55 protein-coding genes (1 of these 55 cut by a window edge) are annotated in these 45,144 nt (G+C 46.1%); 9 read left to right on the top strand and 46 right to left on the bottom strand.

What is annotated here, in order from left to right:
• Positions 1 to 203: hypothetical protein (locus ACRJJO_RS08890; protein WP_431065439.1), on the top strand; the 203-nt coding region annotated here is incomplete at its 5' end.
• A 272-nt stretch (positions 204 to 475) separates the two neighbouring features.
• On the opposite strand, the gene ACRJJO_RS08885 is transcribed toward ACRJJO_RS08890, so the two are convergent.
• Complete coding sequence (locus tag ACRJJO_RS08885) at positions 476 to 1,705, bottom strand: pyrophosphate--fructose-6-phosphate 1-phosphotransferase (protein WP_431065438.1); 1,230 nt, start codon at positions 1,703 to 1,705, stop codon at positions 476 to 478.
• A gap of 341 nt (positions 1,706 to 2,046) precedes the next feature.
• Here ACRJJO_RS08885 and ACRJJO_RS08880 point away from each other — a divergent pair, with 341 nt between their 5' ends.
• Together ACRJJO_RS08880 and ACRJJO_RS08875 are read left to right on the top strand one after the other, a co-directional pair.
• A complete protein-coding gene (locus tag ACRJJO_RS08880) occupies positions 2,047 to 2,850 on the top strand; it encodes a spermine synthase (protein WP_431065437.1) in 804 nt (267 codons plus the stop codon).
• Positions 2,847 to 4,982 (top strand): YgiQ family radical SAM protein, encoded by a 2,136-nt coding sequence (locus tag ACRJJO_RS08875; protein WP_431065436.1) that lies wholly within the window; start codon positions 2,847 to 2,849, stop codon positions 4,980 to 4,982. Before ACRJJO_RS08880 ends, ACRJJO_RS08875 begins: the two co-directional genes overlap by 4 nt.
• Before the next feature lie 535 nt (positions 4,983 to 5,517).
• Here ACRJJO_RS08875 and rimI read toward each other — a convergent pair.
• From rimI to ACRJJO_RS08840, 7 genes are all read right to left on the bottom strand, one after another.
• The gene (gene rimI / locus ACRJJO_RS08870; RefSeq protein WP_431065435.1) at positions 5,518 to 6,063 is read right to left on the bottom strand and encodes a ribosomal protein S18-alanine N-acetyltransferase; all 546 of its coding nucleotides are present in this window, start codon (positions 6,061 to 6,063) and stop codon (positions 5,518 to 5,520) included.
• A 2-nt stretch (positions 6,064 to 6,065) separates the two neighbouring features.
• A complete protein-coding gene (locus tag ACRJJO_RS08865; RefSeq protein WP_431065434.1) occupies positions 6,066 to 6,854 on the bottom strand; it encodes a uracil-DNA glycosylase in 789 nt (262 codons plus the stop codon).
• A gap of 56 nt (positions 6,855 to 6,910) precedes the next feature.
• The gene (locus tag ACRJJO_RS08860) at positions 6,911 to 8,455 is read right to left on the bottom strand and encodes a 2-isopropylmalate synthase (RefSeq protein ID WP_404357496.1); all 1,545 of its coding nucleotides are present in this window, start codon (positions 8,453 to 8,455) and stop codon (positions 6,911 to 6,913) included.
• A gap of 238 nt (positions 8,456 to 8,693) precedes the next feature.
• Positions 8,694 to 9,434 carry a CDP-diacylglycerol--serine O-phosphatidyltransferase gene (pssA, locus tag ACRJJO_RS08855; RefSeq protein WP_431065433.1) on the bottom strand — a complete coding sequence of 247 codons (741 nt, stop codon included), beginning with the start codon at positions 9,432 to 9,434 and terminating at the stop codon, positions 8,694 to 8,696.
• Positions 9,435 to 9,745: 311 nt separating this feature from the next.
• On the bottom strand, positions 9,746 to 10,762 hold the full coding sequence (gene ilvC / locus ACRJJO_RS08850; RefSeq protein WP_341326260.1) for a ketol-acid reductoisomerase: 1,017 nt from the start codon (positions 10,760 to 10,762) through the stop codon (positions 9,746 to 9,748).
• A 43-nt stretch (positions 10,763 to 10,805) separates the two neighbouring features.
• The gene (gene ilvN, locus ACRJJO_RS08845) at positions 10,806 to 11,297 is read right to left on the bottom strand and encodes an acetolactate synthase small subunit (RefSeq protein ID WP_404357499.1); all 492 of its coding nucleotides are present in this window, start codon (positions 11,295 to 11,297) and stop codon (positions 10,806 to 10,808) included.
• Positions 11,297 to 13,033 (bottom strand): acetolactate synthase 3 large subunit, encoded by a 1,737-nt coding sequence (locus ACRJJO_RS08840; protein ID WP_431065432.1) that lies wholly within the window; start codon positions 13,031 to 13,033, stop codon positions 11,297 to 11,299. Before ACRJJO_RS08840 ends, ilvN begins: the two co-directional genes overlap by 1 nt.
• A 319-nt stretch (positions 13,034 to 13,352) precedes the next feature.
• Here ACRJJO_RS08840 and ACRJJO_RS08835 point away from each other — a divergent pair, with 319 nt between their 5' ends.
• Positions 13,353 to 14,207 (top strand): isocitrate lyase/PEP mutase family protein, encoded by an 855-nt coding sequence (locus ACRJJO_RS08835; protein ID WP_431065431.1) that lies wholly within the window; start codon positions 13,353 to 13,355, stop codon positions 14,205 to 14,207.
• Here ACRJJO_RS08835 and ACRJJO_RS08830 read toward each other — a convergent pair.
• From ACRJJO_RS08830 to moaD, 3 genes are all read right to left on the bottom strand, one after another.
• The gene (locus tag ACRJJO_RS08830; RefSeq protein WP_431065430.1) at positions 14,204 to 15,022 is read right to left on the bottom strand and encodes a DUF2797 domain-containing protein; all 819 of its coding nucleotides are present in this window, start codon (positions 15,020 to 15,022) and stop codon (positions 14,204 to 14,206) included. The genes ACRJJO_RS08835 and ACRJJO_RS08830 overlap by 4 nt on opposite strands.
• A 461-nt stretch (positions 15,023 to 15,483) precedes the next feature.
• The gene (locus ACRJJO_RS08825; RefSeq protein ID WP_431065429.1) at positions 15,484 to 15,963 is read right to left on the bottom strand and encodes a molybdenum cofactor biosynthesis protein MoaE; all 480 of its coding nucleotides are present in this window, start codon (positions 15,961 to 15,963) and stop codon (positions 15,484 to 15,486) included.
• Between the two features lie 6 nt (positions 15,964 to 15,969).
• Positions 15,970 to 16,203: a molybdopterin converting factor subunit 1 gene (moaD, locus tag ACRJJO_RS08820; protein WP_431065428.1), complete on the bottom strand. Its 234-nt coding sequence runs from the start codon at positions 16,201 to 16,203 to the stop codon at positions 15,970 to 15,972.
• A gap of 73 nt (positions 16,204 to 16,276) precedes the next feature.
• Here moaD and moaC point away from each other — a divergent pair, with 73 nt between their 5' ends.
• Both moaC and ACRJJO_RS08810 read left to right on the top strand, forming a co-directional pair.
• On the top strand, positions 16,277 to 16,753 hold the full coding sequence (gene moaC / locus ACRJJO_RS08815; RefSeq protein ID WP_404357508.1) for a cyclic pyranopterin monophosphate synthase MoaC: 477 nt from the start codon (positions 16,277 to 16,279) through the stop codon (positions 16,751 to 16,753).
• A gap of 200 nt (positions 16,754 to 16,953) precedes the next feature.
• Positions 16,954 to 17,649 carry an ABC transporter permease gene (locus ACRJJO_RS08810; protein WP_431065427.1) on the top strand — a complete coding sequence of 232 codons (696 nt, stop codon included), beginning with the start codon at positions 16,954 to 16,956 and terminating at the stop codon, positions 17,647 to 17,649.
• Positions 17,650 to 17,812: 163 nt separating this feature from the next.
• Here the strand turns inward: ACRJJO_RS08810 and sodB are convergent, their stop codons facing one another.
• Entirely contained in the window at positions 17,813 to 18,394 is a 582-nt protein-coding gene (gene sodB, locus ACRJJO_RS08805) for a superoxide dismutase [Fe] (RefSeq protein ID WP_431065426.1), read from the bottom strand.
• 474 nt (positions 18,395 to 18,868) lie between these two features.
• Here sodB and ACRJJO_RS08800 point away from each other — a divergent pair, with 474 nt between their 5' ends.
• The 3 genes from ACRJJO_RS08800 (at position 18,869) to fdxA (ending at position 20,820) form a co-directional block, all read left to right on the top strand.
• Positions 18,869 to 19,339: a CYTH domain-containing protein gene (locus ACRJJO_RS08800; RefSeq protein WP_404357514.1), complete on the top strand. Its 471-nt coding sequence runs from the start codon at positions 18,869 to 18,871 to the stop codon at positions 19,337 to 19,339.
• A 60-nt stretch (positions 19,340 to 19,399) separates the two neighbouring features.
• On the top strand, positions 19,400 to 20,065 hold the full coding sequence (locus ACRJJO_RS08795) for a tetratricopeptide repeat protein (RefSeq protein WP_431065425.1): 666 nt from the start codon (positions 19,400 to 19,402) through the stop codon (positions 20,063 to 20,065).
• 431 nt (positions 20,066 to 20,496) lie between these two features.
• Positions 20,497 to 20,820 (top strand): ferredoxin FdxA, encoded by a 324-nt coding sequence (fdxA, locus tag ACRJJO_RS08790; protein WP_404357518.1) that lies wholly within the window; start codon positions 20,497 to 20,499, stop codon positions 20,818 to 20,820.
• 462 nt (positions 20,821 to 21,282) lie between these two features.
• Here the strand turns inward: fdxA and rplQ are convergent, their stop codons facing one another.
• From rplQ to rpoB, 34 genes are all read right to left on the bottom strand, one after another.
• Positions 21,283 to 21,663, bottom strand: a complete 381-nt coding sequence (gene rplQ / locus ACRJJO_RS08785) for a 50S ribosomal protein L17 (RefSeq protein ID WP_431065424.1) — start codon at positions 21,661 to 21,663, stop codon at positions 21,283 to 21,285.
• A gap of 26 nt (positions 21,664 to 21,689) precedes the next feature.
• Positions 21,690 to 22,700: a DNA-directed RNA polymerase subunit alpha gene (locus ACRJJO_RS08780; RefSeq protein ID WP_014149749.1), complete on the bottom strand. Its 1,011-nt coding sequence runs from the start codon at positions 22,698 to 22,700 to the stop codon at positions 21,690 to 21,692.
• Positions 22,701 to 22,724: 24 nt separating this feature from the next.
• Positions 22,725 to 23,345 (bottom strand): 30S ribosomal protein S4, encoded by a 621-nt coding sequence (gene rpsD / locus ACRJJO_RS08775; protein ID WP_404357521.1) that lies wholly within the window; start codon positions 23,343 to 23,345, stop codon positions 22,725 to 22,727.
• Positions 23,346 to 23,363: 18 nt separating this feature from the next.
• Positions 23,364 to 23,750, bottom strand: a complete 387-nt coding sequence (gene rpsK, locus ACRJJO_RS08770; RefSeq protein ID WP_014149751.1) for a 30S ribosomal protein S11 — start codon at positions 23,748 to 23,750, stop codon at positions 23,364 to 23,366.
• Positions 23,751 to 23,775: 25 nt separating this feature from the next.
• Entirely contained in the window at positions 23,776 to 24,132 is a 357-nt protein-coding gene (rpsM, locus tag ACRJJO_RS08765) for a 30S ribosomal protein S13 (protein WP_014149752.1), read from the bottom strand.
• A 78-nt stretch (positions 24,133 to 24,210) separates the two neighbouring features.
• Complete coding sequence (rpmJ, locus tag ACRJJO_RS08760) at positions 24,211 to 24,324, bottom strand: 50S ribosomal protein L36 (protein WP_083877706.1); 114 nt, start codon at positions 24,322 to 24,324, stop codon at positions 24,211 to 24,213.
• Between the two features lie 30 nt (positions 24,325 to 24,354).
• The gene (gene secY, locus ACRJJO_RS08755; RefSeq protein WP_404357526.1) at positions 24,355 to 25,656 is read right to left on the bottom strand and encodes a preprotein translocase subunit SecY; all 1,302 of its coding nucleotides are present in this window, start codon (positions 25,654 to 25,656) and stop codon (positions 24,355 to 24,357) included.
• Positions 25,657 to 25,677: 21 nt separating this feature from the next.
• The gene (gene rplO, locus ACRJJO_RS08750; protein WP_431065423.1) at positions 25,678 to 26,112 is read right to left on the bottom strand and encodes a 50S ribosomal protein L15; all 435 of its coding nucleotides are present in this window, start codon (positions 26,110 to 26,112) and stop codon (positions 25,678 to 25,680) included.
• Positions 26,112 to 26,297: a 50S ribosomal protein L30 gene (gene rpmD / locus ACRJJO_RS08745; protein WP_014149755.1), complete on the bottom strand. Its 186-nt coding sequence runs from the start codon at positions 26,295 to 26,297 to the stop codon at positions 26,112 to 26,114. Before rpmD ends, rplO begins: the two co-directional genes overlap by 1 nt.
• A gap of 5 nt (positions 26,298 to 26,302) precedes the next feature.
• The gene (rpsE, locus tag ACRJJO_RS08740) at positions 26,303 to 26,809 is read right to left on the bottom strand and encodes a 30S ribosomal protein S5 (RefSeq protein WP_014149756.1); all 507 of its coding nucleotides are present in this window, start codon (positions 26,807 to 26,809) and stop codon (positions 26,303 to 26,305) included.
• Positions 26,810 to 26,819: 10 nt separating this feature from the next.
• Entirely contained in the window at positions 26,820 to 27,173 is a 354-nt protein-coding gene (rplR, locus tag ACRJJO_RS08735; RefSeq protein ID WP_404357530.1) for a 50S ribosomal protein L18, read from the bottom strand.
• A 9-nt stretch (positions 27,174 to 27,182) separates the two neighbouring features.
• Complete coding sequence (gene rplF / locus ACRJJO_RS08730; RefSeq protein WP_404357532.1) at positions 27,183 to 27,716, bottom strand: 50S ribosomal protein L6; 534 nt, start codon at positions 27,714 to 27,716, stop codon at positions 27,183 to 27,185.
• A gap of 15 nt (positions 27,717 to 27,731) precedes the next feature.
• The gene (rpsH, locus tag ACRJJO_RS08725) at positions 27,732 to 28,127 is read right to left on the bottom strand and encodes a 30S ribosomal protein S8 (RefSeq protein WP_431065422.1); all 396 of its coding nucleotides are present in this window, start codon (positions 28,125 to 28,127) and stop codon (positions 27,732 to 27,734) included.
• Positions 28,128 to 28,147: 20 nt separating this feature from the next.
• A complete protein-coding gene (rpsN, locus tag ACRJJO_RS08720) occupies positions 28,148 to 28,453 on the bottom strand; it encodes a 30S ribosomal protein S14 (RefSeq protein WP_014149760.1) in 306 nt (101 codons plus the stop codon).
• 14 nt (positions 28,454 to 28,467) lie between these two features.
• The gene (rplE, locus tag ACRJJO_RS08715; RefSeq protein ID WP_125216974.1) at positions 28,468 to 29,007 is read right to left on the bottom strand and encodes a 50S ribosomal protein L5; all 540 of its coding nucleotides are present in this window, start codon (positions 29,005 to 29,007) and stop codon (positions 28,468 to 28,470) included.
• A 17-nt stretch (positions 29,008 to 29,024) separates the two neighbouring features.
• Entirely contained in the window at positions 29,025 to 29,342 is a 318-nt protein-coding gene (rplX, locus tag ACRJJO_RS08710) for a 50S ribosomal protein L24 (RefSeq protein ID WP_341326278.1), read from the bottom strand.
• A gap of 14 nt (positions 29,343 to 29,356) precedes the next feature.
• Positions 29,357 to 29,725, bottom strand: a complete 369-nt coding sequence (gene rplN, locus ACRJJO_RS08705; protein ID WP_014149763.1) for a 50S ribosomal protein L14 — start codon at positions 29,723 to 29,725, stop codon at positions 29,357 to 29,359.
• Positions 29,726 to 29,764: 39 nt separating this feature from the next.
• The gene (gene rpsQ / locus ACRJJO_RS08700; protein WP_431065421.1) at positions 29,765 to 30,028 is read right to left on the bottom strand and encodes a 30S ribosomal protein S17; all 264 of its coding nucleotides are present in this window, start codon (positions 30,026 to 30,028) and stop codon (positions 29,765 to 29,767) included.
• A gap of 3 nt (positions 30,029 to 30,031) precedes the next feature.
• The gene (gene rpmC, locus ACRJJO_RS08695) at positions 30,032 to 30,223 is read right to left on the bottom strand and encodes a 50S ribosomal protein L29 (RefSeq protein ID WP_014149765.1); all 192 of its coding nucleotides are present in this window, start codon (positions 30,221 to 30,223) and stop codon (positions 30,032 to 30,034) included.
• Positions 30,223 to 30,636, bottom strand: coding sequence for a 50S ribosomal protein L16 (gene rplP, locus ACRJJO_RS08690; RefSeq protein WP_014149766.1), 414 nt, complete (start codon positions 30,634 to 30,636; stop codon positions 30,223 to 30,225). Before rplP ends, rpmC begins: the two co-directional genes overlap by 1 nt.
• A gap of 16 nt (positions 30,637 to 30,652) precedes the next feature.
• Positions 30,653 to 31,324 carry a 30S ribosomal protein S3 gene (rpsC, locus tag ACRJJO_RS08685; protein ID WP_341326280.1) on the bottom strand — a complete coding sequence of 224 codons (672 nt, stop codon included), beginning with the start codon at positions 31,322 to 31,324 and terminating at the stop codon, positions 30,653 to 30,655.
• 8 nt (positions 31,325 to 31,332) lie between these two features.
• Positions 31,333 to 31,668 (bottom strand): 50S ribosomal protein L22, encoded by a 336-nt coding sequence (gene rplV / locus ACRJJO_RS08680; RefSeq protein WP_404357538.1) that lies wholly within the window; start codon positions 31,666 to 31,668, stop codon positions 31,333 to 31,335.
• A gap of 8 nt (positions 31,669 to 31,676) precedes the next feature.
• The gene (gene rpsS / locus ACRJJO_RS08675) at positions 31,677 to 31,949 is read right to left on the bottom strand and encodes a 30S ribosomal protein S19 (RefSeq protein WP_014149769.1); all 273 of its coding nucleotides are present in this window, start codon (positions 31,947 to 31,949) and stop codon (positions 31,677 to 31,679) included.
• A gap of 12 nt (positions 31,950 to 31,961) precedes the next feature.
• Positions 31,962 to 32,789, bottom strand: coding sequence for a 50S ribosomal protein L2 (gene rplB, locus ACRJJO_RS08670; protein WP_404357540.1), 828 nt, complete (start codon positions 32,787 to 32,789; stop codon positions 31,962 to 31,964).
• 41 nt (positions 32,790 to 32,830) lie between these two features.
• Complete coding sequence (rplW, locus tag ACRJJO_RS08665) at positions 32,831 to 33,133, bottom strand: 50S ribosomal protein L23 (RefSeq protein ID WP_341326283.1); 303 nt, start codon at positions 33,131 to 33,133, stop codon at positions 32,831 to 32,833.
• Entirely contained in the window at positions 33,130 to 33,750 is a 621-nt protein-coding gene (gene rplD / locus ACRJJO_RS08660; protein WP_404357542.1) for a 50S ribosomal protein L4, read from the bottom strand. Before rplD ends, rplW begins: the two co-directional genes overlap by 4 nt.
• Complete coding sequence (gene rplC / locus ACRJJO_RS08655) at positions 33,747 to 34,406, bottom strand: 50S ribosomal protein L3 (protein WP_404357544.1); 660 nt, start codon at positions 34,404 to 34,406, stop codon at positions 33,747 to 33,749. The genes rplD and rplC overlap by 4 nt, the downstream gene beginning before the upstream one ends.
• Before the next feature lie 18 nt (positions 34,407 to 34,424).
• On the bottom strand, positions 34,425 to 34,736 hold the full coding sequence (gene rpsJ, locus ACRJJO_RS08650) for a 30S ribosomal protein S10 (protein WP_014149774.1): 312 nt from the start codon (positions 34,734 to 34,736) through the stop codon (positions 34,425 to 34,427).
• A 5-nt stretch (positions 34,737 to 34,741) separates the two neighbouring features.
• Complete coding sequence (tuf, locus tag ACRJJO_RS08645) at positions 34,742 to 35,932, bottom strand: elongation factor Tu (RefSeq protein ID WP_404357547.1); 1,191 nt, start codon at positions 35,930 to 35,932, stop codon at positions 34,742 to 34,744.
• 28 nt (positions 35,933 to 35,960) lie between these two features.
• A complete protein-coding gene (gene fusA, locus ACRJJO_RS08640; protein WP_431065420.1) occupies positions 35,961 to 38,057 on the bottom strand; it encodes an elongation factor G in 2,097 nt (698 codons plus the stop codon).
• Between the two features lie 24 nt (positions 38,058 to 38,081).
• Positions 38,082 to 38,552 carry a 30S ribosomal protein S7 gene (gene rpsG, locus ACRJJO_RS08635; protein ID WP_014149777.1) on the bottom strand — a complete coding sequence of 157 codons (471 nt, stop codon included), beginning with the start codon at positions 38,550 to 38,552 and terminating at the stop codon, positions 38,082 to 38,084.
• Between the two features lie 18 nt (positions 38,553 to 38,570).
• Positions 38,571 to 38,945 carry a 30S ribosomal protein S12 gene (rpsL, locus tag ACRJJO_RS08630; protein ID WP_014149778.1) on the bottom strand — a complete coding sequence of 125 codons (375 nt, stop codon included), beginning with the start codon at positions 38,943 to 38,945 and terminating at the stop codon, positions 38,571 to 38,573.
• 164 nt (positions 38,946 to 39,109) lie between these two features.
• Complete coding sequence (gene rpoC / locus ACRJJO_RS08625; RefSeq protein WP_431065441.1) at positions 39,110 to 43,312, bottom strand: DNA-directed RNA polymerase subunit beta'; 4,203 nt, start codon at positions 43,310 to 43,312, stop codon at positions 39,110 to 39,112.
• A gap of 84 nt (positions 43,313 to 43,396) precedes the next feature.
• Positions 43,397 to 45,144 carry the end of a DNA-directed RNA polymerase subunit beta gene (rpoB, locus tag ACRJJO_RS08620; RefSeq protein WP_431065419.1) on the bottom strand. The gene runs 2,329 nt beyond the window's last position, so only the last 1,748 of its 4,077 coding nucleotides appear in the window; its start codon lies beyond the right edge, outside the window; the stop codon is at positions 43,397 to 43,399.

Raw genomic sequence — 45,144 nt, 5'->3', positions numbered from 1 at the left:
CGCTCTTTCCCAAGCTCCAGCTTGGGAAAGACACCCCGGAAGCTCCAGCTTCCTGTGACCGACACAACCTCCGCACATTCTCAATCAACCCCGACTCGCTCGTTCAATCTTTCTTGATTGTCGGGAAGCTAGAGCTTCCTAAACAGGTTACCCAAGCTGGAGCTTGGGTAACAGCATATTTTAGTTTTTGCGACTACGACTAGCCCCTGCTCGGACACTTGGCTTCGGTAAGCTGAAGCATCTTGCTAATCAGGAGAGATAATGAATGATGAATGCGCTGCTATCACAGCCTGATTTACCAGCAAGCTTAACGTGTTATTTCAGACTCTTGTTTATTCTTTCCTTCGCGTTGCCGCTAAACGGTCCGGTTTTGATTTTTTGCTTTCCTTAGCGCCTTCGCGTCTTCGCGTGAGGAAAAAGATCACTTGATAAATAGCCGGGCAACAACTGCCGCCCGGCCAAAATACAACAGCTTTTAGTGACTTACTTCGACTCGCGCGCCTTTGCTTTGCCCGATTCCTCCAAGCATTTGCACGAACCAAGGCGTGTCGATATCGAACGGCTTGCCGCCTTTGATGCGCGGGAACTCGATCGCACGCAAGACGTTGCCGTTATCTTCGTCGTGACCAATGACGCCGGACTCGCGGCGGAATGCGCATTCAACCGCTAAATCGGCGCAGGATTTGATCAGGCGAATGTCGTCGACGTTCGAGGCCGATGCCCGTGCGAAATATCCCGATTTTTGAATCAAGGTTTTTTCGGCGCCGATCATTTCGGCGAATTGCTCACCGAACCATTTTCCCGGATTGACTGCATCGAGCTTGATGTGACCGAATGCATCGCGCGGAACGTCTTGGCCCTTGGCTTGCATTTCGGCGACGATCGCATCGACACCCGCGCCTTCCGAAACGAATATATTGACGCAATCGACTTTATCCATCACTTCGCGCAAGCGCTTGGCTTCCGCGGCCAGGTTGATTTCCATTTCCGGAACAAAAACGCCGTGAACTTCGTATGCCGCACGATCGAGACCGATTTCAGGCAGCCATTCGGAGCGATCCAACAATTTGCGGTATTCCATTGCGGTCGCGGCAGTCAACCAACCGCAATTGCGGCCCATGACTTCATGAACAATCAGCATGCGCGGATTAGCGTTATACTCGGCCACGACATTTTGGAAGTAATGCGCGCCTTGCTCCGCTGCAGTCCATGCGCCTAAAGATTGTTTAATCGGGAAAACATCGTTGTCGATCGTTTTCGGCAAGCCGATGACCGTCAATCCATAGTCATTTTTCGCGAGGAAGGCCGCCAAGTCAGCTGCTGCGGTATTGGTATCGTCGCCGCCGATCGTATGCAGGACATCGACGCCGTCTTTGACTAATTGATCGGCCGCCACTTTTTGAGGGTCCTGACCTTCTTGAACCAAACCGCGCTTGATGCAGTCTTTGACGTTGGTCAGTTTGACTCGGCTGTTGCCGATCGGCGAACCGCCGAAATTATGCAGCAACGCGGCGTTTTCGCGGATTTTTGGGGTCACGGCGTAAGAATCGCCGAGTAGCAGGCCTTTGTAACCGCTACGGTAGCAGATAATCTCGATCGAAGGGTCGATTTCGGTGTAACGCTCGATGAGACTACCGATGGCTGAACTAAGGCAAGGCGCTAAACCGCCTGCAGTGAGAATTGCGACTTTTTTTGGTTTGTTCATGAGATTTAAGCTTTGTGGTTATAAAGTTTGTGATTATAAAAACATTATGCAGTGTAAACACGGAAAACACTTCTTCCGCTTTTTTAAACCCGGCTCATGCCGTTTGGGAATTTAAACGACGCAACGCTTAATTATAGAGTCTGAATCGGTTGGCGGTAAATTTTAGCATAATCGGATCAAATCGCTGCCGTCGATTTAAACCTCTAATACCCGAAAATTAGCACGATAAATGTGCCTAAGCGCCGATTTTTTAAGACAGGCCGCTCAATTTCGGCGAAAATAGAAACCAATTCTTAACTCTATTCATTAACCAGCCTCCATCTTTCGAATTATCCGACCCAATGCGTAAATACCAGGGACAATTAGTTCACCAAAGCTTCGATGAAGAAGGCATCATCGAAATCGTCGAATCGGAAGGCGTCCGCGCCTTACATTTCGGCTCGTCTTCACGGCAAAGCAGTATGTTGCTGACCGATCCGGACCAATTGCATTCGCTGTATGCCCGCGCGATGATGGCTTGGCTATTGTTTAAAGACGCCCCCGGCGATGTATTGATGATAGGCTTAGGCGGCGGATCTTTGGCAAAGTTTTTACTGCAACACTTCGAAGACTGTAAAATAAAGGTCGTAGAATACCGGCGCGGCGTCGTCAAGATCGCGCGCAGCCATTTCGATTTACCGCTCGATTCGCGTCTGAAAATAAAAATCGGCGACGGCGGGCACTATATTCGCCAAAAGAGTCTAACGGCATCGGAAAACTACGATTTATTGATGATCGATGCGTTCGATCATGAAGGCATGTCCGACTCGATCGGCGGCGAAGCGTTTTTCGACGGCTGCAAGAATTTGCTGAATCCGGACGGCATGCTAACCATCAATTTATGGGGCACCGACAAAGCGCTGTTTCAGGATGTCGCCTGGCACTTAGGCAGGGTTTTCGACTGGCGCCTATTGTTTCTGCCGGTACGCGGGAGGGGCAATGTCATCGGCTTTGCTTTTAACGACCCCATGCCCATGCCGACTCAAAAAGAACTTCGAGGCCGCATGCAACTTCTGGAAAACAAATACCACCTGGAATTCCCCGTTTTTTTGCAAGATTTAAAGCGTAACAACCGTACTTTATTCAACCGGATTATCAAACCATGATTGCTCCCGCCATGCCTAGCGCGCCGAATCTTTTCGGCTACCGCAAATACTGGGCGCACCGTTTCGGAACGGCGCCCGAATTACCGATGACTCGCGCCGAAATGGACGAACTCGGCTGGGATTCGTGCGACGTTATTCTAGTCACCGGCGACGCCTATATCGACCATCCGAGCTTCGGCATGGCGCTGATAGGCAGACTCCTCGAAGCACACGGTTTTCGGGTCGGTATTATTTCGCAGCCGGACTGGACTAGCGCGGAAGATTTCAAACGCCTGGGCGCACCCAATCTTTTTTTCGGTGTGACCGGCGGCAACATGGATTCGATGGTCAACCGCTACACGTCGGACAAAAAGATCCGCTCTAACGATGCTTATACGGCAGGCGGCGAAGCAGGCAAACGACCTGATCGCGCGGTCAACGTGTATTCGCACCGCTGCCGCGAAGCTTTTAAAAATGTTCCTATCGTCATTGGCGGGATCGAGGCGAGCCTACGCCGAATTTCGCATTACGATTATTGGTCGGACAAGGTCAAAAAATCGGTCTTGCTCGACTCGAAAGCCGACCTCTTAGTCTACGGCAATGCCGAACGGCAAGTCGTCGAGATTGCGCACCGGCTAGCCAACGGCGAAGCTATTGCCGATTTGCAATTCATTCGCGGCACCGCGCATTTCGTCAAACAAATTCCCGAAGGCTGGCTCGAAAAAGATTCGACCGATGTCGATATTCCGGGCCATGTCGCGCCACCCGCAAACCCTTATCAAGAAGAACCCGCCTGCGACAGCAAGCCGGCCGGCAATGTGATCCGTTTCGAGCGACGCATCGGCAACGACAAACGCGCGCAAACTGTCATTCGTCTGCCGGCCTATGAGGCCGTCAAGGACGATACGATTCTTTACGCCCATGCATCCCGCGTGATGCACGGCGAAACCAACCCGGGCAACGCGCGCGCGTTGATTCAACAGCACGGCAATCGATTACTCTGGGTCAATCCGCCGCCGATCCCGCTCAGCACGCAGGAAATGGACAGTGTGTTCGACCTCCCCTATTCGCGCCTGCCGCATAAACGTTACGGTGACGCGAACATTCCGGCGTTCGAGATGATTCAACACTCGGTTAATATCATGCGCGGCTGCTTCGGCGGCTGCACATTCTGTTCGATCACCGAACACGAGGGGCGCATCATACAAAGCCGCTCCGAAGATTCGATCATCCGTGAGATCGAGGCGATTCGCGACACATCACCGAATTTCACCGGACACATTTCCGACCTGGGCGGGCCGACCGCAAACATGTACCGACTGGCCTGCAAGGATCCGAAGATCGAAGCGGCCTGCCGCAAGCCTTCGTGCGTCTTTCCCGGCATTTGCGACAATCTGTTTACCGACCATTCCCATTTGATCAAATTATACCGGCGCGCTCGTGCGCTGCCCGGCATCAAGAAGATCTTCATCGCATCGGGCCTGCGCTACGATTTGGCCGTCGAGTCGCCGGAATACGTCAAGGAACTGGTCACGCACCATGTCGGCGGTTATCTAAAGATCGCGCCGGAACACACCGAGCAAGGCCCCTTGTCAAAAATGATGAAACCGGGCATCGGCACTTACGATCGCTTCAAGCAAATGTTCGATAAGTATTCGAAGGAAGCGGGCAAGGAGCAGTATCTGATTCCCTACTTCATCGCCGCGCATCCGGGCACGACCGATGAAGACATGCTGAATCTCGCACTCTGGCTCAAGCGTAACGGCTTTAGGGCCGACCAGGTTCAAGCGTTTCTGCCGTCGCCGATGGCGATTGCGACCGCGATGTATCACTCCGGCAAGGACACGTTGCACAAGATCGGCCGCAAGGCGCCGGATATTTCGATTCCGAAAAGCGTCAAGCAACGCCGCTTGCATAAGGCTTTTTTACGCTATCACGATCCGAAAAATTGGCCGCTGCTACGCGAGGCTCTGAAAAACATGGGCCGCGCCGATTTGATCGGCAACGGTAAAAAGCATTTGGTACCGACATTTCAGCCGAAAGGCACCGTCGACACCGCACCCGCTAAGACGCAGCGATTTAAAACCAAACATACCGGCTTCGGAAATAAACAACGCAAGCAACCGGGCCGGCGAGCCGCAAAGTCTCGTTAGGACTGGGACATCAAAAGTCCCCCTATTTTATGGAGGGATCGGTTACTAGATTGGCAGGTGTAAGGCGGCAGGGCAGATTTTTGCTCCTCGGCAATTGCTGAGTTACAAGGATGTAATGAATGCAGAAAATGCAGGAGCACTTTTCTGCCCGCATTGCCCCAATACATGCCATCCATGGCAATCTGATAGCCGCCGCAAAGCTTACTACTTGTAGAAGTTTTTGCGCATATTCCTAAACATTGAACTTAGAAAGAGCAGTTACCATGTTTTGTAGACCGTTCGTGCTGAGTAAAGTCGAAGCATGAAGGGTCTACAACACTTTCACCCGCCTGGTGAAGCCTCAAACTACCGTTCACCCTTCGACAGGGCTCTCCTGAGCGTAGCCGAAGGGCTCAGGGCGAACGGTAGTTTGAGGCTCTCAACTGCTCTTTTTAGGTTGAAATCTATTTCGTTCGATGCCCATCGCAGCCTCGTCTCCGAAGCAGAACTCGGTTATTCATTCAGCGAACACACGGGAACCGGCAATGAAATCCCTTCAATAAAACAACTCCAAAGCTAGCATCAATGCGTCTTCCCGCCCTTCTTGGGCGGGGTAATAATCCTTGCGGATACCGATTTCGTTAAATCCGGTTTTTTCATACAATGCAATGGCGCCGGAATTGGAAGGGCGAACTTCCAAAAAAATGGTTTCGGTTTTGTACCATCTGGCAACCTCGATCAGATGCGTCAACATTTTACGGCCGATACCTTGCCCCTGCTCTTCCGGTGCAACTGAAATATTCAAAATATGCGCTTCGCCAACCGCGATAGAAACAATGCTATAGCCCAATATTCTATCGACATCTTCACAGACCCAACAGCTGTAGCCGGCTTTGAAGCAGTCTTTAAAAACGCCTTCGCTCCATGGAAAATCGTAGTTAGTATTTTCTATCGTCAAGACGGCGCTTAAGTCTTTGCCGGTCATGCGCCGCATCCTTAACAAGTCATCCCTAGTTACCGAGTCCGGAAAGATTTTTGCGTAGAACTCACGATCGGCATCATAGACGACAATATCTTTAAATCGTTGTAATAACTCCCGCATGCTCAACCTTTAATCTCGTCAAATGTAGCTATGGCCAGTTTTAGATCTTGCCAGGCTTTGCGCTTTTCTAGCGGCGACCTTAACAAATAAGCGGGATGATATACCACAATTAGCGGAATGCCGTCCAATGAATGCACCGTGCCTCTGAGCTGGCCTATGTTTTTATCAGTTTTTAGCAAATTTTGTGCGGAAACGCGCCCGACCGCCAGAATAATTTTCGGCTTTAGCCAAGCAATTTGACGATGTAAATAGTCGCTACATGCTTCGACTTCGGTCGTTAAAGGATCACGGTTATTCGGTGGCCTGCATTTTAGAATATTGGTGATAAAAACGTCATCGCGCTTTAAACCAATGGCTCTTAGCATTTCGGTTAGCAATTGACCGGCCCTTCCGACAAACGGTTCACCTTGTCGATCCTCGCTTTCTCCCGGCGCTTCGCCGATGACCATCCACCCCGAGCTTGCCGAACCGCTGCCGAACACCGTTTGCGTCCGGCTTTCGCATAATGAACATTGTCGGCATGCCGCCACTTCATTTTGTAAATCCGCCCACGTTGGTTTGGAATCGGACAGTATCGGCTGCGCTTCGACTTCAGGAACAAGGGGGGGTTCAGGCACAATCGGTGTCGCTGTTTTTTGAACATCACCGAGTAAAGTGGATACGGCTGTTTGCGTCGCCGCCAAATCAATTACATCGGAGTTTATTCGATCACTAGCCGGCGCTTGACGGGAAACCCAAACATCGATCCCGATCGCTTTTAGGTAATGAAGTCGAGTCTCAGTATCCAGCATCGTTAGTCGTGTGCTCAGCGCACTTTGAAAGTGCGCGAGCGGATAGAAAAGTAAACTTAAACATCGCCTTTTTGCGGATGCCGGCGCTGGTTAGGCGCATGCAATTTATTGACTGCATTGATATAGGCTTTCGCTGAAGCGATAACGATGTCGGTATCGGCGCCCAAGCCATTGACGATGCGCCCTGCCTTGTCGAGACGAATCGTGACTTCACCTTGCGAATCGGTGCCGTTGGTAATATTGTTAACCGAATACAATTCCAAAATGGCGTGCGTATTGACCAGACTTTCAATCGCCTTGAGACTAGCATCGACGGCACCGCTCCCGGAGGAGCTGCCGGTCATTTCTTGATTATCAATGCGTAAAGTAACCCGCGCCGTCGGCACTTCTCCGGTTTCGGAGCAAACGCTCAATGCGATCAATTTGATGTATTCATCCTCGGCGCTGACACTGACTTCGGAAATCAGCGCCTGCAAATCCTCGTCGAAAATTTCGTGCTTTTTATCGGCCAGTTGTTTGAAACGAAAAAATGCTTCGTTCAATTCTGCTTCCGAGGTGAACTCAAAGCCGAGCTCGGTCATGCGCGTCTTGAAGGCATTGCGTCCCGAATGCTTTCCCAGCACCATGCGGTTAGCGGCCCAACCGACATCCTCGGCGCGCATGATTTCATAAGTTTCACGGCTTTTCAGCACGCCGTCCTGATGAATGCCAGATTCATGCGCGAAGGCATTAGCACCGACGATCGCTTTGTTCGGTTGCACCGGAAAACCGGTAATCGTCGAGATTAAGCGCGAACAAGTCATGATTTCTGTCGTATCGAGTGTCGTGTCGCACGGAAAAACATCTTGGCGCGTTCGTACCGCCATCACGACCTCTTCCAACGCAGCATTACCGGCACGTTCACCGAGCCCGTTGATCGTACATTCGACCTGGCGTGCGCCGTTCATCACCGCCGCTAAAGAATTGGCAACCGCCAAGCCCAAATCGTTGTGACAATGCACCGAGAAAATCGCCTTATCGGAATTCGGTATTCGTTGAATTAAGTTACCGATTGTCGCGCCGAATTGATGCGGAACACTGTAACCGACCGTATCGGGTATGTTCAGTGTAGTCGCGCCGGCATCAATGACCGCCTCCAATATCCGGCACAAAAAATCTTCTTCGGAGCGCCCCGCATCCTCGGGCGAAAATTCGACGTTATCGGTATATTGCAGTGCGCGTTTCACAGCTTTAACGGCCAACTCGATCACTTGTTCCGGCTGCATCTGCAATTTCATTTGCATATGAATCGGCGAGGTTGCGATAAAGGTATGAATGCGCGAGCTTTCGGCGGCTTTCAGAGCCATACCCGCTTTATCGATGTCTTTTTCCAATGCCCGCGCTAAACCGCAAACAGTGCTGGTTTTGACCGCTTTCGCAACCGCTTCGACCGCTTCGAAATCGCCCGGACTCGCGGCAGGAAACCCCGCTTCGATCACATCGACCTTCATTCTTTCCAACGCTTTTGCAATTCGGACTTTTTCATCACGCGTCATCGACGCCCCCGGACTCTGCTCGCCATCGCGCAAAGTCGTATCAAAAATAATTAATTTGTCTTTCATGAGAACTCCGTTCATCAAGAAATTTGATGTTAAGAAAACTGATTAGTAAAGATTGTGTATAACGGGGGGAGAAATAAAGTATGTGCCCGCTAGGGCAGCAGGAAAAGAAGAGCTGGTTTGAACGGCGCCGGAAAAACAGCACCGAAAACGGTGCTTGTTGAATTGCTGGCGGTAATATAGAAGTGGGATTTCATGAGTTGGACTATACGCGATTGTGTTTTTTGCCTCAAGAAATTTGTTAAGCCTTTCTATGAAGTCTGCGGCGACGCATGACCAAGGTAAAAACCGGTCCGGAAATCGCATACCCTAAAGACAACAAAAACAACATGGTTTGCGGCTGCGCCATCACAAATGCAACTCCCAACATCACGGCAATCGCGACGACAAACGGCACCTTACCCTTCCAATCTATCCCTTTGAAACTGAAATAACGAAAATTACTAACCATTAGTAAGCCGGTTGCGATCGTCAAAATTAGGGCCGCATATTTTAGCGTATCGATATCATAATCGTATTCGATCGAAATCCAGATAAAGCCGGCCAATATCGCGGCGGCGGCGGGACTCGGCAAACCTTGGAAATAGCGTTTGTCGTCGGTTTCGACTTGCGCATTGAAACGTGCCAATCTCAATGCGCCGCCGGCCATGTGCACGAATGCCGCAAACAGGCCTAGCTTACCCAAGCTGGAAAATGCCCAGAGGTACATTACCAAGGCCGGAGCCGCGCCGAACGAGATCATATCGGATAAGCTATCGTATTCGACACCGAACTTGCTTTGCGTATTCGTCAAACGCGCTACGCGCCCGTCGAGCCCATCCAAAATCATGGCGGCAAAAATCGCCACGGCTGCGGTTTCGTATCGCCCGCCCATTGCCGATGTAATCGCGTAAAAACCGGCAAATAACGCACCTGTCGTAAACAAATTGGGTAATAAATAAATACCGCGGCGGCGGGGCGTGGAAGATTTTTCAAGCGTCATATTTTTTATCTACTGTTGCAACATTTGCAATAAAACAATGCCGCAGATTATACAATGAGCCGAAAAAGTACTCATGAATTAATAGCGACTTGGAAATCGGATTCGGAGACGAATCATCTGTGCCACGCAATGGCTAAACTCATACGTGGGTGCACATCTCGTTTAAAGCCAAAGTCATTAAGGGATGGACATGAAATTAAGTACGCTACCAGACAAAAGAGCGCGTCAGTTACACGAAAAAGTGGCCCCGCGATCTAAAATGCGAGAGCGGCAAAAAAGCCGCTCTCTCATGACCCGGAGACACTATCCGATTAGTTTTTCGACTTATCGACGATTTTGTTGGCACTAATCCATGGCATCATGCTGCGAAGTTTTTCACCGACGATTTCGATCGGATGCTCCGCATTTAGGCGACGTCTTGCCGTCATTTCCGGATAACCTGTCATGCCTTCCATGATGAATCTTTTCGCGTATTCGCCTTTTTGAATGTTTTCCAACGCCTCGCGCATGGCGTAACGGCTTTCTTCGTTGATGACTTTAGGACCGGTCACATACTCGCCGTATTCGGCGTTGTTAGAAATCGAATAGTTCATGTTCGCGATACCGCCTTCGTACATCAGATCGACGATCAATTTTAATTCGTGCAAACACTCGAAGTATGCCATTTCCGGCTCGTATCCGGCTTCAACCAGTGTCTCGAACCCGGCTTTGACTAACTCAACCGCACCACCGCACAATACGGCTTGCTCGCCGAACAAATCGGTTTCGGTTTCATCACGGAAGGTGGTTTCGATGATGCCGGAACGACCGCCGCCGATCGCCGAAGCGTAAGACAAACAAATACTCTTTGCGGTACCGGAGGCATCCTGCTGAATCGCGATTAAATCGGGAATACCGCCGCCGCGGACAAATTCGGAACGCACCGTATGACCCGGAGCTTTCGGAGCAATCATAATCACATCGAGGTCGGCACGCGGCACGATTTGATTATACAAAATCGAAAAGCCGTGCGCGAATGCCAAGGCTGCCCCTTGTTTGAGATTCGGTTCGATTTCCGCTTTGTATAATTGCGCTTGGAATTCATCCGGCGTCAGGATCATCACGACATCGGCGCTCGACACTGCTTCAGGAACCGATTTAACCGTCAAGCCTGAAGCTTCGGCCTTGGCTACCGAGGGAGAACCCGCGCGCAGACCTACGACGACATCGACACCCGAGTCTTTTAAATTGTTGGCATGCGCATGACCTTGAGAACCATAGCCGATGATCGCTACTTTTTTACTTTTGATGATCGAAAGATCGGCGTCTTTATCGTAATAAACTTGCATGTGTTTTCTCGTTTTGTTTTATGAATAATGTTTGCTTTGAATTCTAGAGATGCAGCCCTTTTTCGCCCCGGCATATTCCGGTAGCGCCCGACCGGACCACTTCGATGATAGTCGTTTCATCGATTGACTTGACGAAGGCGTCCAATTTATCCGATGTTCCGGTCATTTCGATCACGAAAGTCGTCGGTGTTACATCGATTATTCGACCGCGAAATATATCGGCGATACGTTTAATTTCGGCGCGCGTAGCTTCGCTGGTTTTGACCTTAACCATCATCAATTCGCGTTCGATATGCGCCGATTCCGCCAAATCGATTAGTTTCACGACATCGACCAACTTATTGAGCTGCTTTGTGATTTGCTCGATGATATCATCATTGCCTCGCGTTACCAGAGTCATGCGCGACAGACTCGAGTCTTCGGTCGGCGCGACGGTCAACGATTCGATGTTGTAGCCGCGCGCCGAAAAAAGACCGGCGACTCTCGATAATGCGCCGGCTTCATTTTCAATTAAAATTGAGATTATATGCCTCATTATGCCAACTCCCTGTCCGTGGGTGTACCTGGGGCAACCCGCAATTTCATATCGTGATGCCCCTTACCGGACTCTATCATTGGGTAAACGTTTTCTGTGCGGTCGGTAATGATGTCCAGAAATACGGTTCTATCTTTCATCGCGAACGCCTCTTCCAGAGCGGAGCGCAAATCGGCTTTGTTTTCGACCAGCATGCCGACATGACCATAAGCCTCGGCTAGTTTAACGAAGTCGGGCAAGGTATCCATGTAAGAATGCGAATAACGGCTTTGATAAGAAAACTCCTGCCATTGCCGCACCATACCCATGTAGCGATTATTCAAATTAATGATCTTGACCGGCGTTTTATACTGCAGCGCAGTCGACAGCTCTTGTATGCACATTTGAATACTGGCTTCACCGGTCACGCAAGCGACATCCGCTTCCGGAAACGCCAATTTAACGCCGATCGCAGCCGGCAAACCGAAGCCCATCGTACCCAATCCGCCCGAATTGATCCAGCGACGAGGCTTATCGAAATGGTAGTACTGGGCTGCATACATTTGATGCTGACCGACATCCGAAGTAATGTAAGCATCGCCTTTCGTTACTTCGTAAAGCTGCTCGATAACATACTGCGGCTTGATCAACGAACTTTCGCGATCATATTCCAGACATTGCACTGAGCGCCATTTGTCGATTTGCTCCCACCATGCCGCCAAGGCTTTTTTGGATGGCTGCTTTTTGCTCTCTTTGACCTGCTCGATCATTTGCGTCAAAACGGGTTTGACTTGCCCAACGATCGGTATATCGACTTTGACGGTTTTCGATATTGATGCAGGATCGACGTCGATATGAATAATTTTGGCGTAAGGACAAAATTCGGCTAATTTGCCGGTAACCCGGTCATCGAAACGTGCGCCGACGGCAAGAATCACATCACTCTCATGCATGCCCATATTCGCCTCGTAGGTGCCATGCATACCCAACATTCCGATGAATTGCTTATCGGTGGCAGGATAGGCGCCTAAACCCATTAGCGTATTGGTAATCGGGTAACCCAGTGTTCGAGTCAACTCGATCAATTCCCGACTTGCTTCGCCGAGGATCACTCCACCACCCGAATAAATCATCGGACGCTGAGCGGACAAGAGCAACTCGACTGCTTTCTTGATTTGGCCTTTATGCCCTTCGACGGCGGGATTGTAAGAACGCATAATGACTTTACGCGGATACTTATAAGGCACTTTGATATTAGGGTCGGTAATATCTTTCGGCACGTCGACAACCACAGGACCGGGGCGCCCGGTCGATGCGACATAAAAAGCTTTTTTAATGGTTTCAGCCAACTTGGTAACGTCTTTGACCAAAAAGTTGTGCTTGACGCACGGGCGACTAATTCCCACCATGTCGACTTCTTGAAATGCATCGCTACCGATGACCGGCGACGGCACCTGCCCTGAGATCACCACCATTGGAATTGAGTCCATATAAGCGGTCGCAATACCGGTTACCGCGTTTGTAGCCCCCGGACCGGAAGTCACTAAAACGACTCCCGTTTTTCCGGTCGCGCGCGCATAGGCATCCGCGGCATGAGTGGCGCCTTGTTCATGGCGCACCAGAATATGCTTAACGTCGTCTTGTTGAAAAATAGCGTCGTAGATATGCAGCACTGCTCCGCCAGGATAGCCGAATATATACTCCACTCCTTCGTCTTTGAGACTTTGAACCAAAATTTGTGCGCCGTTTAGCTCCACACTATTACCCTCTGCATTAACTATCAGGTGATCAATAAAACCTATTCATGACTGAATCGCTTGGTTTTATTTTAAAAAAAGGTTAGATAAACTACTGGTTTTGCACTTGTTCGTCAAGACAAATCAAGACTTTGATGACATGAGCAGCATCGCTAAACATGACATGATCAATGGGTTATAAAGCGCTTAATTCATGGATCGAATTCAACAACGCATAACCCATCATATCGGATATCTGCCGGAAAAGCTTGGAGACCATTCCAGCAGCACTACCGAAACCGACTGACTGAAAACCTCTGTCCAAATTTGAATCAAGCCAATGAACGCCGCCGAAAAATTACGCCTGTTACTCGCCCGCCCCGGAATTATCGTGATGCCGGGCTGTCATGATGCATTATCTGCAAAACTATGCGAAAAAGCTGGCTTCAGCACGGCTTTTATGAGTGGTTTTGCGGTTTCGGCCGACCGCCTCGGCCTGCCGGATACGGGCCTGATTACTTATGCCGAATTGCTCGATCAGGGGCGTAATATTTGCAATGCCGTGTCGATTCCTATCTGGGGCGACGGCGATACCGGTTTCGGAAACGCGCTCAACATCAAGAGAACCGTACAAGGTTATGCTCAAGCCGGTTTTGCCTGCATTATGCTGGAAGATCAAATCGCTCCCAAACGCTGCGGACATACCCGAGGCAAATCGGTTGTCGGACGCGACGAAGCCGCAATGCGGATACAAGCAGCCGTAGACGCCCGCAACGAAGGTGCCGACATACTGATCATGGCTCGAACCGACGCCCGAGCCACCCACGACCTAGACGAAGCGATCCGGCGCGCAAATCTATTTCACGAAATTGGTGCCGATATCAATTTTCTGGAAGCTCCGGAAAGCGAACAAGAAATGCGCCGCTATTGCGCCGAAGTACCGGGACACAAAGTTGCTAATTTGATCGAAAACGGAAAAACACCGCTATTGCCCCACGAGCAACTCGAAGCGATGGGTTATAAAATTGCCGTTTATCCATTGACGCTACTCAATGCCTCGATTGTCGCGATGCAAAACGCGCTACATGGGCTCAAAACCGGCCAAAACACACCGAAAACACTGAGCTTCAAGGAATTGACCGAAACCGTCGGATTCGAAGACTACTACCGGGAAGAAAAGCGTTATCGCTTTTAGTCTGCCCAAAATTCGACCTGATAACCTGAAAATTTTCGAACATTGATGACGCCTGTGTCAAATAACAAATATTGACCTTTTATCCCTTCCAAAACCCCTCCGACCTCCGCTTGCTTATCGAAATTAAAGGATTTGACCTTAGCCGGATAACGATGAACCGGATAAGCGATATCTACCGACTCGGCATTCGGCAGATATTCGATCGCACTATCGCGGAAGCGCGCGGTAATATCAGCCAACTCTTCACGACACAATGCCAAAAGCTCATCGCGCTTAGCGCATAAATCAGCCGGCGTTGTATTGTTTTTGAGCATTTGCTGCCAACTGGTTTTATCGCTGACATATCGACTAATTGCGACTTCGACCAATCCTGACACATAGCGCGAGGCCACTTTCATAATGGGCAATGCCTGTATAGCGCCTTGGTCGATCCACCGTGTCGGAATCTGCGTTTGCCGTGTAATTCCGACTTTAATACCGGAAGCATTGGCCAAATAAACATAATGCGGTTGAAAACAAAATGTTTCACCCCACTCCGGTTCGCGGCAGGTACCTTGATGATAGTGACATTTTTCCGGCTTTAAAATACACATATCGCATTGCGCGAGCGACACAAAACAAGGATAACAATAACCTTGGCTAAAACTTTTTTTAGTGTCCCGCCCGCAATGAACGCAAGCAATCTTACCGGTAAAGCGCAACGTTACCGGGCGACCGATAAACTGATTTAGATCTATGCCATCCTCGCCTAAAGCCAATCGATAATTAACCGACTCGCCTAACTCCGCTTGCATTTTCGTTAAAAAACCTAACACTAATTATTCCCTTCGGTATATATGTCAAAAATTGGTAACGTTATGAAGGCATAGGGGTGTGGCGAGGATGTCGACTGCAGTTTTGTTCCTGCTAAATCTTCATTCACACCATCCTTGGCGCTCGAGCGCTGCCGCCAAGCCATGGACGTATTCACCTAGCACCAAAATTCCATAGCCCATTGGCCATGGTTATACCTTTCGTACTTCAAAATTCGGCAGCGCCTAAGGAGGCACCGGGGTGCTCGGTCCCTCACCTAACGCTAGGTGTGGGACTGGCATAGAGCCTACAGGGACGTATTCACGGCGTCCTTTGACGCTCCCAGTGTCGAAATTTGATCTGTTATGGGTATAACTATCTTGAATAGTTTAAGTGCTGGGTTCACTGCGTCCAATCAAGCAAGTAACCGAACCCTCAATAAAGCTCAGAACGTTTAGGACGAAGTTATAAAACCTCGCCCTGCTCAATCCGAAAACACCGAAAAATCGTTTTTTGGAGAGCGCAAATAACCATCGGTATTATGCTCAACCCAGCGTTCGTCGCCATTTTGCAATCGCTCTTTTTTCCAGAACGGCGCTTTATTTTTCAGCGCCTCCATGATCTGACGCCCCGCGTCGAAAGCATCACCTCGATGCGAAGCCCAAACCGCGACCAACACAATCGGTTCATTCGGTTTAATCTCGCCAACTCGATGCACGACCAAAGCATCCAGCAAATGCCAATCGCGTATTGCTTGCTCTACGATATCATCCAATTGCTTTTCGGTCATCCCGGGATAATGCTCTAGAACCATAGCGGATACCGAATCGCCATCGTTAAAATCCCGCATCGTCCCGACGAATACATTAGTTGCTCCAAACTTACCGGCCCAATGCTTCGCCGAATTTTGATACACTACGACCTCATGCCACGGGTCGAATAAGTCGGCACTAATTTTGATCATATCGTCTCAGCCTCCCGTAACCGGCGGAAAAAAAGCCACTTCATCGCCGTTTTGAACCGAATGCTCAATATCGACATATTCCATGTTTACCGCAGCCAATATATTGTCCGGCATCGGCCGGTTAGCATTGGCCATCGCCCAAATTTCCGCCACCGTCACTATACCGTTCACATCAACCAGATCTTCGGAGCGACCGATACTATCCTTTAAACTGGCAAAATAACGAACTTTAACTGACATAATCATTCACGCTAAACTGAAAAGATAAGATAATAAAGACACATAACCATTTTAATCATCTCATTTAAACTCCATGACCCAACTGACCCATTTTAACCAATCCGGCGAAGCCCACATGGTAGATGTCGGCAATAAGGATATAACCGAAAGAGTCGCTATCGCCGAGGGCTATATTGAAATGAACCCGACGACACTAGCACTCATCGAGCAAGGGACACATAAAAAAGGCGATGTACTGGGTATTGCCAGGATCGCGGGCATCATGGCCAGCAAAAAGACTGCCGACCTTGTTCCATTATGCCATCCGTTACCTATTTCGCACGTCGAAGTCAACCTTGAAATCGAAAATGACACAAGTCGAGTGTATTGCCGAACCACCGTCAAAACCCGAGGACAAACCGGGGTCGAAATGGAAGCTTTGACCGCTATACAAGTCTCGTTACTGACTGTTTACGACATGTGCAAAGCTGTGGACCGGGGCATGACCATTCAAGGTGTACGCCTACTCAAAAAATCCGGCGGCAAGTCAGGCGATTGGCTACGCCCTTGATATACCCCCCATCGTGGATCAAAATTCGGCACCTGAGGCCCGCCAAAGGACGCCGAGGATACATCCATGACTCTATCCCAGCCCCTCACCTAGCATTAAGTGAGGGACCGAGCGCCCCGGCGCTTCCTTAGGCACTGCCGAAATTTAAAGCGTGAAAGATATAATACAGCCCAATCCCGTAGTCGCCACCTCATTATTAAATGACTTATTTTAGTGAAGCATTAGCCGCCGCATTTCGGCTCATTATACAATTCGATCACGACATATTTTTCATCGTTTGGACTTCGCTTAAAATTGCCTTTATCGCCACCGTCTCTGCAGGGATTGGCGCGATCATACTGGGAATATTGGCGACAGTTAGCGACTTTCACGGAAAACGTATTCTACAACATCTGCTAAACACCTTATCAGCAATGCCTACCGTTATGATAGGTTTGATATTATACGGACTACTGAATCGCCGCGGACCATTAGGCGAACTCGATCTGCTCTATACACAAACAGCCGTAATAATTGGCGAAGCTTGCTTGATTTTTCCGATCATCATGAACATGACCATGGTTGGCGTTCAATCGGCCGACCGGCGTTTAGTGAATACATTAAAAATGCTCGGCGCCGGCCCCTTCGATCAAATACTCCCGATTATCAGCGAGCTTCGTTTTATTTTATTGACCGCCATCATTACCGGCTTTGGCCGAGCCATTGGCGAGGTTGGCGCCGCGATGATGCTCGGAGGGAATATTCAAGGCGCTACCCGCACAATCACGACTGCAATTGCATTAGAAACCGGCAAAGGTGACTTCGAAATGGGATTGGCTCTTGGAATACTGCTGCTGTCGATTGCTTTTTTCATTAATCTTGCCTTGCAAATACTGCCTGCCAAACCCGGCGCATAAAAAAGCCCCAACCACTGTAACTGCAATTGGGGCCCTTTACCGTCAATAAACTTTTCTAGTCAAATTTCGGCGCCGGTGCGCTCATCCTCATCCAAGGACGACGTGAACCCAGCACCACAACACAACAAGCAGATGTCGAATCTAATGATAGATAATGCCGCTATTACGCAGTGTAATTTGCCGACGCAAAATCCCAATTGACTAGCGCCCAAAACGCCTCCAAGTATGCTGGACGTGCATTGCGGTAATCGATGTAGTAAGCATGCTCCCATACATCGCAAGTCAATAAAGGTGTCTGACCTTCGGTCAATGGGCAGCCAGCATTACTGGTACTAACCAAGGCCAAAGAACCATCTTTATTTTTTACCAGCCATGCCCATCCCGATCCGAAGGTGGTAACCGCACACTTGGTAAAAGCCGCTTTAAATTCGTCAAACGAACCAAAAGCTCTGTTGATCGCATTTGCCAGATCGCCGGTCGGTTCGCCTCCGCCATTAGGGCTCAAGCTATTCCAATAAAAAGTGTGATTCCAGATTTGCGCCGCATTATTGAAAATACCGCCAGACGATTTAACCACAATTTCCTCGAGAGGCAATCCGTCAAATTCGGTACCGGGAACCAAATTATTGAGGTTTGTTACATAGGTTTGATGATGCTTTCCATAATGAAACTCTAAGGTCTCCTCCGAAATATGAGGCGCCAGTGCATCTTTTGCATAAGGTAATGCAGGAAGTTCGTAAGCCATGTATTTCTCCTAAATTTGAATAAAAAAACAACCGACAATATGCCGGGCAGAAAAAGAAACCAAGTAATTTAATAAAGATTTATACTTTATCATTCACAGCTAATTAAATAAAGCACGCATGAACCGACATGCATATTTAAAAAGCATGCATTTCTAAACATTCGGCATCGACTAATGAAAACATCGGCGCCCGCGAAATCTTGTGCGGCTACCATCCCAGCACAGAAATCTGACCAACAAAAGGTATGGTACCAAAATAGATTTTTTATTGCATAAGGGATTCGGTCATAACAGCAACTCCCAATTTGAAGATCAAAAAGGGTGTGGGGCGAGCTTGGTGAAGCAGTGCGTACTTTGACGGACACCCCGGCGCCGAATTTTGATGTACGATGGGTATATTTTGCCATTACCGGCCAACCACAATAGACGCAACACGCTACAATAAACGTATTTTCTTATAACACTCTTCCTATTATGGCAATCGAAATAGAACACAAATTTTTATTACTTAATGACAACTGGCGAAAATTGGTCACCAAGTCCACAAAGTACAAACAAGGTTATTTAGCTTCGGAAAAGAACACTTCAATTCGCGTAAGAATCAGTGATAATGAAGCGTGGCTCAACATTAAAAGCGCCACAATAGGCAATTTTCGCCATGAATACGAATACGAAATTCCTTATCAAGATGCAGAGGAAATAATCAACAATCTATGCAGAAAACCACTAATTGAAAAAACCCGTCACTTGATACCGATAAGCCCGCATATCTGGGAAATCGATGAATTCGAAGGGGAAAACCAAGGGCTCATTGTCGCCGAGATTGAGTTACAAAATACCGATCAATCCTTCAATAAACCGGAATGGATAGGGCAAGAAGTCACTCATGATTTGCGCTATTACAACAACAATTTATCATTAAACCCATTTTCAAAATGGACTTAAATTAACTTTAAATCATAAATATCATTGTAATAGGAATTTTTTTGCCCTATTATTTGCGGAATGAAAAAGTTTATCATTGTTGTTTTTTTGGTACTCCCATGCTCAGGCTTCGCTAACGAGCTTGACCGTATCGTTCACTCAATAGAAGCAGAATGGGCCACAATTTACTTTTCCGCAGAAATTCGCGATAAAGAAAACGCCTACACCCGCCTACTGAATAAAACCACAGAATTCGCCAAGCAAACCCACGATAGCCCCGAATTAATGTTTTGGCAAGCTACCATCATTGCCTCTAGAGCTGAACATCAAAACCCTATCGATGCGTTGGCCGCCATTCATAAGGCACAGGTTCTACTGATAAAAACCATAAACATTAAACCCGACACACTGGACGGATCCGCACTCATTACATTAGGCTCACTTTATTATCAAGCACCCGGCTGGCCAATTGCATTCGGAGACGATAAAAAAGCCGAGCAATACCTCAAAAAAGGGCTACAAATCAACCCCCAGGGAATAGAAAGCAACTTTTACTATGGGCAATATCTCTTGAATAAAGATCAACCGGAAGAAGCAATTGAGTATTTCAAAACAGCACTAAACGGGCCGATACGCAAAAAACAAGAATTTGCCGATTCATCTCTTAAAGAAAAAATAAAAAAAATAATGATCAAGACAGCCACCACCGAATCGAAATCGCGAAAAAAACAGATTGCATCTTTATAGACTACTTCGAAACGGGCCCCCAAACTCCATTGCTGCAAATTCGTATTTTACGTTTCGCAATTCAAATTTCGGCAGTGCTTAAAGGGGTGCCAGGGCGTTCGCTCCTTCAACTAGCATTAAGGAAGAGAGCATCAAGCCTACATGTATATATTCACCTATTACCTAAATTCCATAGCCCATTAACCATGATTGATTATCTTGGCAATAAAGATGCGACAAGGCTTATGACGCCCTCGTCAGGCATACCACACACCCTTATCCCTTAGGTCGGCGAAACCACTTAAACTGGGAAATGCCTTTTTTAAGCACAGGATCCGCGATATTTTGTAGAATGTATTTATCATCTCAAGAGATTCATTCAGAACTTGCTTTCTGATATGATTAGTCCATTTTAAATACGCAATTTTAATTAACATCAATTGGTAACCAATATGACCTTTGTAGTCACCGAGAACTGTATTAAATGTAAATATACCGACTGCGTTGACGTTTGCCCCGTCGACTGCTTCCATGAAGGCCCTAACTTTCTAGTTATCGACCCCGACGAATGTATTGATTGCACGCTCTGTGAACCCGAATGCCCAGCCGAAGCGATTTTTGCCGAAGACGAACTACCGGATGGGCAAGAAATGTTTATCGAAATCAATGCCGATCTCGCAAAGAAATGGCCCGTAATTAGTGAAGTCAAGGACCCCCTGCCTGAAGCCGACGAGTGGAACGGTAAACCGGATAAAACAAAACTATTGGAAAAATGACCCGCTAACAAAGGACCACTACTCAGGATTTGGACATAAATAATGCCCCTATTCGTTATGTAAAGTTGGCAACGCTCGGTAAACGGATAAAACCCAAAAGGAGCAGTCGGCATGCGCTGCAGACCGCTCGCGCCGAGCTAGGTCGAAGCATGAAGCGGTTACAACTTTTTCACCGGCTTGGTAAAGCCTCTCAAACCACCTTTCGACAAGCTCAGGGCGAACGGAAGCTTGATACTCTCAACTACTCTACTCATTAACCGATTTTTCGATCAAAAGGAGTTAGATAGCTAGCTATTGCCAGTCGGTTATGGAAATTAGGCGCTGGAGAGGAACCGCTCACCCCGGCGCCTTTTACAACCAAAAATTGAACTGCGAAAGACATATAACGCTCATAAAACTCAGAGCATAAAAAAAGCCGGTAGTATAACCGGCTTTTTTTATGCTCTGATATGCCAGGTAAATTTATTCAGCATTTTCGCCAGCTATCGGACGATCAACCAACTCTACATAAGCCATAGGAGCGGAGTCGCCGGGTCTAAAGCCACATTTCATAATGCGTAAATACCCACCTTGACGATTTTTATAGCGAGGACCCAATTCATTAAACAATTTAGTTACTATAGAGCGGTCACGCAATTTAGCGAACGCCAATCTTCTCTTTGCAACGGAATCTTCTTTGGACAAAGTGATTAACGGCTCAGCATAACTTCTTAACTCTTTAGCCTTAGGCAAAGTAGTTTTAATAAGCTCATGCTTAATTAACGAACCAACCATATTGCTGAATAGCGCCTTACGGTGGCTGCTATTCATATTAAACTTTCTTCCAGACTTACGATGTCTCATTGTAATTACGACCTAAAGTTATAATTTTAAAAACTGCTTTGATTTTGATCAATCAGATTATCAGGAGGCCAATTTTCTAAGCGCATACCTAGAGATAATCCTTTTAAAGCCAGCACATCTTTGATTTCAGTGAGAGACTTTTTACCTAAATTCGGGGTTTTAAGCAACTCAACTTCAGTTCTTTGAATCAAGTCACCTATGTAAAAAATATTTTCCGCCTTTAAACAGTTTGCCGATCTAACAGTTAATTCTAAATCATCAACAGGTCTCAACAAAACAGGATCAATATCCGGACCTTCTTGAGGCGCTTCTTTTTCATCGACTGGAGGAGCAACCTTTTCAAAATCCACGAAAACGGATAATTGATCATGCAATATGGTTGCCGCTAGCTTTATAGTCTCTTCCGGATCAACTGTACCATTTGTCTCCAGTTCAACAATTAACTTATCGAGATTAGTTCTCTGCTCTACGCGAGTACTCTCAACTTGATAAGCAACTTTTATAATCGGACTATATGAAGCATCGACCTGCAGACTACCGATGATAGGATTATCGGTTTGCTGTTTTCGCGCACTTACCGGCTCATACCCTCGCCCCCTTCTGACGCGAATCTTCATATTGAACTGCTTATCCTGGGTCAAATTTGCAATAACTAAATCAGGATTAACAATTTCCACATCGTGAGGCAACTGAATATCTGCAGCTGTAACAACACCGACACCGCTCTTGGAAAGAGTCAACACAACATCATCTTTCGAGTGCAAAAGGACTGCTAACTTTTTTAAGTTTAAGATGATATCAATAACATCTTCTTGAACGCCCTCAATAGCGGTATATTCGTGCAGTACACCTTCAATTTCTATGTCTGTAACTGCGCAACCGGGAATCGAAGACAATAACACCCGTCTCAAAGCGTTACCAAGCGAATGTCCGAATCCACGCTCAAGAGGCTCTATTACAATCCTTGAATGATTAGCGGATTTGCTTACCACCTCAACAAGACGAGGTCTTAATAAGCCGGAAATACTATTCTGCATTTATATCCCTTAGTTTAAGGTTTATTATTTCGAGTACAACTCAACAACAAGCTGCTCATTAATATCAGAACCTAATTCGACGCGATCAGGTAAAGACTTAAAGGTACCAGCCATGTCCTTGCTATTAACATCAACCCAATTTGGGAATCCGTATTGTTCAGTGACAGTTAACGCATCGATAATTCTTTGTTGTTTTTTTGCTTTTTCCCTGATGCCGATCACATCACCAGGTTGAACCTGATAGGAAGGGATATTAACTAACGAGTCGTTGACAAGAATCGATTTGTGACTAACTAACTGACGAGCTTCAGCTCTGGTAGCAGCAAAACCCATTCGATAAACTACGTTATCGAGTCTCGATTCGAGAAGGTTTAGTAAATTTTCGCCCGTTGCACCTTTCTTTAAATCGGCAACTTTATAATAATTTCTAAATTGCTTTTCCAGTACGCCGTATATTCTTCTAATTCTTTGTTTTGCACGCAACTGCAGTGCATAATCAGAACTTCTTGTACGCTTAGTACCGTGCTGTCCAGGCCGCTGGTCAAGCTTACACTTGCCATCTAACGACTTGCCTCTACTTTTTAAAAAAAGATCGGTCCCTTCTCTACGGCTTAATTTACACGTAGGGCCAAGATATCTTGCCATAACAAACTACTCCAGAACTTAAACGCGGCGTTTTTTAGGTGGACGGCAACCGTTATGAGGGATTGGCGTCACATCAATGATATTGCTGATTTTGAAACCCAAGTTACTCAATGAACGAACGGCGGATTCTCTACCAGGACCAGGACCCTTAACCATCACATCTAGGTTCTTCATTCCATATTCTAATGCGACCGAACCAGCTCTTTCGGCAGCTACTTGAGCAGCAAAAGGAGTACTTTTTCTTGAACCCCTAAAACCTGAACCACCGGACGTTGCCCAAGAGAGCGCATTACCTTTTCTATCGGTAATTGTAACGATGGTATTATTAAAGGAGGCATGCACATGCGCAATGCCATCCGCTATTTCTTTTTTTATGCGTTTACGCGCACGATTTGGACTTGCCATTTATGAACCTCTTATCGAAATATCTTTACTTTCTAATAGGCTTGCGAGGGCCCTTACGGGTTCTTGCATTCGTCCGTGTTCTCTGTCCTCTTAAAGGCAGGCCTCGACGATGTCGGATACCACGATAACAACCTAGATCCATCAATCGCTTGATGTTCATTGAAACTTCACGCCGTAAGTCGCCTTCGACGGTCATTTTTGAAATAACCTCACGAACAGAATCAAGCTGTTCTTCCGTTAATTCTTTAATTTTTCTTGACGGTGCTATACCCACTTTCTCGCAAATCTGATTTGCTGTTTTGCGTCCAACACCATAAATCGCTGTCAATGCAATTTCTGCATGCTTATGATCTGGTACGTTAATCCCGGCAATACGTGCCATTTAGATACTCCCCTGAGCAATGACTCTAAAGTTAAGCGCCGAATAATAACATTTAATGATTTATGGCGCAATAGAAAATTATCCTTGGCGTTGTTTATGGCGCCCATCTTCACAGATCACCCTAACAACCCCATTTCTTTTTATGACTTTGCATTTTCTGCATATTTTTTTAACTGACGCACGAACTTTCACAATGCACTCCGTAATACTTAAACTACTTAATTATTTTTTAAGATGCGCTTTCTTCATCAAGCCTTCGTATTGCTGTGACATCATGTGAGTCTGCATCTGAGAAATAAAATCCATCACGACAACAACAATAATCAACAACGAGGTCCCGCCAAAATAAAATGGCACATTCCAGTAAACGATCAGAAACTCAGGCAACAAACAAACGCCTGTGATGTAAAAAGCACCAATCAATGTAAGACGCGTCATCACTTTATCAATATAGGCACTAGTCTGCTGACCAGGTCTAATGCCAGGCAAGAACGCACCCGATTTTTTTAAATTATCCGCAGTCTCTTTCGAATTAAAAACTAAAGCGGTATAGAAAAAACAGAAAAAGATGATGGCCGCCGCATAAAACATGACATATACCGGCTGACCAGGCGATAACATAGTCGCAATATCCTTAAGCCAACTAAAGCCTTCGGCATTTCCGAACCAACCAGCTACCGTAGCCGGAAACAGAATGATACTTGAGGCAAAAATGGGAGGAATAACACCCGCCATGTTAAGCTTCAACGGAAGAAAACTACTTTGGCCGGCATACATCCTTCTACCTTGCTGTCTTTTAGGATAATTGATAATGATCCTTCGTTGACCTCTTTCAACAAAGACAACCAGCGCGGTAACAGCTATTGTTAACAAGAAAAGCAAAATTATGAACGCACTGTTCATTTCACCAGTTCTTGCAAGCTCCAAAGTGCCACCGACAGCCGAGGGCAGCCCCGAAACGATACCAGCGAATATAATCAACGAAATACCGTTGCCTATTCCTCTTTCAGTCACTTGTTCGCCCAACCACATCAAAAATATGGTCCCTGTTACTAGCGTTATAGTAGTTATGAGAACAAAACTCATGCCGGGAGCAATAACAACAGATAAACCTCCAGCCGTTTGATTTTGAAGCGCTATTGAAATACCAACAGCTTGAAAAGTCGCCAAAACAACGGTTCCGTAACGGGTATACTGTGATATCTTACGCCTACCGGACTCACCCTCTTTTTTCATCTGCTCCATCGTTGGAACAACCACGGTCATCAATTGCATGATGATCGAAGCAGAAATGTAAGGCATGATACCAAGAGCAAATAAACTTAAACGCATTAATGCTCCACCCGAAAACATGTTAAACATATCGAGAATGGAACCGCTTTGCTGTTCAAACATAAGGGCTAACGCCTTTGGGTCGATACCAGGAACAGGGATGTGAGCCCCTACTCGATAGACGAAAAACGCCCCCAGCACGAATAGCAATCTAGACCTTAATTCTGAATAGCCACCTGCTTTTTCAGCCATTTGTGCTCTTGTTGTATTCACTTAGACCTCTACTTTGCCGCCAGCCGCTTCAATAGATGCTTTTGCGCCTGCAGTCACTTTTATACCTTTCAACGTAACAGCTTTTGAAATTTCACCCGATTGGATTACTTTAGCGGTTTTAGTGAAAACAGGAACAACACCCGTTTCGATCAGTACTTGTAAATCGATGCTTTCTGTCGGCAAATTAGCCAACTCACTCAAACGAACTTCCGCTGTCAAACGCTTGCATCTTGACGTAAAACCAACTTTCGGTAATCGTCTCTGAAGGGGCATTTGTCCACCTTCAAACCCAACCTTGTGAAATCCACCACTTCTTGCTTTTTGGCCTTTATGACCTCTTCCGCAGGTTTTTCCAAGAGTAGACCCGATACCGCGACCGACGCGCTTAGCTTTTTTTCTTGATCCTTCTGCAGGACTTATTGAATTCAAGTACATTACAATTCCTCTACCCTTAGCATGTAGGAAACTTTATTAATCATCCCACGATTTTCAGGGGTATCGGAAACCGATACCGTATGATTAATACGACGCAAACCTAAACCTTTTAAGCACGCCTGATGGCTTGCTAACCGGCCGTGTTTACTTTTTGTCATTGTTAATTGTAATTTTTTATCTGACATAACAACTATCCAATTATCTGCTCAACCGACAGGCCGCGCTTGGCTGCGATGTCTTTTGGCTCATGCATTTCAGTTAACCCGGCAATAGTCGCTCTAACAACGTTAATTGGGTTGTTAGTTCCAATGCATTTGGCCAGTACGTTATGAACACCGACCACTTCGAATACCGCGCGCATTGCTCCGCCAGCAATAATACCGGTACCATCCGATGCTGGTTGCATATAGACTTTTGCCGCCCCTGTGGACGCCGTAACAGCGTATTGCAAAGTGTCGCCTTTTAAAGCAACTTTACGCATGTTTTTTCTAGCCTGCTCTAAAGACTTTTGGATTGCAACGGGAACTTCTCTGGCTTTACTCACGCCATAACCCACACGACCTTCACCGTCGCCGACGACCGTTAAAGCAGCGAAGCCGAAAACACGACCGCCTTTCACAACTTTTGCAACACGTCGTACCGATACTAATTTTTCTTGCAAACCGTCTGTACTTGCTTGAGATGGTGCTGTAGCCATAATCAATCTCCTAAAATTTTAAACCGGCTTCACGCGCGGCATCAGCAAGCGCTTTAACACGCCCATGATATTTAAAACCTGAGCGGTCGAAAGCCACTTCAGTGATTCCAGCCGCAATGGCTTTTTGGGCTACAAACTTTCCAACTTCGGCAGCCGCCTCAACATTTCCTGTATTTTTTACAGCTGATTTGACCTCAGCCTGAACAGTCGAAGCACTTGCAAGCGTATGCGTCCCATCGGAACTAATAACCTGCGCGTAAATGTGTTGCGCGGTTTTATGTATGGTTAAACGGTTCGCTCCGGAATTCTTTATTTTACTGCGCAGCTTCAGAGCGCGCTTTAAGCGTGATGCTTTCTTATCCATTACTTTACCTTACTTCTTCTTGGCTTCTTTTCTGACCACATTCTCATCAGCATATCTGACACCCTTGCCTTTATAAGGCTCTGGTGGACGATACCCTCTAATTTCTGCAGCGACCTGACCGACTTTTTGCTTATCAAAACCTTTGACAATAATTTCGGTTTGACTGGGGGTTTCGATCGTTATACCCGCCGGCACTTCATAATCAACCGGATGGGAAAAACCAAGAGATAAGCCTAAAGTATTACCTTTAGCTTGCGCTCTATAACCAACACCGACTAAAGCCAGTTTCTTTTCAAAACCTTGGGTTACGCCAATTATCATGTTATTAATAACGGCGCGAGTGGTTCCGGCTTGTGAATTGGCAATTTTATCTGCCTTATCCCACTTAATTTCAATTTGACTATTATCGATAGCCAGACTTACTTTTTCGTGTAACGAGGCCGACAACTGACCCTTACTACCTTTTACAGTAACTTCGTTGCCTTCGAGTTTGATATCAATTCCGCTTGGAAGAGCGATAGGTACTTTTGCAATTCTTGACATGACTTGACTCCCTAATTAACAAACAGTACAAACAACTTCACCGCCATGCCCTATCGCACGTGCCGCTCTGTCAGTCATGACACCTTTCGATGTCGAAACGATAGCTATGCCCAGGCCTCCCAAAACCTTTGGAAGCTCTTCTTTCGACTTATAAATTCTAAGTCCCGGCCTGCTGATTCTTTTTACTTTTTCGATGACAGGTCGGCCTTGATAGTATTTTAATACTATGGTCATTTCAATATGACTACCTTTGGTCTCAACACTATAGTCTGAGATGTAACCTTCATCTTTTAAAACTTTTACAATGGCTACCTTCAATTTAGAAGAAGGCAGTTTTACGCTAATTTTTCCCGCAGATTGACCATTTCTAATTCTGGTCAACATATCTGCTATTGGGTCTGTCATACTCATTTCAATTCTCCAAACAGATCTTACCAACTCGCCTTAACTAAACCAGGCACATCACCACGCATGGTCGATTCTCTTAATTTATTTCGAGACAAACCGAACTTGCGATAATAGCCATGGGGACGCCCAGTGATATTACACCGGTTGCGCAAACGAGATGCGCTGGAATCCCTTGGTAGCTTTTGTAATTGAAAATGAGCAGCTTCTTTTTCTTCAAAAGTAGCGCCGGGATTGCGAATGATTTCTTTTAACTCTTTTCGCTTGGTTTCATATTTCTTTACTAATTTGTTGCGCTTTACTTCACGCGCAATCATTGATTTTTTAGCCATTAGTCGATCGCCTTTTAGTTTTTGAATGGAAAGTTAAATAGCTTCAACAAAGCTAAACCTTCTTCGTTGGTTTTTGCTGTTGTCGTAATGGTAATATCCATTCCGCGAATAGCATCAATTTTGTCATAATCAATTTCAGGAAAAATGATTTGCTCTTTGACGCCCATCGAATAATTACCACGCCCATCAAAACTCTTAGGACTCATTCCTCTAAAATCTCTAATACGAGGAATGGAAATATTAATCAAGCGATCCAAAAATTCGTACATTCTATCACTACGCAGGGTGACTTTACAGCCAATTGGCATGTCATCGCGTATTTTGAAACCGGCTATCGATTTTCTTGCCAAGGTAACAATCGCTTTTTGCCCGGCGATTTTTTCCATATCGCCGAGAGCTGATTGTAATATTTTCTTATCCGCAACCGCACCGCCAACACCCATATTAAGAGTAATTTTGGTAATTCGGGGCGCCTGCATAATGGATTTATAGCCGAATTTTTTCATTAATTCCGGCAGGATCTTCTCTTTGTATTCAGTTTCTAGTCTAGCCATGTCTAAATAATCCTCTATTAGATATCAACAACTTCATTAGTTGATTTAAAAAACCTGACTTTTCTTCCATCTTCTAGAAACTTAAAGCCGATTCGATCCGCTTTTAGGGTTTGTGGATTGTAAATCCCGATATTTGAAAGGTGGATAGGCATATCTTTATCAACGATACCGCCAGATACTCCGGCACGAGGGTTACCTTTTTGGTGTTTTTTAACACGGTTAATTCCCTCTACGATTACTTTGTTATCCTTAAACACTTTAGTTACTTTACCGCGCTTACCTTTATCTCTACCGGTCAATACAATGACTTCGTCGCCTTGTTTTATTTTTTGCATAATTTAATCCTTTTTTATAAAACTTCAGGAGCCAGAGAAATAATTTTCATGAATTTATCTCCCCTTAGTTCGCGAGTTACAGGACCAAATATGCGTGTACCGAGAGGCTGCAATTGGTTATTAAGAATGACAGCGGCATTTCCGTCGAAACGAATTACCGAACCATCAGGACGACGAACTCCTTTACGAGTTCTTACAACCAAGGCGTTGTAAACTTCGCCTTTTTTTACTCTACCACGCGGTATTGCGTCTTTAACACTGACTTTGATAATGTCGCCAATGCCAGCATAACGCCTGTGTGAACCGCCTAGCACTTTGATACACATGACCTTTTTTGCACCGCTATTGTCGGCAACGTCAAGGTTAGTTTGCATCTGAATCATGATTAATTCCCAATTGTCTCGATATTAAATTCTTTGTGCTTATTTATTGTTGCTTTCAACAACTTCAACTAGCCTGAAGGTTTTGTTTTTAGACATTGGTCTACAAGATGTAATGGACACAATATCACCTTCATTGCATTGATTATGCTCATCATGAGCCATTAATTTTGTCGAACGCTTGATATATTTGCCGTACACAGGGTGCTTGACAAAGCGCTCAACCAAGACGGTAATGCTTTTGTCCATTTTATTACTAATGACACGACCGCTTAAGGTTCTTAATTTTTCAGTTTTTTCGCTCATGACTTAAGCTCTCCCTAATTCATTCAATACAGTATGTATACGAGCAATATCACGTCTGACTTGTTTGACTTGAGCGGTCTTAGTCAACTGACCTGTGCCTTTTTGCATCCTGAGATTGAATTGCTCTCTTGAGAGCTCAAGCAGCATATCGGCTAACTCTTGTTTTGATTTTTGTCGTAATTCGGTGGCTTTCATCACATTATCGTCCGAGCTATGAATGTTGTCTTAATCGGCAGTTTGGCAGATGCTAATGCAAACGCTTCTCTTGCAAGCTCTTCGGGCACACCTTGAATTTCATAAAGCATGGTGCCCGGTTTAATCTGAGCAACCCAGTATTCTACACTACCTTTGCCTTTTCCCATCCTAACTTCTAAAGGTTTTTTGGTAATAGGCTTGTCTGGAAATACTCTGATCCATATTTTACCACCACGCTTTACATGACGAGTAATCGCTCTACGTGCAGCTTCGATCTGACGGGCTGTAATCCTTCCTCTTGTTGTGGCTTTTAATCCGAATTCACCGAAACTTACCGATGAGCCACGAACAGCAATACCGTTATTTCTATTCTTATGCTGCTTACGAAATTTTGTTCTTTTGGGTTGAAGCATGACTTTATCCGTTCAACTATTTTTTAGATTCTGTAACATCGGATACACCTTGTGTATCCACATCAAATACTTCGCCTTTGAAAATCCAGACTTTAATGCCAATGATTCCATAAGTGGTATTTGCCTCGGCCGTACCATAATCGATGTCGGCTCTTAGTGTGTGCAAAGGGACACGGCCTTCTCTATACCATTCGGTACGGGCAATTTCAGCACCGTTTAAACGGCCGGCAACATTAATTTTGATGCCTTCCGCGCCCAAACGCATAGTGTTGGTAACCGCACGCTTCATAGCCCTACGGTACATGATTCTTTTTTCAAGTTGCTGGGCAATGCTTTCTGCTACCAGATAAGCATCTAATTCCGGCTTTCTGATTTCTTCGACATTCATCTGCACTGGAATGCCCATCATCGCCGAAACTTCTTGTCTTAATTTATCGATGTCTTCGCCTTTTTTGCCAATCACAATCCCTGGTCTTGCAGTATGAACGGTGATGTGGGCATTACTTGCTGGACGATTAATCTGAATGCGACTAACCGAAGCGTGAGCAAGCTTTTTTTTGATAAAGTCTCTAACTTTAAGATCTTGATGCAGAAAAACCGGGTAATCCTGAGAGTTTGCGTACCATCTAGAAGTCCAGTCTTTAACAATTCCAAGGCGAATACCCGTTGGATGTACTTTTTGTCCCATTTTTACCTCTACTCGTATTCTGCTACTTTAATTGTTATGTGACAGGTTCTTTTCAATATTTTATTGGCTCGACCTTTCGCTCGCGGTTTAAAACGCTTCATGGTCGGGCCTTCATTGACATAAACCGTCGTAACTTTCAATTCGTCAACATCGGCGCTTTCGTTATGCTCCGCATTGGCAATTGCCGACTCTAAAAGCTTTTTGATGACCGCTGCCGCACTTTTTGTACTAAATGACAAAATTGCTAGCGCTTTCTCTACCGGCAGACCGCGAATTTGATCACCTACCAACCTGGCTTTTTGTGCCGACATAGGTGCATTGCTTAATTTTGCTGATATTTCCATGCTACACCTTACCTTGACTTCTTATCGGCCACATGCCCTTTATAGGTGCGTGTCGGCGCAAATTCACCGAGTTTATGCCCTATCATATTCTCAGAAACAAGAACAGGGACGTGTTGACGCCCATTGTGGACAGCAATAGTTAAACCCAACATATCGGGAATAATCATTGATCTTCTTGACCATGTTTTAATCGGTTTCCTATTATTGGCTTTTACCGCATCCTCTACTTTTTTCAGAAGATGATGATCTATAAAAGGACCTTTTTTAATTGATCGTGGCACGCTATTTCCTCTCTATTTCTGCTTACGGCGTCTGACAATCATGTTGTCTGTGCGTTTATTTTTACGTGTTTTATAACCTTTGGTCGGCATACCCCATGGCGAAACAGGATGTCTGCCACCGGATGTACGCCCTTCACCACCACCATGCGGATGATCTACAGGATTCATTGCCACACCGCGAACGGTTGGCCTTACCCCGCGCCAGCGCTTTGCTCCGGCCTTGCCCAATGAAGTTAAGTTGTGCTCGGAGTTGGACACTTCTCCAACTACAGCCTTACAATCCGACATGATTTTGCGCATTTCCCCCGATCTTAGCCGGATGGTTACGTAAGCGCCTTCTCTAGCGACTAACTGGCAAGATGCACCTGCGCTTCTTGCTAATTGAGCTCCTTTACCGGGCTTTAATTCAACGCAATGTATAGTAGTACCCAATGGGATATTTCTAAGCGGCATGCAATTACCCGGCTTAACCGCAGTCGTTTCAGCGGATAAAATCTCTTGCCCTTGGGTTATGCCTTTTGGGGCGATAATATATCGACGCTCACCGTCTTTAAAGAGAATCAAAGCAATATTGGCGGTTCTGTTGGGATCGTATTCGATACGCTCAACTACAGCCGGAATATCTATTTTATTTCTTTTAAAATCAATGATCCGGTAGTGATGCTTATGACCCCCACCGACATGACGTGTGGTTATGCGCCCTTGATTATTACGTCCGCCATTTTTGCTGTTTTTATCAAGCAACTGTGCGAATGGCTTGCCTTTATGTAACTCATCGTTTTTGACACGTACAACAAACCTCGATCCAGCCGATGTAGGTTTTGATTTTACAATAGCCATGCTTTCTACCGTTTCCTATTGATCTTTTAAACTTTTAACTATTAAGCTGCCGAGAAATCTATATCGTGGCCTTCTTTTAGCTTGACATAGGCTTTTTTCCAATCGGAACGTTTGCCAAGGGTTTGACCAAACCTTTTTTTCTTGCCTTTGACATTCAGTACACGGACCGAATCGACTTTTACTTCGAACATAAGCTCGACGGCTTGCTTTATTTGATTCTTGGTTGCCTGTTTCTGAACGTTAAACACAAACTGTTTATTCGCCTCAGCTGCAACTGTGCTTTTTTCTGAAACAACAGGAGCTCTCAAGACACTTGCCAACTTACTTTTGATCAGCTCGTTCATGCCAACCTCTCCTCTATCATTTTTACCGCCGCAGGTGTCATAATGACTTTTTCTGCTGCTACCAGCGATACCGGACTCAAATTATCCGCAGAACACACTTCTAAATACGGAATATTTCTTGAAGCCAAAGCCAGATTAAAGTCGACTTCGTCGGATATGATTAAAACGCGCTTACAATCCAAACCGCTCAGCTTTGCAACCATTTCTTTCGTTTTTGGAGTCGAAGGAAGGATTTCACTACTAACAACCAAACGGTCTTGTCTTAGCAACTCGGACAAAATTGAACGCAAACCCGAACGAAACATTTTTTTATTTAGTTTTTGCTCGAATGAACGCGGTCTTGCAGCAAAGGTCACGCCACCTGTTCTCCAAAGTGGACTGCGCATTGTACCAGATCTTGCTCGCCCCGTCCCTTTTTGACGCCAGGGTTTAATCCCACCGCCACTTACATCGGAACGGGTCTTCTGTGCTTTTGTCCCGGAACGAGCGCCGGCCAAGTGCCGAGTCACCAATTGATGAACTAACGTCTCATTAAAAGCTTGCCCAAACACTTCTTCGCCTACCGCGACTGCTGCGGCAGATTCGCTTTCGTTAATTGCAGGAATTTGTATACTCATGATTTATCCTTCTTATTCCGCATTTTTGCAGCAGGGGTAATCACAACATCGCTACCTTTTGCTCCAGGCACTGCCCCTTTGACTAAAATCAAGTTTCTCTCACTATCGACCGCATGAATAGTTAGATTATCGATTGTAGTTTTAGCGGCGCCCATATGACCGGACATTTTTTTCCCTTTAAAAACGCGGCCCGGTGTTTGACACATACCATTAGAACCGGGTGCTCTATGGGACAGCGAATTACCGTGAGTCGCATCCTGCGTTCTAAAATTATGCCGCTTGACTGCACCTTGATAACCTTTACCGATGCTTGTTCCGCGAACATCAACCACCTGTCCTTGAGCAAAAATACTTGCTTGCAATTCGGAACCGGCAGAGAGATCGTCGCCTTCACCGTCATCCAGCCTGAATTCCCACAGACCTGTTCCTGCGGTTACATTCGCAGCAGCAAAATGACCAGCCATCGCTTTATTCACTCTGGATGATTTTTTTTCACCCGCAGTGACTTGTATCGCGCGATAGCCATCTTTTTCGATGCTTTTAACTTGAGTGACTCGGTTAGACTCTATCTGAAGAACCGTCACGGGCACTGACGACCCATCCTCGCAAAATACTCTGGTCATACCACATTTACGACCAATTAGACCTATTGACATCTGCCAATTCCCCTACATTTAATTCAACTTTATTTGAACGTCTACACCGGCTGCCAGATCCAATTTCATCAAAGCATCGACAGTTTTTTCGGTTGGCTCGACGATGTCGAGCAATCGTTTGTACGTTCTTAATTCATATTGATCGCGCGCGTCTTTATTGACATGCGGAGAGATCAAAATCGTAAACCGCTCTTTCTTAGTAGGCAGCGGGATAGGGCCTTTGACTTGAGCGCCCGTTCTTTTCGCTGTTTCTACGATTTCACCTGCCGATTGATCAATTAATTTATGATCAAATGATTTCAGGCGTATTCTAATTGTTTGACTCGTCATATTGTTTACTCGATGATTGATGCAACAACGCCCGCGCCAACGGTACGGCCACCTTCACGAACCGCGAAACGCAAACCTTCTTCCATCGCAATCGGAGCAATTAATTTTACTTCAACGTTGACGTTATCGCCCGGCATCACCATTTCCACGCCTTCCGGAAGATCGACCGCTCCGGTTACATCCGTTGTTCTGAAATAAAATTGTGGACGATAGCCATTAAAGAATGGTGTATGACGCCCGCCTTCGTCTTTCGATAATACGTAGATTTCCGCCTTGAAATGAGTATGCGGCTTAATGGTACCTTTGTGCGCCAAGACTTGTCCGCGCTCGACGTCGTCTCTTTTAGTGCCTCTTAACAAAACCCCAACGTTATCGCCCGCTTGGCCTTGATCTAATAATTTACGGAACATTTCCACGCCGGTGCAAGTTGTCGTCGTAGTCGGTCTAATTCCGACGATTTCAATCTCTTGCCCGACCTTAATAATCCCACGCTCGACACGTCCGGTAACCACGGTGCCGCGACCAGAAATCGAGAACACGTCCTCAATCGGCATCAGGAACGGCTGATCGATCGCACGCTCAGGCTCGGGAATATAGGTATCTAAGGCTTCGACCAGTTTAAGGATCGACGGCACGCCAATTTCACTAGTGTCGCCTTCCAGCGCTTTTAACGCCGACCCGATAACTAATGGGGTATCGTCGCCCGGAAACTCGTACATGTCCAATAATTCTCTGACTTCCATTTCCACCAATTCGATCAATTCGGCATCATCCACCATATCGGCTTTATTCAAATAAACTACGATATATGGAACACCCACTTGACGCGCCAATAATATATGCTCACGAGTTTGCGGCATCGGACCGTCGGCCGCCGAACATACCAGGATCGCTCCATCCATTTGCGCCGCACCGGTAATCATGTTTTTAACGTAGTCAGCATGACCCGGGCAGTCCACGTGCGCATAGTGACGTGCTTCTGATTCGTACTCCACATGAGCCGTTGCGATTGTAATACCACGCTCGCGCTCTTCGGGGGCGTTATCAATTTGATCGTAGGCTTTGTAGACGCCGCCACGCGCATCCGCCATCACTTTTGTCAATGCCGCGGTTAATGTGGTTTTACCATGATCGACGTGACCGATGGTTCCTACGTTTACGTGTGGTTTTTTACGTTCGAATTTTTCTTTGGACATGATTCAATACCTTTATTTTCTATTCAATTTATGAAACTTTTTTTATGATTGCTTCTGCAATATTTGCAGGTGCTTCAGCGTATTTTTCAAATTGCATACTGTATGTTGCTCGCCCCTGTGTTGCAGATCGCAAATCAGTCGCATAACCGAACATCTCCGCCAACGGAACTTCACAACTGATAGTTTTACCTGCAGGAGTGTCGTCCATACCCTGAATGATTCCACGGCGCCTGTTTATATCACCTACAACATCACCCATGTAATCTTCCGGAGTCACGACTTCTACCTTCATTATTGGCTCCAGAAGGACCGGGTCGGCTTTTTTTGCACCCTCTTTAAAGCACATTGATCCAGCGATTTTAAATGCCATCTCGCTCGAATCAACATCGTGGTACGATCCATCAAACAATGATACCTTTACATCCACCACTGGAAACCCTGCCAAAACTCCATTTTCCAGTTGCTCCTGCACTCCTTTGTCAACTGCCGGTATGTATTCCCTTGGAACCACGCCACCAACAATTTCATTCACAAATTCATATCCGGAACCGGGTTCTTTAGGCTCGATTCGCAACCATACATGTCCATATTGACCTCGCCCGCCGGATTGACGAATAAACTTTCCCTCTTGCTCCACTTGCTTGCGAATAGTTTCTCTATAGGCAACTTGAGGAGCGCCTACGTTAGCATCGACGCTGAATTCCCTTTTCATTCTGTCTACAATTATCTCCAGATGTAATTCACCCATTCCGGAAATAATGGTTTGACCTGACTCCTGGTCGGTATGCACACGAAACGATGGATCTTCTTGGGCAAGCTTGCTAAGAGCAACACCCATTTTCTCTTGATCGGCTTTAGTTTTCGGCTCTACGGCAACCGATATTACCGGCTCAGGAAAATCCATTCTCTCAAGCACAATGACCGATTTCATGTCACATAAAGTATCGCCGGTAGTGACATCTTTCAGACCTATTGCCGCTGCTATATCGCCGGCATGCACTTCCTTAATTTCTTCGCGGGAATTAGCATGCATTTGCACTAATCGCCCTATACGCTCTTTCTTCTTTTTCACCGAGTTATAAACAGCATCGCCGGAGTTAAGTACGCCCGAATAAACCCGGATAAAGGTTAAAACCCCTACAAAGGGATCGGTTGCAATTTTAAAAGCTAGCGCCGCAAAAGGCGCATCATTGTCCGCAGGTCGCTCTTCTTCGGTCACATCATCCGCAAGAACACCTTTAATCGGCTTAACTTCTGTAGGCGAAGGCAAATACTCGATTACAGCATCCAACATCGCCTGAACGCCTTTGTTTTTAAAGGCCGATCCGCAAAATGTAGGAACTGCAAGATTATTTAATGTGAGCTGTCGTATTCCTTTTTTAATCTCCTCTTCAGAGAGATCAACACCGTCAAGGTATTTTTCCATTAGCTCATCAGAACCTTCCACTGCCGACTCAATCATGTGATCACGCCATTCTTGACAGAGTGAAAACATATCGGCCGGTATTTCACGCTCCTCGAAATTCATTCCCTTGGTTGCTTCATCCCAATAAATGGCTTTCATTTTTATCAGGTCTACAACGCCTTCGAACGAATCATCAGCACCTATCGGCAATTGCATAGGAATAGGATTACTTCCTAAACGAGCTTTAATTTGCTGAACCACCCTTAAATAATTGGCTCCTTGCCTATCCATTTTATTGATGAACGCCAACCTCGGCACATGGTATTTATTAGCCTGTCTCCACACTGTTTCCGATTGCGGCTCAACACCGCCCACCGCGCAAAATACGGCACAAGCTCCATCTAAAACCCTGAGGGACCGCTCAACTTCGATCGTAAAATCAACATGCCCCGGCGTATCAATAATATTTATTTGGTGCTCCGGAAACTGTTTGCTCATACCGCTCCAAAAACAGGTGGTAGCGGCCGAGGTAATGGTAATACCTCTTTCTTGCTCTTGAGCCATCCAATCCATGGTTGCCGCACCATCATGCACCTCGCCTATTTTGTGCGAAACGCCCGTATAAAACAGTACGCGCTCGGTAGTCGTCGTCTTACCGGCATCAATATGAGCCATGATGCCTATGTTTCGATAACGACTAAGGGGAGTTTTCCGTGCCACTGTGCAAGCCTTCAGTAACTTAAATTACCAACGGTAATGAGAAAACGCCTTGTTCGCCTCGGCCATACGATGAGTTTCCTCACGCTTTTTAGCTGCCGCACCCCGGCTTTCGAAGGCATCCAACAACTCGCCGGCCAGCTTTGAAGGCATGTTTTTTTCGTTTCTTTTACGAGCCGCATCAATCAGCCAGCGCATCGCCAAAGCCGCACGACGCGAAGGTCTAACTTCTACAGGAACCTGATAAGTTGCCCCGCCGACACGTCTTGACTTAACTTCAACACGCGGCTGCACATTCTCCAGAGCTCGAGTCAATACCTCCAACGGCTCGGCATGACCTTTACTTTCGATAACGTCCAGCGCACCATATACAATCTTTTCGGCAACTGATTTCTTTCCGCTAGTCATGATCATATTCATGAACTTGGTTAGCATGGTGCTACCAAACCTAGGATCCGGAATGACGTCTCTTTTCGCCGCTACTCTTCTTCTTGACATTTAATTCACCAAACTTCGTTAGGCTTTAGGTCTTTTCGTTCCATACTTCGAACGACCGCACTTTCTGTTTTTGACACCCGAAGTATCAAGACTTCCGCGAACGACGTGATATCGCACACCCGGCAAATCCTTTACCCTACCACCACGAATCAACACAACGGAATGCTCTTGCAGGTTGTGACCCTCACCACCAATATAGCTACTTACCTCCGCACCGTTAGTCAACCGTACCCGCGCGACCTTTCTTAATGCCGAGTTCGGCTTCTTGGGAGTCGTGGTATAGACTCTAGTACATACTCCGCGGCGCTGAGGGCATGCCTCCAGCGCCGGAACATTGCTTTTTTCTATTCTTTTAGCACGCGGCTTACGAACCAATTGGTTGATCGTGGCCATAAATTTGTTACTCCAATAATTCAGTTTACCCGCCAGTCAATAAAAATAACCGCCGTACATTTTTATGCACAGCGGCCATATAATGCTTATCCTGACAAATAGCGTTAGCTCATTTGAGCAGAGCATCTTAACGCTATTTTTTTACCAGGTCAAGCCGATTTAAATTATTCAGTGTTTAAGGCTTGCTTTAACGCTTCTTCTACATCACCCGCATCGACTGATGAAATATTATCACCCTCGGATGGAACCTCCATGTCTTTGGAGCGTCGCTTCCTTCTTTGTTCATGATAGGCTAACCCAGTACCCGCAGGTATTAATCGCCCAACGATCACATTTTCCTTCAACCCATGCAAACCGTCGCTCAGCCCGCGAACCGCTGCATCCGTCAACACTCGAGTCGTCTCCTGGAAGGAAGCAGCCGAGATAAATGACTCAGTTGCCAATGAAGCTTTAGTGATACCTAACAAAACAGACTCAAAACTTGCCGGTATCTTTCCTTCCGCCTCCATTTTTTCATTGATCTCACGAACATAGGCCCGCTCGACCTGATCGCCTTTCAAGAATTCCGTGTCACCGCCCGCAGTAATTTCAACTTTACGAAGCATTTGTCTAATGATTGCTTCAATATGTTTATCATTGATTTTTACACCTTGTAATCGATAAACGTCTTGAATCTCTTTCACTAAATAATTCGCTAGATCTTCAATGCCACGCAATCTTAAGATATCGTGCGGAGTCAATTCACCTTCAGCGATGGTTTCACCTTTCTCTACATGCTCGCCCTCGAACACTGTGATGTGTCGCCATTTCGGCACCAATGTTTCATATTGTTCGCCGCTTGCATCCGTTATAATGACACGCTGCTTACCTTTGGTCTCTTTACCGAAGGATATCGTGCCGGTTGTTTCTGCTAAAATCGCCGGATCCTTGGTTTTTCTTGCTTCAAACAAGTCGGCTACACGAGGTAAACCACCTGTAATATCGCGCGTTTTACTCGACTCCTGAGGAATCCTCGCCAATACGTCACCAACTTTAACTTCATGGCCATCCTTGATGCTGACAATTGCTCCGGTCGGCAAGAAATACTGCGCGGGAATTTCTGTTCCCGGTAAATAAATAGTTTCTCCAGCGGCATCCATTAGCTTAACCATTGGGCGCAAGTCTTTACCGGCACTACCCCTTTGCTTAGGGTCGGTAACTACCAAGGAACTTAAGCCCGTAACCTCATCCGCCTGCTTTTGAACCGTTACACCATCCATGAAGTCGAATAAGCTGACCACGCCATCGACTTCGGTAATTACCGGATGCGTATGCGGATCCCAGTTGACGATAATTTCTCCACCGTTAATTTTACTGCCGTCCTGTACTAACAACACCGCTCCATAAGGAATTTTATAGCGCTCGCGTTCACGGCCATATTCGTCGATGATGCCAATTTCACCGGACCGGGAAACCGCTACCAGATTTCCCTCCCGGTTTGTAACAGTCTTAAGGTTACTTAACTTAACTGTTCCAGCCGCTTTAACTTGTACATTACTAATCGCAGCCGATCTCGAAGCTGCACCGCCAATATGGAAAGTACGCATTGTCAACTGCGTCCCCGGCTCACCGATGGATTGCGCAGCAATGACACCGACCGCTTCTCCACTATTGACTAAATGCCCTCTAGCCAAGTCTCTGCCGTAACATGCCGCACAAACACCATGGCGATTTTCACAAGTGATAACCGAACGCACATAAACGTGATCGACGCTGTTTTCTTCAAGCACCGACACCCAGTATTCATCTAGCAAAGTTCCGTTTTTAACAATAACTTTTTCGCCAGCCGCATCCATCACGTCGCTGATGACTACACGACCCAATACACGCTCGGCCAATGGCTCGACCACATCACCGCCTTCGATAATGGGCATCATCGAGATACCTTGTGTCGTGCCGCAATCGTCGCCTGTAATAACCAAATCCTGAGCCACATCGACCAAACGCCGTGTCAAATAACCCGAGTTGGCGGTTTTCAACGCCGTGTCGGCTAGCCCTTTACGAGCGCCATGAGTCGAAATAAAGTACTGCAGTACGTCCAGACCTTCCCTAAAGTTCGCAGTAATCGGCGTTTCGATAATCGAACCATCCGGCTTCGCCATCAAGCCTCGCATACCGGCCAATTGTCTAATCTGTGCAGCGGAACCCCGAGCACCCGACTCGGCCATCATAAATATTGAGTTGAACGATTTCTGAGTAACCTTATTGCCATCGGCATCTTCGATTTCCTCAACACCCAAACCATCCATCATGACTTTCGCAACCTGATCGTTTGCATGAGACCAGATGTCAACTACCTTGTTGTATCGCTCACCGTCAGTCACCAGACCTGATGAGTATTGACTTTGTATTTCGTTAACTTCTGCATTAGCCGTATTGATGATTTCTTCTTTCTTAGCCGGTATCTCCATATCTTCGATACCGAAAGACACACCCGAGCGGGTTGCATAACGAAAACCAAGATACATCAATTGGTCGGCCATAATGACCGTTTCCTTGATACCTAAATGCCGATAGCAATAATTGATCAGCCGCGATATATTTTTCTTCGTCATATCACAATTGACTATCTCGTACGGCATACCTTCGGGAACAATTTCCCAAATCAATGCTCGACCAACCGTCGTTTCGACACGATAGGTTTTTTGTTCGGCAACCCCTCTATCAGTTTTTATTCTTTCAGTAATTCTTAATTGAATCTTGGCTTGTAAGTCGACACTTTTAAATGCCAAGGCTTTATGAACCTCATCTATTGAAACAAAGATCGAGCCATTACCTTTTGCATTGACTTTTTCTCGGCTTATAAAATAAAGCCCTAAAACCACGTCCTGAGACGGGTTGATAATCGGTTCACCGCTTGCTGGCGACAAAATATTATTGGTCGCCATCATCAACGTTCTAGCTTCAAGCTGTGCCTCTATCGACAATGGCACATGTACCGCCATTTGGTCGCCGTCAAAATCGGCATTGAAAGCGCTACAAACTAAAGGATGCAACTGTATCGCTTTACCTTCGATCAAGGTTGGCTCAAACGCTTGTATCCCTAGGCGATGCAGGGTCGGCGCCCTATTTAACAATACCGGATGTTCGCGAATGACTTCCTCGAGAATATCCCAAACTTCGGCACCTTCTCGCTCAACCATTTTTTTCGCAGCTTTAATCGTTGTCGCGAGTCCTCTTAACTGCAATTTGCTAAAGATAAACGGTTTGAATAATTCCAAAGCCATTTTTTTAGGTAAACCGCATTGATGTAAACGTAGCGTTGGCCCAACCACAATTACCGAACGTCCGGAATAGTCGACACGCTTACCTAGCAAATTTTGTCTGAACCGGCCTTGCTTCCCTTTGATCATATCAGCTAGGGATTTAAGCGGTCTTCTATTTGTACCGGTGATAGCTCTGCCTCTACGGCCATTATCGAGCAATGCGTCGACCGACTCTTGCAGCATTCGCTTTTCGTTACGAACGATAATATCCGGCGCGTTCAAATCCAACAAACGATTTAGCCGGTTATTCCTATTGATAACGCGACGATAAAGATCGTTTAAATCCGACGTGGCAAACCGTCCTCCATCCAAAGGCACCAAAGGTCTCAACTCCGGAGGCAAAACCGGCAATACTTGCATAATCATCCATTCAGGACGATTTTTAGAGCTCAACAGTGATTCGATCACTTTCAAGCGCTTTGAAAACTTTTTAATTTTGGTTTCTGAATTAGTGCCGTTAATCTCTTCCCGTAAACGATTGATTTCGCCATTAAGATCAATTGCTTTAAGCAAGTCAAAAACGGCTTCGGCACCCATTTTCGCAACGAAATCATCGCCAAATTCCTCGACGGCATCGAGATATTCGTCATCGGTTAACAATTGCCCTTTATTAAGCGGAGTTACACCCGGATCAAGCACCACGAATGACTCGAAATACAAGACGCGCTCAATTTCACGAAGCGTCATGTCTAGCAGCAGTGCAATCCGCGATGGCAAGGACTTCAAAAACCAAATATGAGCAACTGGACTGGCTAACTCAATATGCCCCATTCTTTCTCGGCGCACTTTTGAAAGCGTGACTTCAACGCCGCATTTTTCACAGATTACGCCTCTATGTTTCAGTCTTTTATATTTTCCGCATAAACATTCATAATCGCTCACAGGGCCAAAAATTTTGGCGCAAAACAATCCATCTCGTTCCGGCTTAAAAGTTCGATAATTAATCGTTTCGGGCTTTTTAACTTCTCCATAAGACCAAGAACGGATCATGTCAGGAGACGCCAAGCCTATGCGAATTGAATCGAAATCATCGGCGCGGCCTTGGCGCTTTAAAAAGTTCATTAAATCTTTCAAGAGCTTATCCTCTCTAAATGGTTTCCGGCACGAGGCCGGAACGGGCAATCAAATTAAGGTAAATTATCGAACTCAATCGCTTTCTAACTCAATATTGACACCGAGTGAACGTATTTCTTTGATCAAGACGTTGAACGATTCCGGCATACCAGCTTCCATCTTATGGTCGCCATCAACGATATTTTTATACATTTTGGTTCGGCCGGTTACATCATCGGATTTCACTGTCAACATTTCTTGCAAGGTATAAGCCGCCCCATAAGCCTCCAAAGCCCAGACCTCCATTTCACCGAATCGTTGTCCGCCAAATTGAGCCTTTCCACCCAGCGGCTGTTGAGTTACCAGACTATAAGGACCGGTAGAGCGCGCATGCATTTTATCATCTACCAGGTGGTTCAATTTCAACATGTACATGTAACCAACGGTAACTTCGCGTTCGAACGGTTCGCCGGTCAAACCGTCATAAAGTATAGTTTGACCATGTTCAGGATAATCTGCTAGTCTCAACATGGTTTTAATTTCGTCTTCGGTAGCGCCATCGAAAACCGGAGTCGCCATCGGCACCCCTTCTATCAAATTATGGGCTAGCTCGAGGATCTCCTTATCGGTCAAGGCATTCAAGTCTTCTTTACGACCGCTGCTATTATAGATTTTTTCTAAAAACCCTCTAATTTCAACAATTTTTGCTTGAGCCTCAAGCATTTTACCAATCTTGATACCTAAACCCTTAGATGCCCAACCCAAATGCGTCTCCAACACCTGACCTACATTCATACGGGACGGAACCCCAAGAGGATTTAACACGATATCGACCGGATTACCATCGGCTGTATAAGGCATGTCTTCGATAGGTCTAATCATAGAAATAACCCCTTTATTTCCATGTCGTCCAGCCATTTTATCGCCCGACTGTATTCTTCTCTTAACCGCGAGGTAGACCTTAACCATTTTTAGAACACCGGGCGGCAAATCATCGCCCATAGTGATCTTTTTGCGCTTGATATCAAACTTGACATCGAAATCCTTTCTCTGCTGTTCGATTTGCTCGATGACTCCTTCCAATTGGACATTGATGTTTTCATCTTCCATTTTGATTTGCAGCCATTGAGAAGGCCTCAATTTATCCAGATATTCTTGATTTACGACGGTGCCTGAAGATAAATTATCCGGCCCGGATAAAGCCTTCTTGCCGACGATTAATCTAGCGACTCGCGCGTATATGTCCTTTTCGACAATTTTTAGCTGATCGTCAAGATCTTTTCTATAACGCTTGATTTGCTCTTCTTCTATTTCGAGCGCACGCTTATCCTTCTTAACACCATCTCGCGTGAAGACCTGGACATCGATAACCGTCCCTTCAACACCGTTCGGTACTCTTAATGACGTGTCTTTTACATCGGCCGCTTTCTCACCGAAAATCGCACGTAATAGTTTTTCTTCAGGTGTCAATTGCGTTTCACCTTTCGGAGTCACTTTCCCGACCAGAATATCACCGCCCTTGACCTCGGCACCGACATAAACGATCCCGGACTCATCCAATTTCGATAAGGCTTCTTCGCTGACGTTTGGAATGTCCGCGGTAATCTCTTCCGGGTTATATTTAGTATCCCGCGCAACGCATGTTTTTTCTTCAATATGAATAGTCGTAAAACGATCTTCTTTAACAACCCGTTCGGAAACTAAAATTGAATCCTCAAAGTTGTATCCATTCCAAGGCATGAAAGCCACCAACATATTTTGACCCAAAGCCAATTCACCGATATCGGTCGAAGGCCCATCGGCCAATATATCGCCAGCATTGACGATATCGCCAAGCTTAA

The organism is Methylotuvimicrobium sp., from assembly GCF_050611805.1.
Classification (GTDB): domain Bacteria; phylum Pseudomonadota; class Gammaproteobacteria; order Methylococcales; family Methylomonadaceae; genus Methylotuvimicrobium.
This window is presented reverse-complemented; position numbering and strand designations above follow the sequence as displayed.

Excerpts from the sequence above, each read along its gene's own strand:
- rpsE (WP_014149756.1), bottom strand. The coding sequence starts at position 26,809 with ATGGCTACAGCACCATCTCAAGCAAGTACAGACGGTTTGCAAGAAAAA.
- rplE (WP_125216974.1), bottom strand. The coding sequence starts at position 29,007 with ATGGCTAGACTAGAAACTGAATACAAAGAGAAGATCCTGCCGGAATTA.
- rplP (WP_014149766.1), bottom strand. The coding sequence starts at position 30,636 with ATGCTTCAACCCAAAAGAACAAAATTTCGTAAGCAGCATAAGAATAGA.
- rplB (WP_404357540.1), bottom strand. The coding sequence starts at position 32,789 with ATGGCTATTGTAAAATCAAAACCTACATCGGCTGGATCGAGGTTTGTT.
- moaD (WP_431065428.1), bottom strand. The coding sequence starts at position 16,203 with ATGTCAGTTAAAGTTCGTTATTTTGCCAGTTTAAAGGATAGTATCGGT.
- rpsC (WP_341326280.1), bottom strand. The coding sequence starts at position 31,324 with ATGGGACAAAAAGTACATCCAACGGGTATTCGCCTTGGAATTGTTAAA.
- rpsL (WP_014149778.1), bottom strand. The coding sequence starts at position 38,945 with ATGGCCACGATCAACCAATTGGTTCGTAAGCCGCGTGCTAAAAGAATA.
- ACRJJO_RS08810 (WP_431065427.1), top strand. The coding sequence starts at position 16,954 with ATGACTTATTTTAGTGAAGCATTAGCCGCCGCATTTCGGCTCATTATA.
- rplW (WP_341326283.1), bottom strand. The coding sequence starts at position 33,133 with ATGAACGAGCTGATCAAAAGTAAGTTGGCAAGTGTCTTGAGAGCTCCT.
- rplV (WP_404357538.1), bottom strand. The coding sequence starts at position 31,668 with ATGGAAATATCAGCAAAATTAAGCAATGCACCTATGTCGGCACAAAAA.
- ACRJJO_RS08835 (WP_431065431.1), top strand. The coding sequence starts at position 13,353 with ATGAACGCCGCCGAAAAATTACGCCTGTTACTCGCCCGCCCCGGAATT.
- rplC (WP_404357544.1), bottom strand. The coding sequence starts at position 34,406 with ATGTCAATAGGTCTAATTGGTCGTAAATGTGGTATGACCAGAGTATTT.
- ACRJJO_RS08780 (WP_014149749.1), bottom strand. The coding sequence starts at position 22,700 with ATGCAGAATAGTATTTCCGGCTTATTAAGACCTCGTCTTGTTGAGGTG.
- rpmD (WP_014149755.1), bottom strand. The coding sequence starts at position 26,297 with ATGTCAGATAAAAAATTACAATTAACAATGACAAAAAGTAAACACGGC.
- rplF (WP_404357532.1), bottom strand. The coding sequence starts at position 27,716 with ATGTCAAGAATTGCAAAAGTACCTATCGCTCTTCCAAGCGGAATTGAT.
- moaC (WP_404357508.1), top strand. The coding sequence starts at position 16,277 with ATGACCCAACTGACCCATTTTAACCAATCCGGCGAAGCCCACATGGTA.
- secY (WP_404357526.1), bottom strand. The coding sequence starts at position 25,656 with ATGGCTGAAAAAGCAGGTGGCTATTCAGAATTAAGGTCTAGATTGCTA.
- fdxA (WP_404357518.1), top strand. The coding sequence starts at position 20,497 with ATGACCTTTGTAGTCACCGAGAACTGTATTAAATGTAAATATACCGAC.
- ACRJJO_RS08880 (WP_431065437.1), top strand. The coding sequence starts at position 2,047 with ATGCGTAAATACCAGGGACAATTAGTTCACCAAAGCTTCGATGAAGAA.
- rpsM (WP_014149752.1), bottom strand. The coding sequence starts at position 24,132 with ATGGCACGTATTGCCGGGATTAACGTACCAGATCATAAGCATGCAGAA.
- rplD (WP_404357542.1), bottom strand. The coding sequence starts at position 33,750 with ATGAGTATACAAATTCCTGCAATTAACGAAAGCGAATCTGCCGCAGCA.
- ACRJJO_RS08865 (WP_431065434.1), bottom strand. The coding sequence starts at position 6,854 with ATGCTGGATACTGAGACTCGACTTCATTACCTAAAAGCGATCGGGATC.
- rpsG (WP_014149777.1), bottom strand. The coding sequence starts at position 38,552 with ATGTCAAGAAGAAGAGTAGCGGCGAAAAGAGACGTCATTCCGGATCCT.
- rpsN (WP_014149760.1), bottom strand. The coding sequence starts at position 28,453 with ATGGCTAAAAAATCAATGATTGCGCGTGAAGTAAAGCGCAACAAATTA.
- ACRJJO_RS08885 (WP_431065438.1), bottom strand. The coding sequence starts at position 1,705 with ATGAACAAACCAAAAAAAGTCGCAATTCTCACTGCAGGCGGTTTAGCG.
- rplQ (WP_431065424.1), bottom strand. The coding sequence starts at position 21,663 with ATGAGACATCGTAAGTCTGGAAGAAAGTTTAATATGAATAGCAGCCAC.
- rplX (WP_341326278.1), bottom strand. The coding sequence starts at position 29,342 with ATGCAAAAAATAAAACAAGGCGACGAAGTCATTGTATTGACCGGTAGA.
- rpsJ (WP_014149774.1), bottom strand. The coding sequence starts at position 34,736 with ATGACGAGTCAAACAATTAGAATACGCCTGAAATCATTTGATCATAAA.
- ACRJJO_RS08795 (WP_431065425.1), top strand. The coding sequence starts at position 19,400 with ATGAAAAAGTTTATCATTGTTGTTTTTTTGGTACTCCCATGCTCAGGC.
- ACRJJO_RS08875 (WP_431065436.1), top strand. The coding sequence starts at position 2,847 with ATGATTGCTCCCGCCATGCCTAGCGCGCCGAATCTTTTCGGCTACCGC.
- rplO (WP_431065423.1), bottom strand. The coding sequence starts at position 26,112 with ATGTACTTGAATTCAATAAGTCCTGCAGAAGGATCAAGAAAAAAAGCT.
- rpsH (WP_431065422.1), bottom strand. The coding sequence starts at position 28,127 with ATGAGTATGACAGACCCAATAGCAGATATGTTGACCAGAATTAGAAAT.
- tuf (WP_404357547.1), bottom strand. The coding sequence starts at position 35,932 with ATGTCCAAAGAAAAATTCGAACGTAAAAAACCACACGTAAACGTAGGA.
- ilvC (WP_341326260.1), bottom strand. The coding sequence starts at position 10,762 with ATGCAAGTTTATTACGATAAAGACGCCGATCTTTCGATCATCAAAAGT.
- rpsD (WP_404357521.1), bottom strand. The coding sequence starts at position 23,345 with ATGGCAAGATATCTTGGCCCTACGTGTAAATTAAGCCGTAGAGAAGGG.
- ACRJJO_RS08860 (WP_404357496.1), bottom strand. The coding sequence starts at position 8,455 with ATGAAAGACAAATTAATTATTTTTGATACGACTTTGCGCGATGGCGAG.
- rpmC (WP_014149765.1), bottom strand. The coding sequence starts at position 30,223 with ATGAAAGCCACCGAATTACGACAAAAATCAAAACAAGAGTTAGCCGAT.
- rpoC (WP_431065441.1), bottom strand. The coding sequence starts at position 43,312 with ATGAACTTTTTAAAGCGCCAAGGCCGCGCCGATGATTTCGATTCAATT.
- sodB (WP_431065426.1), bottom strand. The coding sequence starts at position 18,394 with ATGGCTTACGAACTTCCTGCATTACCTTATGCAAAAGATGCACTGGCG.
- ACRJJO_RS08825 (WP_431065429.1), bottom strand. The coding sequence starts at position 15,963 with ATGATCAAAATTAGTGCCGACTTATTCGACCCGTGGCATGAGGTCGTA.
- rpsQ (WP_431065421.1), bottom strand. The coding sequence starts at position 30,028 with ATGAGCGAAAAAACTGAAAAATTAAGAACCTTAAGCGGTCGTGTCATT.
- ACRJJO_RS08800 (WP_404357514.1), top strand. The coding sequence starts at position 18,869 with ATGGCAATCGAAATAGAACACAAATTTTTATTACTTAATGACAACTGG.
- rimI (WP_431065435.1), bottom strand. The coding sequence starts at position 6,063 with ATGCGGGAGTTATTACAACGATTTAAAGATATTGTCGTCTATGATGCC.
- pssA (WP_431065433.1), bottom strand. The coding sequence starts at position 9,434 with ATGACGCTTGAAAAATCTTCCACGCCCCGCCGCCGCGGTATTTATTTA.
- rplN (WP_014149763.1), bottom strand. The coding sequence starts at position 29,725 with ATGATTCAGATGCAAACTAACCTTGACGTTGCCGACAATAGCGGTGCA.
- rplR (WP_404357530.1), bottom strand. The coding sequence starts at position 27,173 with ATGGATAAGAAAGCATCACGCTTAAAGCGCGCTCTGAAGCTGCGCAGT.
- ilvN (WP_404357499.1), bottom strand. The coding sequence starts at position 11,297 with ATGAGGCATATAATCTCAATTTTAATTGAAAATGAAGCCGGCGCATTA.
- rpsK (WP_014149751.1), bottom strand. The coding sequence starts at position 23,750 with ATGGCAAGTCCAAATCGTGCGCGTAAACGCATAAAAAAAGAAATAGCG.